Raw genomic sequence first — 56,473 nt, 5'->3', positions numbered from 1 at the left:
TCACGTCTTTTGCCTGAAGGGACAGGTGCGGTCAATGAAGAAGCAGTATCTTTTTACAATGATGTAATCAATGAACTGATTGCACATGATATTGAGCCGTTTGTGAACCTGTACCATTTCGATATGCCAATGGCGCTGCAGGAAAAAGGCGGCTGGGTCAACAGACAGGTAGTAGATGATTATGTGAGCTATGCAGAATTGTGCTTTCAATTATTTGGCGACCGGGTGAAAAAATGGTTTACCCATAATGAACCGATCGTGCCTGTAGAGGGCGGGTATATGTATAGCTTCCATTATCCAAACGAAGTCGATTTCCAAAAGGCTGTGCAGGTCGGTTATCATGAACTTCTATCAAATGCAAAGGCGATTGCGGCTTATAAAAGCCTGCAGCAAGGCGGTAAGATTGGCATCATCCTCAATCTTACCCCATCTTATCCGAGAAGCCAGAATCCGCGCGATGTAGAAGCAGCTGAGATGGCGGATGCTTTCTTTAACCGGTCCTTCCTAGATCCTGCGGTGAAGGGACATTTCCCAGAGAAACTAGTAGAGGTCTTAAAGAAAGAAGGCTTTATGCCGAGTATGGAAGAAGGAGACCTTGAGCTCATTCGAGAGAATACCGTCGACCTCCTTGGAATCAACTATTATCAGCCAAGAAGAGTGAAGGCGAAAGAGCATATGCCGCATCCAAATGCCCCATTTATGCCAAATCATTATTTTGATGCGTTTGACATGCCGGGAAGAAAAATGAATGTGTATCGCGGCTGGGAAATCTATGAAAAAGGTATTTATGATATATTGAAAAAAGTCCAAACAGACTATGATAATATTGAATGCTTTATTTCTGAAAATGGAATGGGTGTCGAAGGAGAAGAGCGGTTTAAGGATGAAGAAGGAATGATTCATGACGATTACCGCATTGACTTTATCTCTGAGCATCTTAAATGGGTGCATCAAGCCATTCAAGAAGGAAGTAATGTAAAAGGCTATCATCTGTGGACGTTTATGGATAACTGGTCATGGTCGAATGCCTATAAGAATCGCTATGGATTTGTCTCAGTTGATCTTCAAGAAGACGGAAAACGTACAATTAAGAAAAGCGGATACTGGTTTCAATCGGTATCAGAAAATAACGGTTTTTAATCAAGATACTTGCTCTTTCCTTGAAAAGGGCAAGTATTTTTCTTATGTGACGGTAAGTGGATGAAACAAAAAGGGCTGGTACCTTTTAAGCTCACTAGGCTTAGTGTAGAATGAGAGGAAGCTATGAAAAAACAAGTCAGTTGGTGGTGTGAGATGAAAAAGTACGAACTCATTTCAGAAGAAATCAGAAAACGAATAGGAACAGCATATTATCCAGAAGATCAACCCATTCCAGATGAAAACTCGCTTGCCGCTGAATTTCAATGCAGCCGAATGACGATGAAGCGTGCGCTCGATCTTCTCGTAGCAGAAGGTCTGCTCTTTAGAAAAAGAGGTCACGGTACATTTATTGTGAAGGCAGCGCTCAATCAAGGGGCTATTAATGTATCAGGACATGAAAATAAAGGGTTCACAAAAGTCATGGCGGATAAAAACGTCACGACTCAAATCATTCACTTTGATGTCCATTTTCCAAGCAAAGAGGTGGCAGCCCACCTATCCATAGACTCCACCACACCCGTTTATGACATCATCCGTCTCCGTCTTGTGGACGAGGAGCCATACGTATTAGAAAAAACGTTTATGCCCGTCAATCTTATTAAGGGAATAGATGAAGAGGTTCTATTGGGATCAATCTATGGCTACATATCAAATGATTTGAATTTAAAAGTGGCAGGAGCGCATAAGAAAATTAGAGCGGCTAAATCAGATGAGCTTGACCAGCAATATTTAGGCTGTGACCCAACGGATCCTGTGCTAGAGGTCGAGCAGGTTGCTTATTTAAACACAGGCCGGCCGTTTGAGTACTCCTTTAGTCATCATCGCTATGATAAGTTCGACTTTTCAACGGTTGAAATTACGAAAACAGGACGTTAAAAAAAGAGCAGAACCCCCAAGGGAGACTGCTCTTTTTTATATTATTTTATATATTCCACCAATGATACCCATCTTTTTCTAGAAGCTGATCGGCTTCTTTCGGTCCCATAGAACCAGCAGGATAATTTGGTTTTAATGTTTTGTTTTCTGCCCATTTCTCAGAAATCGGATCCACAAAGTTCCAAGAAAGCGCCACTTCATCCCAGTGAGCAAAGTTCGTAGCATCGCCTAGCAAGCAGTCATGAATCAGCTTTTCATAGGCTTCTGGTGTGTTCATGATGTCGTTATAGTTTGTTTGGTAGTCGAGCTTAATCGGCTTTGCAAATGTACCGCCATCAAGCTTGCGAGCGTTCAGGTGAAGGGTAATGCCTTCATCTGGTTGAATGTGAATGACGAGTAAGTTTGGATGCATGGAATTTCCGTTACCATAGTACAGGTTCATTGGAATGTCTTTAAATTGAACAACAATTTGAGTAGATTTCTTTTCTAAACGTTTTCCAGTACGAATGTAAAATGGCACGCCGGCCCATCTAAAGTTATCAATGAGCAGCTTCCCTGCAACGAATGTTTCCGTGTTTGAGTTCGGGTCAACATTTTGCTCTTCAAGATATGAAGGAACCATGCCGCCATCAACCGTACCAGCATCATACTGTCCGCGGACAAAGAATTGATCGACCTCATCTTTAGAGAAAGGACGAAGAGCGCGTAATGCTTTCCGTTTTTCACTGCGGATTTCCTCGGTATTCAGCTTAATTGGCGGCTCCATTGCTAAAAGTGCAACCATTTGAAGCATATGGTTTTGGACCATGTCTCTTAGTGCACCTGAACTTTCGTAATAGCGGGCCCGGTCTTCAACCCCTAATGATTCACTAGATGTAATTTGAATGTTTGAGATATATCGGTTTGTCCAAAGTGGTTCAAAGATGGCATTTGCAAAACGGATAACCTCAATGTTTTGAACCATTTGTTTACCGAGATAGTGGTCAATACGATAAATTTGATCTTCAGAGAATGCATCTCGAATTTCTTCATTTAACTTTTTCGCACTTGGCAAGTCATGGCCAAATGGTTTTTCGATGACAAGTCTTGACCAGCCAGTTGTTTTTGATACACCTTCACTTTTTAGGAACTTTGCAATCGTTCCGAAGAATTCCGGTGCCATCGCTAAATAGAACATCCGGTTGTTTGGGATACTGTACGTATCTTCAAGGCCTGCTAGAAGTGTGTTAAGCGATTGATAGGAAGCAGGGCTTGATACGTCAAAGTCGTGATAATAAAAATGTGAACTGAATTCCTCTATTTTCGCTTCTGCATCATCAGAAGAAACAGATTCTTTCACCACAGCTCTTAGATCCTCATGAGACCACGGACGGCGTCCAACACCGACCACGGCGAATTGATCGCCAAGTTTTCCGCTATGATAAAGTCTATGTATAGAAGGGTAGAGCTTGCGTTTGGCAAGATCTCCTGTTGCGCCAAAAATGACAATGACTGCTTTTGGATTGTTAGTTTCTGTATTCACGAAAAGTACCTCACTTTATTCGTAGCATTGTTGTAAAAACCGAGAATGTATGTACATTTTCTTTATTTTAAAGGTTCATTGTTCGTAAAGCAAACATTTGATTCGACTTTTTCTGCTCTCGTTTGACTTTTTTCGAAAATTCCGCTGAATTCACATTTACCTTGTCTTCATGTATTCTATATGAATAAAGATATTGTATACCGGCTTTAGGAGGAAAAGTAATGGAACTGCTCTTTTTAGGAACTGGTGCAGGCATTCCTGCGAAAACTAGAAACGTCACTTGCACTGCGCTAAAGCTTTTAGAAGAAAGAAAAGCAGTGTGGCTTTTTGATTGCGGAGAAGCGACGCAGCATCAAATATTACATACAACGATTAAACCGAGAAAAATTGAGAAAATATTTATCACTCATATGCATGGTGATCATGTATACGGTCTCCCAGGACTGCTCGGCAGCAGATCCTTCCAAGGCGGAGAGGATGAACTAACGATCTATGGACCTAAGGGCATCAAAGCGTTTGTGAGCGCAACACTTTCAGCTACACAAACGCATTTGACATATCCGCTGCATATTATAGAGATAGATGAAGGGATCGTATTTGAAGATGATACCTTTCAAGTAGAAGCAAGACGAGTATCTCACGGTATTCCAGCTTACGGCTATCGGGTAGTGGAAAAAGATGTACCAGGTGCATTAAAAGCCGAAGACCTAAAAGAAATCGGTGTAAAACCTGGACCTTTGTATCAGAAGTTAAAAAATGGGGAAACCGTGACACTCGAAGATGGAAGAATCATTGATGGAACCGATTATTTGGAACCCCCTAAAAAAGGGAGAATCGTTGCATTTTCAGGAGATACCCGTTTATGCGAGAATATAACAAGGCTTGCCAAGGATGCGGATGTGTTAGTCCATGAAGCAACATTCGGTAAAGAAGATGCTGATCTAGCCTACAATTATTATCACAGCACAACAGAACAAGCAGCGAAAACAGCGCAGGAAGCAAGCGCAAAAAGATTAATTTTGACCCATATTAGTGCACGTTACCAAGGAGAAGAGGCACTAAAACAACTATTGAAAGAGGCCCGCGATATATTCCCGCTGACAGAAGCTGCGCAGGATTTCTCTTCTTATTCCATTGACCGCACCCTGTAAAAATTGGATGAATCGTCAAAAAAAGTTGTGTGATTTTTTTGATATTTATAATGACTCTCTTTTTCAGGTAGTGGTAAAATGGTGAAGAAAAAACAAATGACGAATGAAACTATGAAGAATACGGGAGGCACAATCAAAGATGAGCGGTTTTACAGCGTTAAGTGAAGCAGAATTAAATGACCTATATGCAGCACTACAAAATGAATACGAAACGTATAAAAGTAAAAACTTACACTTAGACATGTCTAGAGGAAAACCTTCACCAAAACAGCTCGATTTGTCTATGGGCATGCTCGATGTTGTGACATCAAAGGATGCGATGACGGCTGAAGATGGCACAGATGTGCGTAACTATGGCGGTTTGACAGGACTTCCTGAAACGAAGACATTTTTTGCAGATGTACTCAATCTGAAGCCAGAACAAATCATCATCGGCGGTAATTCCAGCCTTAATATGATGCATGATACCATTGCCCGTGCCATGACCCACGGCGTATATGACAGCAAAACACCTTGGGGAAAGCTGCCAAAGGTAAAATTCCTTGCACCAAGCCCAGGATATGATCGTCACTTTTCCATTTGTGAGCTATTTAACATAGAGATGCTCACGGTAGATATGAAAGCTGATGGACCTGATATGGATCAGGTCGAAAAATTGGTCGCAGAGGATGAAGCGATTAAAGGCATTTGGTGTGTACCAAAATATAGCAACCCAGATGGCATTACGTATTCAGATGAGGTGGTTGACCGCCTTGCTTCGATGAAAACAAAAGCAGACGACTTCCGCATTTTTTGGGATGATGCATACGCAGTCCATCACCTAACTGATACGCCTGATACGTTAAAAGATATTTTTCAAGCAGTAGAGGAAGCAGGGCATCCAAATCGTGTGTTTATGTTTGCGTCTACTTCTAAAATTACATTCCCAGGCTCAGGTATTGCACTCATGGCATCTAGCCCGGATAATGTGAGCTTTACTCAAAAACAATTATCGATTCAAACGATTGGACCAGACAAAATCAATCAATTAAGACACCTTCGTTTCTTCAAGAATCCAGAAGGCTTGAAGGAACATATGAGAAAACATGCTGCGATCATTAAGCCAAAGTTTGACCTCGTTCTTTCTATTCTTGATGAAACACTTGGCGGGAAGGACATTGCAGAATGGCACAAGCCAAATGGCGGATATTTTATTAGTTTAAATACGCTCGATCATTGTGCAAAAGCTGTTGTGCAAAAGGCAAAAGAAGCTGGTGTGACCATGACAGGTGCAGGCGCGACTTATCCTTATGGAAAAGACCCACTTGATCGTAACATTCGCATTGCGCCAACGTTCCCATCACTTGAAGAACTAGAGCAAGCGATTGACATCTTTACATTATGTGTTCAGCTTGTCAGCATTGAAAAGCTGCTGTCTAAAAAAAGTCAGTCAGCTCCAACGGCATAAAGAAAAAAACTCCTTGACGCAAAACTAGTCAAGGAGTTTTTGTTTTTAATTGGCTGTTTGATAATAGGAAACAGGTTGCTTCGCTGCGCACCATACATCATAGATTGCAAGCTGCACAATATGCGGTTCATCATGATGAATATAGTGCGAGCTGTTCTGCGCTTGAATCCATCCGCTTTGGGATGACAACGACAGCATCCGTTTATGAAGTCTGAGCCAAGCCTCGTGCGCTGGATGAAACAATCGGCTCTTACCTGATGAAATGACAAGAAGCGGCATCATCCCATAATGGGTTTGTTCCTCTTTTATTGTGCTGAGCATTTGCTGAAAGTCCTCATGCGTACATTCTGCTGTAAATTGCGCCATATATGAGGTGCGTTCTTCTTTTGATAAAAGAGGGAGGATGACCTGTTCTTGCTCCTCACTTGCCGGGTCTAACAGCACCATGCCAATGACCTCATCTCCTCTGCGGCTTGCCCATAACCGGCTGACAAGAGAGCCAAATGAGTGAGCCACAATGAGAAAGGGCGGCTGAATATTGGCTTCTTCTAGCAGTGCATCTAAATCATCTGCAAGATCATGCAATGTTCTTCCTTCACTACTGTCACTGCTTTTTCCATTTCCTAATCGATCATATAAGAAAACCCCAAGCTCAGGATCAATATCACGGGCCATATTCGACCACGTATCACCCGAAATGCCGTAGCCTGCTTCAAAGATAATGGTGGCTTGCCTTTTGCCCTGACGATGTTTTGTATAAAAATGATGTCCATCTATATGATACATTCTTTCAATCATTGCCGAGTTCATTCTTCCATCTCCTCTAAGTGGTTCTTTAGCTAAAAGACGGCACAAAAGGCAGATATGTTTCTCTTAAAAACAAAAAAGATGCCTATTTCAAAAAATAGACACCTTTTTCCTATGCATTTTTACCAAGCGCGGTCATATTGACGCGGGCCTTCGATGGATGTACGAAGCTCTTGGGCAGCTGTTTTTGGAAAGTATGGATCCCGTAAAAATTCTCTGCCTATAAAAATTAAGTCTGCACGCTGATTTCGTAAAATCTCCTCTGCCTGTACACCAGATGTGATCAGACCGACAGCACCTGTTTGGATACCGGCACCTGCTTTGATTTTTTCTGCGAAGGTGACTTGGTAGCCAGGGAATGTGCTGATTTTTGCCTGTACGACAGCGCCTGAGCTGACATCGATTAAGTCGACACCTTGTTCCTTCAGCCATGTAGCAATGCCAATGTAATCGGCAATATCAAGTCCTTTTGTCGTGTAGTCAGAGGCAGACACACGGACAAATAATGGTCCGTTCCATACTTCATTGACTGCATCGACGACTTCTCTTAAGAAACGATAACGGTTCTCTGGTGAACCGCCATAATCATCTGTTCGGTGATTTGCCAGCGGTGAAAGAAATTCATTAATCAAATAGCCATGCGCCCCATGAATTTCAATGATGTCAAAGCCGGCTTTTTTTGCCCGGACAGCTGCATCCTGAAACGCCTGAACGGTATCTTTGATTTGATCGACGGACATCTGGGTAGGGATTTTAGACTGTTCATCAAATGGAAGGCTAGATGGTGCCAGGATGTCACCATCTAGTTCAGCTTTACGTCCTGCATGAGCCAGCTGGATGGCTGTCTTGGTTCCGTATGCTTTGATTTGTTCGTTTAATGAAGCGAAGCCTTCAATGTGCTCATCACTCCAAATGCCGAGGTCTTGATCACTAATTCTTCCCTCGGGGGAAACGGCACTTGCCTCCACCATGATCAGGCCAGCTTGACCTTGGGCACGGGAAATATAATGTGTAAAGTGGAAAGGCTGTAATTTCCCATCACGATCATAGGATGAATACATACACATCGGGGACATTACGATGCGGTTTTTCAGCGTAACACCTTTTAATGTCCAAGGTGAAAAGAGTTTTGTTTCCAAATACCTTCGCCTCCTCATAGAATTGTATAGCCGATTATAACAGCCATTCAAACTTTCGTCATAAAAGGTGCTCAAAGAATATAGCTTTTATACACGTTTTTGTATAATGGAGAAATAGAGAAAGCAAAGGGGGAGAACGAATGAAATGGCAAACAGAGAGTGAACGAAAGGAACTGCTCACAGCTCTTATGCAGTATGAAAGCATATCGGGTACAACTGGAGAAGTGGCGTTAGCTGAATATTTATATTATTTACTGAGGGAGCGGCCTTATTACAAGCAGAATCCTGATCATTTGGCTTTGCATCCGATGAAAGATGGCCGGTATTATTTAACGGCGCTTGTAAAGCGCAGTTCGCTTTCTCGTACCGTTTTGCTGCTTAGTCATTTCGATGTCGTCGATACAGAAGATTACGGTGAATTTCAAAACATGGCATGCAAGCCTGAAGAGTTAATGGCATCATTTTCTCAAAAAAGTGCGCTTCTCCCAAAAAGAGCAAGAGAAGATCTAGCTTCAGGTGACTGGTTATTTGGAAGAGGTGCCATGGATATGAAGGCAGGTCTTACGGTACAGCTGTCCATGCTGGAAAGAGCGATGGCAGAGACATTTGATGGAAATGTCCTACTCGTCACAGTCCCGGATGAAGAAGTGAATTCTCAAGGAATGCTTGAAGCTGTTCCAAAACTAAAGGAGCTTAAGGAAAAGCATGACCTTGACTATACCGCGTGCTTAAACAGTGAGCCTATGTTTGAAAAGTATCCAGGTGATGAACATTATTATATGTATACAGGCAGTATAGGGAAGGTGCTGGCCGGATTTTTCTGCAAAGGAATTGAAACACATGTAGGAGAGCCGTTCTCAGGCTTAAATGCGAATTTTATGGTATCTGCATTAAATCGGCTGTTAGAGCTGAATAGTGATTATTGTGAGGAAGTAGATGGTGAAGTCACGCCGCCCCCAACCAACTTAATGCAAAAAGATCTAAAAGAAGCCTATTCCGTTCAAACACCTCACACAGCTGTTTCTTTATTTAATGTGCTGATGATGAATCGTTCAAGTGAAGTACTGCACGGACTTCTTTATGACACGGCGAAACAAGCAGCAGACCAAATCGAAGCTGATATTAAACAAAAAACAGCAGAATTTCAGCGCTTTAAACCTTTTACACCGATTGATACGAGGATTACCGTTCTCACGTATCATGAGCTGTATCAAAAAGCTGCTGAACGCTCAGGTAAACAGGAGGTTGAACGCATTGTAAACTATGCGTTCGCCAATCGAGGTGAGCTTGGAGATCGTGATTTTTCAACCAAAATCGTCTCTGAGCTGACGACGCTTTGTAAGGAAGATGGGCCGCTCATTGTTCTATTTTATAGTCCACCATTTTATCCAGCGGTTTCCTCAACGGAAGATCCGCATATCCAAGCAACCTTAAAGAGGATTCAAATAGAGGCAAAGAAGAGTTATGGACTTGAAATAGAAGAAGTGAAATATTTCCCGGGATTATCTGATTTAAGTTACTTACAGCTCGAAAAACAGGAAGTAGGTCATTACACGACCAATATGCCGCTTTACCAAAAAGGCTATTCTTTACCAGAAGGAGAAAAGGGAGCACTTTACGTTCCAGTTATTAACGTGGGTCCATTAGGAAAGGACCCGCACAAATGGACAGAGCGGCTGCACATCCCGTTCTCATTCGGCATTTTGCCAGAATTACTAGAATCAGCGATTCATGCTTTGTTAGAGAAAAAGTAAGTCTTGTTTATGTATGAGATCTCTAGAGCCTTTGAAAGCTTATGTGCTTTTGAGTCGAGGATGTAGAGTAAATGAAGGTTAATGAGGAAAGAAGAAGTGGAGAGAATGTTTCATTACTTTAAAATAGATAAAGGGAGCCATAGGCTCCCAATTAGGATTATACTCGTCTACCCTCATAATGAGCTGTCCAAGTTCCATCAGAATTTTTAGTGATGCCTTTTAGATACCATTTAATCCCATCTTGTTCGAACGAATTGGCAAAAATACCAGTATTGTTGGTAATATCCCATGTGTAAAGTTGAGCTTTAAAATCACTTGTAACGTGGACATCCTCTGCGTTAGAATGTGCACTTGTAGCAAATGCAGGTGCTGCGGAAAAAAGTAAAGCGAGTGACAATGCGGATCCAGTAAGAACCTTAACTAATTTCATTTAAAACACTCCTCTTCCTCATTTTGTGGTACATATAAGTAATTCTACATAAGGTAATATATTCCTTGTTAATATTTGTTAATTATTTGTGAAAAATCACTCATTAGATAAAAATAAAAAGCACCTGTCATCAAAACAGGTACTTTTCTCTATCATTTATACGTGCTTGCTGAAAACATTTCGTTTAATTCTGCTGCGCGTTTTGTTGCGGTTTTGACACAATCGACAACGGCTTCTTCAAATTGATAGGCAGCAAGTGTGTTCAGGCCGGCTTCTGTCGTTCCGCCTTCACTTGTGATTTCTTTGCGCAGTTCAGCAGGTTCTTTACCGCTGCTTTCAAGCATGTTTGCGGCGCCTGCAATCATTTGGCAGATGAGCAGCTTCGCTGTTGCTTGGTCCATCCCAAGTTCCGAAGCGCCTCGCTCCATTCCTTCAATCAAATGATAAATGAAGGCTGGACCGCTTCCTGCAATAGCTGTAACAGCATTTAGCTGTGATTCATCTAATACCGTCACATGACCGATCGTTTCAAACAGCTCGATTGCTTTATTCTTTTGATCCTCTGTCACTTCTTGACTGACGGCAATGCCTGTTGCTGATTGCTGAATGGCGGCTGATGTATTTGGCATCGCGCGAACCACCGCAGTCTTCTCGCCAGCATAGTGTTGAATCGTTTCAATAGAGATGCCCGCTAAAATCGAAATGATCAGCTGCCCTTGTAAATGAGGCCGAACTTCAGATATCCCGCTTTCAGCATCTTTCGGTTTTAAAGCAAATACGAGAATATCCGCTTCTTCATAAATAAAAGAACGAGAGAAATCCGTTTTGACCCCATAACGCACCTTTAATTCTTCTAGACGTTTTTCATTCGTTTTGTTTGTGACAATAATATCTTCGTTTGACATGATGCCGCTTTTTAATAAACCTTTCATCATCGACTCTGCCATTGAGCCTGCACCAATAAATCCAATTTTACTCATAAGCCGCTCCTCCTTGTAGAAAATAAAAAAACCTCTCGCCTGAAAAGGACGAAAGGTTTTTCGCGGTACCACCCTCAATTAGCATGCAAATATGCATACTCAGCTCTAGTCCCTTAACGCGGGAAACGTTTAGGTTTGCCTAACAGCTCAAAGGGCAGGTTCAGCAAATAAGAGGATGGTGAGGTCTTACAGCCGGCGGACCTCACTCTCTTGCATCATTATTTTGCTTACTAATCCTTGTCATCACGCATTTTATATTTGTTGTTCATTATGCAACGATGGACAAGTTTGTGTCAATAGGGACAGATAAAAAAATTGACCGCCTAAACCGCATGACAGTCTGCCCTTTGCAGGATACAATGAATAAAAAAGACGAAGTGACAATGAATCATGAGTCAAAAAGCAGGAGATGACATAAAAAAGTGAAAGAAGACATCATTCAATTATCCATCCCGACACCATTTGCTGTTGGGGATGTACATGCATATATTTTAAAAGGAGAAGCTGTGACCTTAGTGGACTGCGGGCCGATGACAGAAGAGGCGGAGCACGCCTTTGTCACGCAATTACATGAGCATCGTTTATCAATTGACAATATTGATCAAGTGGTGTTGACCCATCATCATGCAGATCATGTCGGTCTTTTAAATTTGATGAAACCTCATGTCCGTGTGATCGGACATGAGTTAAATGAGCCGTATATTAGCCAGGACCCTGTGTTTAAAGAGCGTCAAATTGCTTTTATGGAACGATTTTTTCAGCAGTTAGGTGTGCCGCTTCGCCGAGGTGAGTGTGAAAGAATCGTGAAGCAATCTTATACATATTCTTGTACTGCACATGTAGATGACGTCATCAAAGAAGGCGATCGATTGAAAGGGCATGAACACTTCTTTGTGATGGAAACACCGGGACATGCACAATCTCATCTTTCCTTTCTAGATGAAACAACGGGCCATTTCATTGGTGGAGACCTACTTTTGACGACCATTTCCTCAAACCCGTTAATGGAAGCGCCGTATGAAGGGGAGGAGCGCCAAAAATCGCTGCTTCAATATAAAGCATCACTCAATCGATTACTGCATCTGCCGATCAAGACGATTTATCCAGGACACGGGCTGCTCATCACGTCTCATCATGAATTAATCGAAGAAAGATTTAAGAAACAAGAAAAACGGGCAAATACGATGTATCAGCTACTCAAACGAAAAGAAATGACTGCCTTTCATCTTTGCCGCAAGCTATTTCCAGTGCTGTACGAAGAGGCCTTGTTTTTAACGATGTCAGAGACAGTAGGGCAGCTGGATGTCCTCTTAGAAGCTGGACAAATTGAAGAAGTGCAAAAAGATGGAATTCTCTATTACAGGGCAAACTAAGGAGTGAAACGCATGGGGCGATTAACAGGAAAGAGAATATGGATTACTGGCGCATCTGGTGGCATTGGTGAAAAAATGGCGTACTTGGCAGCAGCAGAAGGCGCAGAGATCATGATTTCAGCAAGACGAATTGAAAAGCTGACGGGTGTAAAAGAAAAGATTATGAGTGCTGGCGGAGTGTGTCACATCGTGGAGCTAGATGTCAGTCACCTTGAGGACATTGATCGCGCATATGAAGAAGTGGGGGCTGTTGATATTTTGGTGAACAATGCCGGTTTTGGTGCGTTTGATCTCGTTGAAGATGCGTCCATTGAGGAAATGGTGTCGATGTTTGAAGTAAACGTGTTTGGTTTAATCGCCTGCACGAAAAAGGTCATTCCAGAGATGAAACAAAGAGGACACGGACATATTATCAATATTGCCTCTCAGGCAGGAAAGATTGCCACCCCGAAATCAGCCATTTATTCTGCATCCAAGCATGCCGTCCTTGGTTTTTCAAACAGCCTCAGAATGGAGCTGTCAGACATCGGCATTCACGTCACCACAGTGAATCCAGGCCCGATTGCCACTGACTTCTTTACCATCGCCGATCGCAGCGGTGAATATGTGAAGAATGTTGAATTCATGATGCTTAGTGCGGACAAGGTGGCTGGGAAGGTCGTATCCGCTATGATGACGAAAAAAAGAGAGATTAATCTGCCTGGATGGATGAACGCTGGCAGTAAATTGTATCAATTATTCCCATTTTTATTTGAAAAAGTAGCACGCAAAGCGATGATGAAAAAATAACAAAAAAGAAACCGGTTGTGAACTGGTTTCTTTTTTTTGAAGTAAGCTGCCATTGTGACCGTCTTTTTATCTCCGCCTTGCTGCTTGCTGAAGCGGGTCCCACACACTGTTAAAAGGCGGTGCATAGCTAATATCTAAATCTTCAAGATCTGTTATGGTTAGCTGTTGGTAAAGAGCAGTTGCCATCACATCGATCCGTTTATCTACACCGTTTCTTCCGATGATTTGGGCACCGAGCAAGGTGTAGTCATCACTTCTGTAAATCAGTTTGATTTTCATTTTCTGCGCATCTGGATAATATCCAGCGTGATCCGTACTGTCAATGGTGATGGTGGAAAAAGGAATATCAGCTGCTTGTGCTTCCTTTTCAGATAAGCCCGTTCGTCCCGCTGTCATGCTCATAAATTTCATGACGGCAGTTCCAGTCACGCCTTGAAACGCCCGGTTTGTTCCCGTCATATGAAAACCAGCGATTCTTCCTTGTTTATTCGCCGTTGTACCGAGCGGAATATAATCGAGTGATTGTTTGATGCGGTGATAAGTGGCTGCGCAATCCCCGGCAGCATAGATGTCTTTTACATTGGTTTGCATGTATTCATTTACAACAATGGCGCCATTTGAAAGCCGTTTGATTTCTGTTTTGTCTAAAAAGGATGTTTGCGGGGTGACGCCGATGGCCATGATGACCATATCTGTTTTTATGGTTTGTTTGTCTGTTTGAACAGCTGTGACATGTGATTCGCCCTCTAATGTCTGCACGGTTTCCCCGAGTGTCACGTGAATGCCTTGGGCACCCGCCTCTTCTTTCAGGTGCTTTGCCATATCGGGGTCAAAGCCCGGACCAAGTGTTGAACCCCGCTGAATGATATGTACCTTTTTTCCCAGCGCTTTTAAATTTTCAGCCATCTCTAAGCCGATATATCCACCGCCAATGATCGTGACATGTGTGATATCTTGTTTTAAGTGGTCTAAAATGGACAGCGCATGCGGAATGGTTTTTAATACGTGTACGCCTTCTAGCGGCTGATTGTTTAAATCCAGTTTAACAGGGCTTGCTCCTGTCGCAATTAAGAGGCGGTCATAGCTTTCGGTAAAGGGTTCTTTTGTTTTCGTATGATGACCTGACACCGTTTTTTGCTTTGGATCAATGGAGGTCACTTCGTGTAAGCATCTAGCATCAATTCCGTATTTGTCGCGAAATGTTTCAGCGCTGCGTGCAATCAGCTTGTTGTGGTGATCAATGAGACCGCCGATCAAGTAGGGGAGGCCGCACTGTCCATATGAGAAAATCTCTCCTTTTTCAAAAGCGACAATATGTGCATCTGGACCCTCTCGATATATTTGCATAGCACAGCTCATTCCTGCTGCATCTCCGCCAATGATCACATATTTCATTTGGTGTGCTCCCTTCTATCTATCGAACTGAATACTCTTATTTACCCTCATTTTCCTTTTTTTAATGCTTTTTTTCGCAAAAGAAGCAAACTTTAGTGGAAAAATAAAGACAGCGCCTTCATTTTAAGCTACAATCGGATTATCGTCTTTTTGGTTACGAGTTTAGTGAAGATTGGTGGGAAAGACTTTGAGTGACACGCGACTAGATTTTAATACTTTATATACACGTCATACAAGAGAGGCTTGGTCTGCTCTTGGAGAATATATGCCGGTATCTGTTTCAGAAGAGGAAGCAAGAGCACTTCAAGGATTAAATGACTATTTATCGCTTGAAGAAGTTCAGGATATTTACATACCACTTATTCGTTTTCTGACATTGCATGTCTTTGCAGAAAAACAAAAAAATCAGCATGTGAATGCCTTTTTAAACTACCCACATCATGCGAAAATTCCTTTTTTAATTGGGATTGCTGGAAGTGTGGCTGTCGGGAAAAGCACAACGGCCCGTATCATCGAAACGCTTTTATCGAGGCTTGGAGATGGACTGAAAGTGAGTCTTGTGACAACCGATGGCTTTTTGTATCCTCAAAAAGAATTAAAGGATCGAGGACTCATGGAAAAGAAAGGCTTCCCAGAAAGCTACGATGTCAAAGCCTTGTTGTCTTTTTTAAACGAATTAAAATCAGGTAAACAAACTGTGCATGCCCCGGTATATTCGCATCTGACCTATGACCGGCTTGATGGTGTGTATGAAACGGTGGAGGATGCCGATATTGTTATTATTGAAGGAATCAATGTGCTGCAATCCCCAGCGCTGGATGATCTGAAGGATGAACCGCGTGTGTTTGTATCAGATTTCTTTGATTTTTCGATTTATGTAGATGCTGCTGAAACGCAAATTCAATCATGGTATAAAGAACGGTTCCGTTTGCTGAGGGAAACAGCTTTCCAAGATCCTGAATCCTTCTTTCATCAATACAAAGATTTGACGGATGAAGAGGCAGATCACATGGCAAGCACAATTTGGAATACCGTCAATCGCCCTAATTTATATCAAAATATTTTACCGACAAAATATCGAGCTGATCTCATTTTGAAAAAAGGTGATCAGCATAAGGTGGAAGAGATTGCTATCCGCCGAGTATAAAGAAAAACCGCTCAAACGAGAGCGGTTTTTTTAATGATCTCCACTGACTTTCACAGCGATGGCAGCTGCGGATCGCTTTTTCAGGCGGTAGTATCCAATGAGTAGGAACGGAACACCTGCGATGGTGATGATCGACAAGACTGAAAAAATGGAGAAGGGATGGGCTGCGCCAAAATAGTCAATGCACAGTCCGCCGACAAATGGTCCGATGACGCTGCCGAGCTGAGAAAATCCCATCGCGCCAAAGTACGACCCCTTTACTTCTGGCTTTGCCACATTGTCTACAAATAGATCCATCATCGCAAACAGCAGAACCTCTCCAATTGTAAACACGACAATGATGAAAGCAAGCATGCCGAGACTCTGTGAAAAAGCAATGGCAAACAAACTGCCCGCAAGAAGAATATTCCCAGTGGTGAGCGACAAAATGGTGGAGTAGCGTTTGGCGATCATGATGAGCGGATATTGTACGACAATGACAACAACTGCATTTAAAGATAAAAGGTATCCAAACAGTTTCGGACCATCCTCAATCATAGGCGAAGCGGATAAATATTGAGGCAGCGTTGAGCTCAAATGCGAATACCCGAACGAACATAAGGTAACGCCGATGAGGATAATGCTAAAGACTGTATCTTTTTGGATAATGGAAAGGGCTTTTTTGACCCCAATTTGTTTCGTGTTTTCTGGAGCAGCAACTGGATGTTTCTGAAATTGCCAGGCCAGCGTTAATCCGTATAACAAATAAATGAAGGCAGCGACGAGAAATGGAAAGGTTGTTTTCGATGACCCGAGATATAAGCCAAGCAGCGGACCGAAGATGACCCCTATGTTAATGGCTGTATATCGTAAATTAAACACAAACAACCGAATACTTGACGGGGTGACATCAGATAAGAGCGCCTTAGATGTTGGTTCAAACAGTGCCCGGCACAGTCCGTTTAAAGCGTTCATGATAAAGAAGACCCAAATGGCATCTGCAAATGCAAAGCCAACAAAGACAAGTGTCCAACCGAAGATTGATAGAAGCATGACCTTTTTTCTTCCGATACGATCAGAAATATATCCACCGTAAAAACTCGCAACGATCCCAATCAGAGAGCTAACGGCAATGATTAATCCAGCAGAAGAAGCTGAGGCGCCTTTGACTTGTGTTAAATAAACGGCCAAAAAAGGAATGCTCATGGACGTCGCCATTCGGCCAAATATGGTGCCGATGATGATCGTCCAACTAAGCGGATGTAGCGTACGTAAGTTATTTTTCATGCTGTTTCTCCCCTGAGTTTGTAAGATGTTCCAATCATACATGAAAAATTGTGCAAATTAAATACACAATTTGATGGAGGGGACATCCGCCATATGGCAGAGAAGTTTGATTGGCTCGTATTTGGAGACGCGTGCTTTTTTCTGCTGGTGCTTTTATGCCACTGATTCGCGCGGTCATTTGACCCCATTTAATCAAGGTCGATCGCGACGATTTGCTGCAAGGACAGGTTGAGAACATCTTCATCATTGACGATTTTTATGCGCTGCGTTTCATAATGAATGGCTTTGACCCAGCCCCAAAACTGCTCTTTTCTACCTGCTGCGGCATATGTCACGCAAATCGCTTGATCCTCAGTAATCGACTGTGTGATCAAAAAATTCATTTCTTCCAGTTGATCGGTGCTCAGCGGGGGAGGGGTGTATTTTTTTTTCTGCCGTTTTTGAGCAAGCAGCTGCTCCCGGTGCTCTGGAAGCATCATTCGGCTTGATTCCCACATGAGGTTGTATCCAGGTGTTAATTTATTGGGATTCATGGCTGTTCGCCTCCGTTATTTGTAATGTCCGCCAATTTTTTCGGCGCGGTGATACGCCTGCCCTGCGCTTGTCAGTGACGAAGCGTGCAGCAGGGCAGCAGGTCCATACTTTATGTGGATCGCATCAAATACTTTGCTGAGTTTGTCTTTTTGAACATGATGATCAAATAAAGTTAGCTGATACTGGCTGTCAGACTGCAGCTGTGAGAGAGTAATACCGACACTGCGAATGGGCTGACCATCCCAGTGCTGCTGGCATAGCTGAATGGCTGCCTCTGCAATATCTGTCCCGTACTGTGTAGGTGAATGAAGCTTGATTTGTCTATGAAATCCGGTCGGTTGAGAAAAATCAGCGCCTCTCACGCCAACAGACACTGTTTGCCCAAGATAATGCTTAAAGCGTGCACGTCTGGCCACCTCTTCGCTCAATTCAAGAAGAGCGACTTTGATATCCTCAAAAGACGCATAATCATGTGGGAGAGTCATATGATGTCCCACCGCTTTTTGCTCATTATGTGTGTGAACGGTGACCGGAGAGGGATCATGCCCTAAAGCTGTTCGCTGCAAAAGCTCTCCGTTGATTCCCCAGCGTTTTTTAAGCCGGTCTAACGGATAAGCAGCAAGCGTCCCAATGGTACTGATGCCCATTCGTTTTAAATGGTGCTCCATTCGTTTACCAACGCCAAATAATTTTCCAATCGGAAGCGGCCATAAATCAGCCGCAACACTGTCTGCGCGAAGTTCATAAATGCCAGATGTGTTTTTTTTAGCAAAATGGTCACAGGCCATTTTAGCGAGCACTTTATTAGGACCGATGCCAACACGTGCGTAAATACCCGTCTGGTTCATAATGGTTGTTTGTATATTTTGAGCGATCTCACGGGGAGAACCGAGTAGTGTCAGGCTGCCTGTAATATCGAGAAATTGTTCATCAATTGAATATGGTTCGACAAGATCTGTGTATTGTTCAAGCAGCTCTGTGATCATGACAGAGATATCAAGATAGCGCTGCATACGAGGGCGTACGACGACAGCTTCAGGGCATTTCTCCTGTGCTTCCCATAATCTGGATGCATTTTGAACGCCCCGTTTTTTAGCGAGCGGGCAGGCGGCAAGTACGACTCCGCTCCGCCGCTCAGGATCTCCAGAGACGATGAGCGGCACATCCTTCAAGTGGGGAGCCTCCACTTTTTCGACTGACGCATAAAACGATTGCATATCCACAAGCAGAATGGCTCGTTCATTCATTATTTTCACCTCTTAGAACGTATGTTCTGTTTCTATTTTAACCGTCAGGAGGCGAAATTGATACTGGTAAATCATTCAAAGAAAAGAGTATAAATCCATACAAAAAAAGACGAAGTGGAAGACACTTCGTCTCATTTGATGCAACATATTTTAAGCATGTGCCAAGTTGTGGGATGTTTGGAGGGGCTCAGAACGCAAACGATAGGCCATCAGTTTTTTCTTAGGCTTATGTGTAAACTGCCGCACCACATCCACGTGGTCATCGTAATGATACAGATAAAGGGTCACATCATGCTTGCCAAGCTTTGTTTGCATGGTAAGAGGCGCCGGCCCTTCCTGCGGATGAAGAAAGCGCTCTTCATCACCAGGATAAATATAATAGCGTTCAATAAAGATCGCATCATTAAAATGTTGAATAATTTCAGATGTTTGTTGATCATTGAGCGGACGATCTTCAAACATGATCGTTGTTTGATCACTTGTTACTTTTGCATGCACTGCATAACGACTAAAAAGGCGTTCCACAACACCAGAAGGCAGCGAAGTGACAAGAAGCTTTAAAAGACTAAACACAACAAGTGAAGTAACAATCCAAACCAATATCATCATCTCCAATAAACATTTGTTACATTTCCTATATGAACCATCTTAACATACCAAAAGAATGAAACTTTCGCACAAAAAGTGAACTTTTTGAAATAAGTGTGAAGATTTACAAGGAGATGACGGCGAAAGAACGAAATCAACAAAGCTGAAAGGAAAAAAGGCTGCCACGTAATCTTTACAAACAATAAATCGGACAGGTAGACTATTGAAACAACAGTTTTTTGTAAAAAAAGAGAGCGGTAAGCCAAAAATGAAAAGGGGCGAGGTCATCATGATACGTCAAGTGAAGCCGTCAGATTTTTACGCCGTCACATCCGTCATCCAAAGCTGGTGGGGAGGTAAAGATTTGCGCGCAACATTGCCGAAGCTATTTTTTGAACATTTTCAGCAAACAAGTTTTGTCGTCGTTGAAAAAGGTGAACTGATTGGCTTTTTAGTCGGTTTTTTATCGCAATCTCGTTCAGATGAAGCGTATATTCACTTTGTTGGGGTACATCCAGATCACCGGAAATTAAAGATCGGAAAAATGCTGTATCAAGCCTTTTATGATGTGGCAAAACAGGAAGGAAGAACAACCATTAAAGTGGTAACAGAACCTGTAAATAAAGTATCAATTGCCTATCATGCAAAATTGGGCTTTCAAATTGAAAAAGGGGATAAAACTGTAGAAGGAATCTCCGTGTTTTCAGAATATGAAGGAATAAATGAAGACCGTGTTTTATTTGTGAAAAAGTTAGAGGCGATGTCATGATTGTCAATTTAGATCAAACAATAGGAGATGTAGCAAAGCAGATCTTACATATTCAACTAGCTGCATACCAACAAGAAGCTGAACAAATTGGCTATGCCGATCTTCCGCCATTAAAAGAGACCTTTCAAGATGTAATGAAAGCAAAAGAGCAATTTATTGGTTTTGAGCAAAAGGGAATCTTACTAGGTGTTGCCTCTTATGAAGAGCAGAAAGATTATTTGATCATTAGTCGATTGGCTGTGCATCCCAAAGCGCTAAAGCAGGGTATTGGAACAAGACTTATGTCTACAATTATGGAGAAAAATGTCCCTATAGAACTGACCACTGGGCAAAAAAACACCCCTGCAAAAAGGCTATACGAAAAGTTAGGATTTGTTGAAACAAATGTGATTCATGTTGCAAAAGAGCTCACCTTATCAAAAATGAAATGGACACCGAGGCGAAAGGTTGCGGTTGTCGAATTCAAAAAAGAATGGCATGAAGAATTCCATCAAGAAAAGCAGCGACTCAAGCAAATCATTCAAAAGAGCTGGATAGAAGGACATCATATTGGTAGTACGTCAGTTGAAGGACTTGTTGCCAAACCCATTATTGATATCTTAATAGAAGTAAGTCATATAAAAGAGATCGATAGAAAAAGAGAGAGCTTTGAACATCTTGGATATCAAGCGCTCGGTGAAAATGGCATAAAAGGGAGACGTTTTTTTCAAAAGGGTGGCTTGAATCGTACGCATCATGTCCATATTTATGAGAGAAATCATCCTGATGTGAAAAGGCATTTATTGTTTCGAGATTACTTAAGGGCCCATCCAGAACGAGCTGTAGCGTATGCGTCTGTCAAGGAACAATTAGCAAATCAGTATCGGGAAGATATACAAAGCTATATGGCAGGAAAGAATGAAATCATAAAAGTAATAGAAAATGAGGCATATCGCTGGGATAGAGAAGGAGGAGAGGAAGCTCTTAAATAAGCTACCTCTTTTCCTCGTTAATTAGGAAGCTGAACATTGCCTTTTACAGTATAGGCCTGTGAAGCAGCAGTAGATGGAAGAGCGGGTAATTTATCCTTTACGATGACCCCGCGGATATCTGTGATTCGAACAGGAAGAGATTTAGACCCCATATTAAATCCAAGGAAATGGTTGTAGTCTGTCTTTTCCATGTTCACCCATTGTCCATCTTTGTAATATTCCATTTTCATAATCGGATATTTATGATTGCGCACTTGAATCGCAGCCCACCACTTACTGCTACCTTCTTTTATTCTGTAAACTACATTTCCGCTAATCGGTGCTTTTACAATTTTCCAACTAATTGGGATTTTCCCATCTGCCATATTGCCGATTTTGGCAAAGGCATTATGAGAAAGATCAAGAGCTCCTTTCGCTCCTTCTGGATATTTATCGGTTACATACACAACGGTTTTTCCTTTTGGACCCTTTACTTCAAGGTAAGCCCCTGCAAGTGCCGCATTTATCCCTTTATAGTTATAGTCATGGGGATTTAAAGCCGTAATTTTCATGTCAGATGGAATAGGATCTAATAATGCGGCGCCCCCTGAGTAACCAGATCCCGTATAAGTTGCATAGCTTTCTCGTACTTCATCAAGGACAGATGCCGCTTTCATGTTTGGCACAGCGAAACTCAACATCAATATCAGTGCCCCGATGAAGCAGAGAGATAATCTTTTTTTCACGATCTAAAACCTCCTGTTTATTCTTTAAAAATTGGTAGCGTCATAAGTATAATTCTAAAAAACAAGAAGCAAAAAGAGTCAATAGATAGATATAATCATAGTGAGAAGAGCGTGTATTTCAAAGAATATGACTTTCGGATTTAGTCGTGTGTCATGTTTTATGGTGTTTTATGTGTTACAATGTAAGCATCAATTTAAAAAGGATGTTCGCCATGTATATTCACATCACAGAACAGGCTAAAACATATATAGAAAAACAGCAAACAGGAAACGAAACTAAGGAATTACTGCTTCGCTACGATTCAGAAGGTTGTGGCTGTGCAGTGAGTGGCGTACCAATGCTTTGGTTAACAAGTGAAAGAACAGGTGAATGGGAACAACTTAAAAATAGCCAACATTTAAAACTATATATACACATTGCACAGAAGGTATTTTTTGATGAGGAAATGACCATCGATTTTAATGAAAAAGCCAATACATTGATGCTGAAAAGTCCTCAGCAAATACTCAGTCCAAGAATGGGCATACTTGTAAAGTAAGGTGGAAACGTAGTGGATCAGAAGCTTAGAGTGATACAAAACACGGCACAAAATAAAACATGGGTGTCGTTTTTAAATAACAATCATCCCTATACCCTTTTGCACTGGTCAATAGGTGGAATGGATTCGGTGAAAAAGGATGTTTGGCTTCTTCAGGATGAAGTCACATTTGAAACGGAAGAATTCCCAACGCTCGAATTAGCTGTCAATTGGATCAAAGAGAATATGGAACAGGTAACAGATGTATTATAAAAGCCCTTTTTGACAAAAGGGTTTTTTTCGTGCCTTCATCATCTCACCAAGCAGCTGGGAACGTCTAATCTGAAAAATGATCTTTTGCAACGCAAAAAAACTGTTTTATAACAACCAATTCGACAAAACAAGAAAAATAGACATGAAAAAATCTTGGATATAAATGCCGAAAAATAGGCAATGGAAGCGGTTATTGCGGGATACCGAAAACTTTGCGAAAAATGACATTTCATATTTCTTCCATTCGAGGAAATATGATAGAATACAACATGTATCGTATATGAGAAGGGAGGTGCTAAAGTGAATTGAAGCTCAAGCTGTCATCGCCTCAGGTTGGAATTAAAATAAACGAATGGTATAGGCAGATTTGCGGATTTCATGTCATGAAAGCAGAGAAGCTGAAGGCCGAGATCGAGCAGGAAATTCTGGAGATGGAGCAAGATCAAAACTTGTTGCTGTTTTACCAGCTGATGGATTTTCGCCATAAGGTGATGCTTGAATATTTTGAACCGGCAAAGAAAGCCTCAAATGATGAAGAAATTAAAAACCTGCTAGAAACGATCGAACATTCGCAAACGAAATTAACGGACATGCTTGAATACTATGTTCATTTTTTCACAGGAATGTTTGAGTTTGAACAGCAAAACTATTTAAGTGCCATTGCCTATTACCGTTCAGCAGAAAAAAAGCTCAATCTTATATCAGATGATATAGAAAGAGCAGAATTTTACTTTAAATTAGCTGAAATATACTACCACATGAAACAAACCCACTTTTCGATGCACTATGCCTTGCAAGCGTTAAATACGTACTCTGCCTACAGAACGTACACGCTGAGAATCATCCACTGTGAATTTGTCATCGGTGCAAACTATGATGATTTGAAATGCTATGAACATGCATTGCCCTACTTTAAAAATGCTCTAAATCGAGCACGATCGATTGGAAACCCTCGAGTCATAGGTTCGGCCCTTTTCAACTTAGGTAACTGTTATTACCAAATGAACGATCTTGCGGAAGCAAGCCGTTATCTGAAAGACTCTCTTGAAGTGTTTGAAAAGGAGAATTTAACCCATCTTAATCGCTCTCTAGACCCACTATTTATGCTCACCCAAATCCTGTTTAAACAAAAACAAATAGAAGAGTCGTTAACCCTCTATCAAAAAGGTATTATGAAAGCCTGTGAATTAGAAGATGAAATTTACATCTGCAAATTTCAGTTCTTAAAAGCATTATACGTTGATGCAGAAATAACGATCATAGACGATACATTAGACCTGCTCGAGGACAAGCGCTTATACCCAGACATTGAGGAATTGGCACTTGATGCGGCTCATTATTACAATGAGCTTGGACTGTATGAAGCATCGACACGGTTTTACGAACGGAAGATTCAAGCCATATCAAAAATTCAAAATGGGGGTCATTTATATGAAAACGAGTTTGATAGTTCTTTTATTGGCAGCAACTGCAGGATTATCGGTCATGAGTCAGCAGCAATCGGAAGAGAGTCATATGGAACTGGCGGGCAGACACCATACAACAGTAGTGACTATTGCATAAGTTAGCTCAAAAAGAGGAGACGAACCACTGTTCATTCTCCTCTTTTATCTTCATTTGATTCAAATGGTTGAAGGAATACTTGAACTTCTTGTTCGTAAGCTTCTTTATTTTCACTAAAAGACATCGCGTGTGCCCCGTGCGGCGCTATAAATAGTTGTTTATCACCTTTTTTTCGAGCATATAGCTGCTGACTCTGCTCGCATGGAATATAGTCATCATGAAGACTATGGATAAAAAGCACAGGTTCTCTCACCTGATCGATCACATCCAGCGGTGACACTTGCCGAATGCTGTATCCATCCCGCCATTTTAACACTCGATCACTTAGTGGAAGAATCCATTGACCTGAAAGACGAAAATCTGTTTTTAATCGATAGAGAAGCTGATCCTCAAAAGAAGCAAAAGGACAGTCAGCTATGTAAAAATTGGCGCTTGCTTCCGGCTTTGCGGCATATAACAAAGTCGTGACTGCCCCCATAGATTCTCCATGTATACCGATAATGGCATTTTCCCCAAGTTTTTGTCTAAGCCACTTCACGACCTTCGCTAAATCTTCTTTTTCGTAGTATCCATAACTCGTGGTTTTCCCGCCACTCATTCCATGTCGTCTATGATCATAAAGCATCACATTCCATCCAAGCTTTTGGAATAATTTCATATACTTAACGGAATTTATTAAACTGACTGTGACGCCATGACAAAGTACAATGGTGCGTGTTGTATGAGAATGCGGATGCGGCACAAAATAGCCATGAAGCTCATAACCAAATGCTGAAGGAATACACACTTTCTCTTTGTTAAGATGTTGAAACTCTTCATGATGATAATGCCCTTCATCTGATTCTCGTTTGATGAGCTCTTCATCTGTTAATTTTCGAATATACATCATTTTGTTGGTGAAAAAAATGCCGATTGCAACGAGCGGACATAATATGAAGGCAAGTATAGCGATCCATTTTTTCATCTAGCTGATTCTTCCTTTCCGAGGTTTTTCCTATGACGATCATACCACATGTTGGGAGATTGGCGTGACTCTTGCTCAGGAAATAAAACGGATGATACACTTAGAGGCAAAAGGAGAGAGGCACAATGAAAAAGAACAATGATCAAGCGAAATTAAAGGACGGCATAAACGAAAATCTCAAACAGCAGCTCCTTCAAATGAAGCAGAATCTGGCCGCCGAGACAGAAAAAAGAGAAGAACAAAAACGACAAGACCTCCTTCGGCAGCAGAAAGAAAAAGAAAAAAACAAAAGCTTCTCCGAGCTGCTAGATGAAAGTCATTTGGACTGGAGAAAATATAAAAGCTAAAAAAGGGAGCACTGATGCTTCTTTTTTTATGTCATCATTGAGGTTGATCAACACGCAAGTGCTTCCGGTTCCTTCGATTCCTCCTTCATTTAAATCCCTTTTTATAACAAATATAGTATTTAAGACCCTTTTGATAGAAGGTCGTACTACTTATAATGAAGGTGTATTACAATATTTGGGAACGGTGATGATTTACATGAAAATGAGAAAAACAATGGCTGGAGTCGCTTTATCTTTAGGATTGCTTTTACCTGTTTCGGGACAAGCTCTTGCTACAAATGATTTAACGAATGCAGATTTGCGTACAAAGGCTACTTCAATTGTAGATTGTTCTGTAACTCCTTTTAAAGGCGCAAGTAATCGATTATGTATGTATTCGGATAATGGTTCTTTTGCAAATAGTTTCAGTCGTTTTGGTACGACATTTTATCTTAAAGGCAAATCTGGAAATTATGCATATTACGAAAGTGCAAGATAAGACAACGGGGCCTTTAGCCCCTCCTTGCTTTTGCCTGTCGAATATGAAAAAGAGATCACATCAGATGATCTCTTTTTATCTCATTTAAACCGGTGCGCCTCGTACACAGATGGTTTTGTATAGTAAGTCAATGCTTTTACTTCTTGGTCACTTAAAGAACGTGCATTGGCCGCTGCCGCATTTTCTTTTAATTGTTCCACCGAGCTTGCGCCAAATACAACGGAACTGACCGCAGAATGCTGAAGCAAATATTGAATGGAGAGCTCTGTGAGTGATAGGTCATAAGCGACTTTCTTTAAAGAAGGAATGATCTGCTGTAGCTCGTCAAATGAATATTGAAGATATCCGTTTTTTTTAATCGCTGCACTTGCTTGTGAAAGTGGTTTTTCGGTTAAAAGCCCTTTTGCTAAAGGTCCTCTTGCCACAACACTAATGCCTTGTTCTTCAAGAAGAGAGAACCATTCCTCTGGACGGCGGTCGAGTAAACTATATTGCATCATGACGCTGACGATGTTTGATTTTTTGGCGTATTCTTTAATGACGTTTGGACGGATAGAAGAGATGCCATAATAGCGAATAACGCCTTCTTCCACTAATTCTTCAAAAGCCTCAATCGTCTCATCGATAGGGTCATCGATCGTGCCTCCGTGCAGTTGGTATAAATCAATATAATCTGTTTGCAGCCGCTTGAGGCTTTGTTTTACGGCTTCTTTTATGTATGCCTTTGAAGGGTCCCAGTCCCAGCCAGATTTGCCTTTTTCAAAGCGGTTGCCGCCTTTTGTGGCCAAAATTAAATCTTGCCGCCTGTTTTTAATCGCTTCCCCGACAATTTCCTCATTTGTCCCAAAATCATATAAATCGGCTGTATCCAAATAATTAATTCCAAGATCAATGGCTTCATCTAATAAAGAGAGCGCTTTTCCTTTTTCTGTTCCTAGGGACATACATCCTAGAGCCGCTTCGCTCACCAAAAGATCCGTTGTACCAATTCGTCTTTTTCTCAATTCCATCACACTCCTATTCCTTCACATTAAGTGAAAAAAATCTAGAATTCAAGCTAGGTGACTTCAAATGGCGCATTGAAGCAAGCGTCCGCATTTCGCTTCTCTTAAATCATCTATGTTAAAATGAATGAAGTAAAAAGTGAAAGTAGAACGAGGAGCTGACAAAATTGAAGGACTTTGAAGAAAAAACATTATCGACTAAAGAATTATACAACGGAAAAATCATTGATTTGGTTCTTGAAGATGTACAATTGCCAAATGGAAAACAAGGCAAACGCGAAATCATCAAACATCCTGGTGCAGTAGCCGTCATTGCTCGGACAGACGAAAATAAAATCATCTTGGTCAAGCAATACCGTAAAGCACTAGAGAGAGCCATCGTTGAAATTCCGGCTGGTAAATTAGAGCCAGGGGAAGAGCCGGCACATACAGCACTGCGAGAATTAGAAGAAGAAACAGGATACACCACTCAGAAGCTTCAAAAGCTGACAGCCTTTTATACATCACCAGGTTTTGCAGATGAAATCGTCCACATGTATCTTGCAGATCACCTAGTTCCGCTTGAAGAAAAAAGAGAGCTGGATGAAGATGAATTTGTTGAAGTGATGGAAGTTTCATTAGAAGAAGCCTTGCACCTCATTGAAAAGCAGCATATTTATGATGCAAAAACAGCCTATGCCATTCAGTACTTACAACTGCAAGAGGTACTTAAGTCAACAAAATGAGGGAGTTTTTTGCAGACATCCATATTCATATCGGCAGAACAAGAACAGGCAGAGCTGTTAAAATTACAGGTGCAAGATCACTGACCATTGACCAAATTCTCATTGAAGCAACGCAAAGTAAAGGGATGGGGATGATTGGTGTGATTGATGCACAATCTCCAGAAGTCCTAGAAGAATTAATAGAGGGTGTAGAAGAAGGCAAGTACACTGAACTAAGTGATGGCGGTCTATCATTTGAACAGACCGTGCTGCTTTTAGGCAGTGAATTAGAAATTAACGATAACCATTCAAAAGGTCCAATTCACGTGCTTGCATTTATGCCCACACTGCGCAAAATGACTGAGTTCTCCGCATGGCTCGCGCTACATATGAAAAATGTGCATTTAAGTTCACAGCGCCTCTATGTGGATGGGAAAACACTTCAGCATAAGGTCAAGGAGCTAGGAGGCTTATTTATTCCTGCTCATATTTTCACGCCGCATAAAAGCTTATTTGGCAAAGGAGTCAGCACGTCTTTAACGGAAGTATTCGATCCGGACCTCATTGATGCTGTTGAACTAGGACTTAGCTGCGATACGTCAATGGCGTCCCAGTTAAGCGAACTGAACCGTTATCCATTTTTAACGAATTCAGACGCTCATTCTTTAGGGAAAATCGCGCGAGAATATACAAAAATCCGCATGGACCATGCCTCTTTTGCCGAATTCAAACTAGCCCTTGAAGGGAAAGAGGGGAGAGCCATCATAGGAAATTATGGGCTCGCCCCGCGTCTTGGGAAGTACTATCATACAACCTGCGAGAAGTGCGGAGTAAGACCTCGCGCGCTAGATCAAGAAAAGTGCCAAGCATGCGGACATACCCGGATGACAAAAGGAGTGAGCGAGCGTTTAAAGGAGCTTGCTGACCAAGAAAGTGACAATGGAACAAGACCTCCTTATGTTCATCAGCTTCCACTTCAATTTATTCCGGGTGTTGGAGCCAAAACGCTGGAGAAGCTAAAAGCCGTGTTTCACACAGAGATGAATATCCTTCATCAAGCAACAGAACAAGAACTAAAAGCTGTCCTGCCAGAAAAAACAGCCAATTACATCATCAAAGCAAGAAAAGGTGAAGTCGAACTGATCGCTGGCGGGGGCGGAGTATACGGTAAGGTGGATATCAATCATGAATCAAGTTAACTGGACATGTGAAACGTTTGAACAATTGACAAAAGAGGATCTTTACCTGATTTTAATGGAAAGAGTCAATGTGTTTGTTGTTGAACAAACATGCCCTTACCCTGAAATTGATCACCGGGACCAAGAAGCGCTTCATCTGATGGCAAAAGAGAACGGCACGATTGTGGCTTATTGCCGAATTTTTCAAAGCGGAATCATGTACGAAGAGGCGTCCATTGGCCGCGTTCTTGTGACAGAGGCAGGTCGAAAAAAAGGCTATGGAAAAATGCTACTTAGCAAGGCTTTGGAAAAGCTGAGTGAATTAGGTGAAGCAAGTGTCAAAATTCAGGCGCAGGCCTACCTGAAGTCGTTTTACGAATCCTTTGGTTTTAAGGCCGTTTCAGATTGTTATGATGAAGATGGAATTCCCCATCTTGATATGGTGAAAACAGAAAGATAGGCGTGTATACGTCTATCTTTTTTATGTCACATCGTGTATCATAACGTCAACGAAAGGGGTTTTGCCAAATGGGAAAAAGCAATGCAAAGAAAAAACGAGAACATATTGAAAGGCAGCACAGCCGAAACCCGGAACTGTCGAGAGGAAACATGCCGCACTTTAGTACACATGAAAGAAAAACAAAAACAAAACAAGAAGCCTTGCAGCACATGATGAAAAAACATAAAAGAAGGAATGCTTATGATCACTATCAAGAGGATCATAAGCATTTTTATTTTGCTTTTTTGTGACAACCAATTCAAATAAATGGAAAAATTTTAAAAAATAGGACAAACGGTCGTTTCTTTTTGTCTAAAAATGTAGTTAAATGACAAAAAGATGAAAGGGAGAGTGAGTATTGTGAACATCAAGTCAATTGGAGCAGGGCTTTGTATGGCAAGTATGATGCTGGCATCGGTCACGTTCGGCGCCTCACATATTTCTGCAAAGGAGCAAGCGAAAAAAGAGTACATGATCGGCTTTTCTTCTTCCGTTCAAGATCATACACAAAAACAGCTTGTTGAAGAAGCTGGTGGACATGTAAAAGAATCCATAGAGCAGATAGATATGATGAAAGTTTCCTTGAATGAGGCATCGAAAAAGAAACTAAATCAGGCAAAAGAAGTGACCTTCATTGAGGAGGACCAAAAGGCAAAAACAAGCGGTCAAACGATCCCATATGGCATCAAAAGCATCAAAGCACAAAAGGTACATAAACGGGGATACGCTGGACAAAATGTCAAAGTAGCCGTTCTTGACAGCGGCATTGATGGCAAACATGAAGATCTACATGTCACCGGGGGAGTCAGCTTTGTTCCAACAGAGTCAGATCCGCTTGTTGACCCGCATGAACACGGGACGCATGTGGCGGGCACAATTGCAGCGTTAGATAATAAGGTAGGTGTCGTTGGTGTTGCGCCAAAAGCTTCAATCTATGCGGTCAAGGTGGCAGATGAAAATGGTGATGGCTACTATAGCTGGATCATTAAAGGAATTGAATGGGCCATTGAGAATGACATAGATGTCATCAATATTAGTATGGGAGGAGCAAGTGAATCTGAAGCGCTGAAAGAAGCGGTAGATCGAGCATATGACAAGGGTATTCTCATTGTGGCTTCTGCTGGGAATGCAGGAAGTTATGGCTCTCTCAACACAGTTGACTATCCAGCTAAATACAGCTCAGTGATAGCGGTTGCTTCTGTTGACCAAAGAAAACAAAGAGCTTTTGATTCATCTGTAGGCGAAGAAGTGGAAGTTTCAGCACCAGGCGTTTCAACGCTCAGTACCATTCCCCATAATGAATATGGCTACAAGAGCGGGACATCCATGGCATCACCGCATGTAGCAGGAGCTGCGGCTGTCATTCTATCAAAACATCCGAATCTGACAAACGATGAAGTGCGCGAGAGACTTTCAAAAACGGCTACACAGCTTGGAGATCCTTTTTACTATGGTGCCGGGCTTGTGAACGTACAAAAAGCGGCACGATAAATGAGAAGAGAGAGCAGTGTTTAGGCTGCTTTCTCTTTTTTCTTTCAATAAAACTGTCATGTTTCGTAATCTCTCTCATAGAATCTAGTAACCTTTACTATTTGGGAGGAAGACGCATGCGGAAAAAGTCTTGGAAGGAACATCTTCTTCAGCACGTAAAAGACCATCTATCGATTTATTTGTTTGTCTCTGTACTCTTTTTAATGGGCGTGATTTTTGGGGCCATCATCGTCAATAGTATGACAATTAGTCAGAAAGAGGATTTATTCTATTATTTAAATCAATTTTTTGGTCAGCTGACAAATGAGAAAGCAGCAGAATCAAAAGAAATGTTTTTGCAAAGCTTTTTGCATCATATGAAATATTTAGGTCTTATGTGGATACTAGGGATATCTATCATTGGCCTGCCGCTCATCTTTCTCATGATCTTTTTAAAGGGAATTGTCGTTGGGTTTACAGTTGGTTTTCTAGTAAATCAAATGGGGCTGAGTGGTTTTTTCCTTTCGTTCGTATCGGTTCTTCCGCAAAACATATTACTTATTCCAGCCTATTTAGTGATTGGGACATGTGCGATTGCGTTTTCCATCCGTCTCATTGGGCAGCTGTTCATGAAAAAAACCATCAGTCAAGCACCTGTTCAGTGGTTCGCCCGTTATGCATCTGTTCTACTGATGATTTTAGCGCTTGCTGCACTTTCGTCCTTTTTTGAATCGTACGTCTCCTTCATGCTCATGAAAAAGCTAGCAGGTGTTCTTTTCTCATAAATTTATAATTGTTATTAAATAATAATCAATTTATTTATCAATTTAAAATGATTATAGTTGGCTCCCAGCACATCATTTGATATAATGATCAAGTAATGTGGCGTAGGAGGGAAAGTCAATGGAAAATCGGATTGATCGAATTAAGAAACAGCTTCATTCTTCCAGCTATAAGCTCACGCCACAGCGTGAAGCAACAGTAAGAGTACTGCTTGAGAATGAAGAAGACCATTTAAGTGCAGAAGATGTATACCTCCTCGTAAAAGAGAAGTCTCCTGAAATTGGTCTTGCTACTGTTTATCGAACGTTAGAATTGCTAACTGAACTGAAAGTTGTTGATAAAATTAACTTTGGAGACGGCGTTTCGCGATATGATCTTCGCAAAGAAGGAGCCGCTCACTTCCATCATCATCTTGTCTGCATGGAATGCGGGACAGTCGATGAGATAGAAGATGATTTATTAGAAGACGTTGAAGAGATTATTGAACGTGACTGGAAATTTAAAATTAAGGATCATAGATTGACATTCCATGGTATTTGCCACCGGTGTCATGATGATGAATCCGGCAAATAATCCGAATTGGAACCTTTTCATTTAAGATGAAGAGGTTTTTTGCATTTTCGCTGTATATTCCTTGTCCCACCTGGCATATGCTGAAGTAATGAGAAGCTCGAGAAAGGACATGAGAATCATGCGAAAATGGCTCAAAACAACAGGTGAAGTGATGAAGGTATTTATCTTGTTCACTGGTTTTACCGTCCTGTTCTATTATGCTATGATATGGATAAATTCAGAATATGAAAGCTACCATCGTTATGATAAACCAGAGGGTGCAGCAATTAAAGTGATGGAAATGGATCAGCCGAATCAAGACAACTGGCAAGACCGATTGATTTATTTTTATCAAAACGGGGAGTAGAAATCATTGAACGATCAATTATCCGACTTTATTCATTTTATGACAGTAGAGAGAGGACTCTCTGAAAATACCATTGTTTCTTATAAACGAGATTTACAGAACTACTTGTCTTTTTTAATGACACATGAGCAGCTGACGGATATAAAAGATGTCACACGCCTGCATATCATTCATTATTTAAAAAAGCTAAAAGAGGAAGGGAAATCGAGCAAAACGTCAGTGCGGCATCTCTCCTCGATCCGGTCCTTCCACCAATTTCTGCTCCGGGAAAAAGTGACAACAGATGATCCGTCATGGAACATTGAAACGCAAAAAACAGAGCGGAAATTACCGAAAGTTCTCTCACTAGGGGAAGTTGAAAAGCTGCTTGATACACCAAATCAGCACACTCCATTTGACTACCGTGACAAAGCGATGCTCGAGCTCTTATATGCGACAGGCATTCGCGTCAGTGAAATGCTGGATCTGACCCTTGCCGATGTTCACCTCACAATGGGCTTTATCCGTTGTTTCGGTAAAGGAAGAAAAGAGCGGATTGTGCCAATTGGTGAAGCAGCTGCAAGTGCGATTGAAGAATATCTCGAAAAGGGAAGAAGCAAGCTGTTAAAAAAACAGCCGGCAGATGCCTTATTTCTCAATCATCACGGGAAAAAAATGTCGCGGCAAGGTTTCTGGAAGAATCTGAAAAAAAGAGCTCTCGAAGCAGGGATTCAAAAGGAACTCACACCCCATACACTCAGGCATTCATTTGCCACGCATCTGCTTGAAAACGGTGCAGACCTAAGAGCTGTGCAGGAGATGCTCGGACATGCCGATATCTCGACAACACAAATTTATACACATGTGACGAAAACAAGACTGAAAGATGTGTATCACAAATTCCATCCAAGGGCATAAGTAAAGCATGACACGGTGAACGTGTGTCATGCTTTTTCATGTTTGCACCGTTTATGGTTGTCAACCGGCTTGTAAACGGTTTATACTTGAGATGTCAGACCTCTCTTTTTGAAAGGTTAAAAGACAAGAATATTGAAGGAGGCGCTTTTTAATGCCTGATTATCAGTATAAACGCATTTTCCTCGTCGTAATGGATTCAGTAGGAATTGGGGAAGCACCTGATGCTGCTGAATTTAATGATGTAGGTGCAGATACACTAGGACATATTGCTGAAAAAATGAACGGGCTTCATATGCCGAATATGGCGAAGCTTGGGCTGAGTCATATTAAAGAAATCAAAGGAATTCCAGCGGATGAGAAGCCGCTTGCGTATTATGGAAAAATGCAAGAGGCATCAAATGGTAAAGATACAATGACAGGACACTGGGAAATCATGGGTCTTTACATAGACACACCGTTCAGAGTTTTTCCAGACGGATTCCCAGATGAACTATTAAATGAACTAAAAGAAAAAACAGGCAGAGGCATTATTGGAAATAAACCTGCGTCTGGTACTGAAATTTTAGACGAGCTTGGCGAAGAGCACATGAAAACAGGCGATCTAATCGTTTATACATCTGCGGATTCTGTGCTGCAAATTGCTGCGCACGAAGAAGTGGTGCCATTAGATGAACTTTACCGTATTTGTGAAATTGCACGTGAGCTCACATTAGATGAAAAATACATGGTTGGCCGCATTATCGCCCGTCCATTTGTCGGGGAGCCTGGTGCGTTTGTCAGAACACCAAACCGTCATGACTATGCTTTAAAACCATTTGACCGAACAGTGATGAATGAGCTGAAAGATGATGGGCTTGATGTGATTGCGATCGGCAAAATCTCTGATATTTATGATGGAGAAGGAATCACCTCTTCTCTCAGAACAAAGTCGAACATGGACGGAATGGACAAGCTGGTTGATACACTTAAAACAGACTTTACGGGACTCAGCTTTTTAAACCTTGTTGATTTTGACGCCCTTTACGGACATAGAAGAGATCCAGAGGGTTACGGAAAAGCACTAGAGGAATTTGACGCCCGTCTTCCTGAAGTGTTTGATCTGTTAAAAGAGGATGATCTTCTTGTCATTACAGCAGATCATGGAAATGACCCGGTTCATCACGGAACAGATCATACAAGAGAATACGTTCCGCTCATTGCTTACAGCAAAAAGCATCAAGGAGCAAATGAACTGCCAACTCCAAAAACCTTTGCTGATCTTGGAGCAACGGTCGCAGACAATTTCAAGACAACGATGCCAAAATACGGCACAAGCTTTTTATCTAAACTCAAATAGGGGGGAAATCTCGTGGGAGCACAGTTTTCAGAAGCGGCGGCATACATTAAACAAGCATCGACATACGTACCAACAGTTGGATTGATCTTAGGTTCAGGGCTTGGCATTTTAGCAGATGAGATTGAAAATCCAATCAAATTGAAATATGAAGATATTCCTGGATTCCCTGTGTCAACAGTAGAGGGTCATGCAGGACAGCTCGTCATCGGGACGCTGAAAGGCACTGTCGTATGTGCGATGCAAGGACGTTTTCACTTCTATGAAGGATATGATATGAAGCAAGTGACGTTTCCACTCCGTGTGATGAAAGAAATTGGCATTGAGACATGCATCGTGACAAATGCAGCCGGCGGTGTGAATACTTCATTCCATCCAGGCGATCTCATGCTGATTACAGATCATATCAATATGATGGGGACCAATCCATTAATTGGTCCAAATGACAGTCAAGGCGTTCGTTTCCCTGATATGTCTGCCCCATACGATAAAGATTTGCTGGCACTTGCAGAAGAAACAGCTCAGCGGTTAGGCATATCTGTACAGCAGGGTGTTTATGCAGGGATGACAGGTCCTTCATATGAAACACCGGCTGAAGTTCGTTTCCTTAGAACACTTGGCGCAGATGCTGTAGGCATGTCGACGGTCCCAGAGGTGATTGTTGCGCGTCATGCAGGAATCAAAGTGCTAGGTATTTCATGCATTTCTAATGCGGCATCAGGTATTTTAGATCAGCCGCTGTCTCATGATGAAGTCATTGAAGTAACCGAAAAAGTGAAAGCGAGTTTCCTTGATTTAGTAAAAGACATTGTCAAACAACTCTCATAGCATGTTTTAAGAAGCCTTCTGTTTATCGACAGAAGGCTTTTTTTATGGCAATCATACGATCTCTGTATAAAACAGCCTCGATGAGGAAAAAATAGAAAGGATTACGATAATGGAGGTCTGCCACTTGAAACGTCATATATGTGCATTGTTTATTTTAATGATCCTTATCTCAATGGTTTCACCATCAGCGATAGCAAAAGAAAAAATTGAAAAACCAGAAGAAAAACAAACATCAGAATTGGTGCACGAAGCCAAATCAGCCATCTTAATAGAACGTGACACGGGAAAAGTGCTTTACAACAAAAACAGCGATGAAAAGCTGGCACCCGCAAGTATGACCAAAATCATGACGATGCTTCTCATCATGGAAGCCATTGATCAAGGAAAGCTGAAAATGACTGACAAGGTAAGAACAAGCGACTATGCAGCTTCAATGGGAGGGTCACAAATCTTCCTTGAACCTGGAGAAGAAATGACCGTGAAAGAAATGCTGAAAGGCATTGCGATTGCGTCTGGAAATGATGCTTCAGTTGCCATGGCAGAGCATATTGCAGGATCTGAAGAACAGTTTGTGGAGCAAATGAACAAAAAGGCAAAAGAACTCGGCCTCACCTCTACGGTCTTTCAAAACCCAACAGGACTTCCTGAAAAAGACCATTACAGTTCAGCTCATGATATGGCAAAAATGGCAAAAGAGCTGTTGAAATATGAACAAATCACCAAATTCACAGGGGTCTACGAAGACTATCTCCGTCAAAACACCGATAAAAAATTCTGGCTTGTGAATACGAACCGATTGATTAAATTTTATCCAGGTGTCGATGGGTTGAAAACAGGTTTTACAGGCGAAGCCAAATACTGTTTGACCGCAACCGCTAAAAAAGGAAACATGCGCGTCATTGCAGTTGTCTTCGGCGCAAGTACACCGAAAGACAGAAACGCTCAAATGGTCAAAATGTTAGACTATGCATTTAGTCAATACACCACACACCCGCTTTACAAACGAGGACAAGATGTAGCTGAAATCAAGGTAAGCAAAGGGACAAAGAAAAAAATTCAGCTTGTCACCTCTGAACCAATCTCCCTTTTAACGAAAAAAGGCGAAAATGTGGATCAGATTAAAAAAGAAATCAAATTGTCTCAGGATGTTACGGCTCCATTCTCAAAAGGAACGGAACTTGGAACCATTGTCTTGAAAAAAGACGGAAAAGTGCTGCATGAAAGCCCTGTACAAGCCAAAGAAGGAATGGAAAAAGCGGGCGTTTGGACGTTCTTCAAACGAGCGATGGCTGAATTTGTGAAATGGAAATAAAAAGGAGAAGGCTGCTGAAACAGGCAGTCTTTTTGCTATGAGGAAGAAGAAAAGAACATCTAAATGTGACGAATGGTCACTAGTTTTGTCATGGTGAAGGATTTACTTGATAAAAAAGAGAAACAATCTTTATCCGAAAATTAGAGCAAGGAGGAATAAAAAGATGAGCCTTGATATTCATTTTCAAGTAAAAGAGAGCGTACTTTGCATTCGATTAACAGGAGAGCTCGATCATCACTCCGCAGAAACATTGAGACAAAAGGTGACGAATTATTTGGAAACAGAGGACATTCGCCACATTGTGCTGAATTTGGCTGATTTAACGTTTATGGACAGCTCAGGTCTCGGAGTGATTTTAGGAAGATATAAAGAAATTAAACAGCTTGGCGGAGAAATGGTCGTCTGTGCTATTTCGCCAGCAGTGAACCGGTTATTTGATATGTCTGGCTTATTTAAAATCATCCGTATGGAGCCTTCAGAGCAAACGGCATTGCAAACATTGGGGGTGGCATCATGAGGAATGAAATGAACCTGACCTTCTCTGCTTTAAGTCAAAATGAATCCTTTGCGAGGGTGACAGTCGCGGCGTTTATCGCCCAGCTTGATCCGACATTAGATGAATTAACAGAAATCAAAACCGTTGTGTCAGAGGCGGTGACAAATTCCATTATCCATGGCTATGATGGGAATCCAGATGGCAAGGTGCATATCGAAGTCACACTTGATGACCATGTTGTGTACCTCACCATCCGTGACGAAGGGATGGGCATTACAGATCTTGAGGAAGCAAGACAGCCGCTTTTCACGACAAAACCAGACTTAGAACGCTCTGGAATGGGCTTTACCATTATGGAGAATTTTATGGATGATGTCATGATAGACTCATCTCCAGAAATGGGCACAACCATCCGTTTAACAAAGCATCTATCAAAAAGCAAAGCGCTTTGTAATTAAAGGAGCTGCTCATATGGATGTGGAGGTAAAAAAGCAAGCAAAAAAAGCCCAGCTGTCAAATGATGAAGTCAAAGAGCTCATCAAAAAAAGCCAAGACGGTGATCAGCAAGCAAGAGACCTCCTCGTAGAAAAAAACATGCGTCTTGTTTGGTCCGTTGTTCAGCGCTTTTTAAATAGAGGATATGAACCAGATGATTTGTTTCAAATTGGCTGTATTGGACTGCTAAAATCTGTTGATAAATTTGATTTGTCATATGATGTGAAGTTTTCGACCTATGCTGTCCCAATGATCATTGGTGAAATCCAGCGATTCATTCGAGATGATGGAACAGTCAAAGTCAGCCGGTCACTAAAGGAACTTGGTAATAAAATCCGGCGGGCAAGAGATGAATTGTCTAAGTCTCACGGAAGAATGCCGACCGTCCAGGAAATAGCCGAATATCTTGATATAACACCAGAGGATGTCGTCCTCGCCCAAGAAGCGGTCCGAACGCCGTCGTCGATTCATGAAACGGTGTATGAAAATGACGGGGACCCGATTACATTACTTGATCAAATTGCCGATCATTCAGAAGAAAGATGGTTTGATAAAATCGCGCTGAAAGAAGCGATCAAGGAATTAGAAGAACGAGAAAAACTCATTGTGTACTTAAGATATTATAAAGACCAAACACAATCTGAGGTAGCGGAGAGACTCGGCATTTCACAAGTACAAGTCTCGCGGCTCGAAAAGAAAATTTTAAAACAAATCCAAATGCAAATGGATCAAAAAGAGAGCTAGCCAATTCGGCTGGCTTTTTTCGTGTGGTAATTACCGGTAAATCAAGTTCTCTCGGTATGAGAACCATTTTTCACCACATACTATTTTTAACCCATCGTATAGGAAGTGACTTGGATGGACGGACAAATCTTTCTTCGGCTGCGCCATCGCATTAAGACCGGTAATGATCAGCTCATTTATTTAGAAGATATCGCCCAAATCACTGGTGATGAGTTTGCTGTACAAAAGCTTAGCAAGATGCCGATATATCATGTCAGTAAAAAGGATCGTCACATCGCCGTTCTTGATATCATGCATGTGGTCAAAACGATCAAAAAAACATGGCCAGACATCGACATTCAAACCGTCGGAGGCGCTGAAGCCATTGTTGAAATTGATACAGGCAAACGCCAGCTTTCTCCGATTTTATTTGTGTTCGTGTGGCTCCTATTATTTGTCGGAGCGGCGCTTGCCATTATGAATTTCCACGAGGATGTCAGTATGCGGCTCGTTCATATCCGCCTATATGAAATGATCACAGGAAAAACGGTTGAGCATCCTTATTTATTGCAAATTCCATATAGCTTCGGACTAGGCTTTGGCATGATTTTATTTTTCAATCATGTATTTAAAAAGCGTTTAAATGAAGAACCAAGCCCGCTCGAAGTGGAGATGTTTAAATATCAGCTCGATCTCGATCATTATGTCGCCCTTAAAGAAAATAAAGAGACAATGAAAGATATCCATGATCGGTAAGTGGCTTTTTGTCGCGTTAGTTGGACTTGGCGGCGGTTTAACGGTAGGAGCAGGGTTTGTGGCATTTCTCACAGTGCTTGGCATCATCCCTCGTTTAATGCAATTAACGAAAACGCAGCGCTTCATACAAGGATACGAGGCAGCTGTCATCACCGGGGCGGTCGTTGGCGGCTGGGCAACCTTGAGCGAGGTGCATTTGCATTTATCCAAATGGCTGGTGCTCCCGATCGGTCTTTTAGCAGGCATTTTCGTCGGCATGCTTGCAGCTGCGCTGACTGAAGTATTAAATGTACTTCCTATATTAACGAAAAGAATTGGAATGGACGGGAAAATTGTTTTGCTTCTCATGGCCATTGTCTTAGGCAAAGTATTTGGTTCACTATTCCATTGGCTGATTTATATTTAAAAATTTGGAGGGAACAACCGTGTCGAGTTTAAAAGAGAACTATCCATCTAAGGTGAAAACGTATCAGCCTAAACCTCCTTATGTCCTCAACTGCATCAAGGCTTTTCTTGTTGGTGGATTGATCTGTGCCATAGGCGAGGGGCTGCAACATTTCTATATTCACTTTTTTGATTTTAATGAAAAAACAGCAGGGAACCCAACAGTGGCGACCCTCATTTTAATTTCTTCTATATTAACTGGTATCGGTATTTACGATAGAATCGGCCAGTTTGCCGGAGCGGGATCGGCTGTTCCGGTGACAGGATTTGCAAACAGTATGACAAGTGCTGCCCTTGAGCATAGAAGTGAAGGGCTTGTTTTAGGGGTTGCCACAAATATGTTTAAGCTCGCTGGGAACGTCATTGTATTTGGTGTCGTCTCGGCATATGTCGTAGGGATCATTCGATACGTCTTGGAAAAGATGTTTTCGTAGGAGGAATGAAACGTGAAACTAACAGGTAAACAATCTTGGGTTTTTGAGCACAAGCTTTACGTCAATGCAGAGGGAACAGCTGCAGGGCCGAAAGAAAAAGAAGGACCGATTGGTCATTTAATTGATAAAACGTATGACGAAATGCATTGTGATCAAAAGAACTGGGAAATGGCTGAAAGAAAACTGATGGAAGATGCGATATCCAGTGCTTTATCAAAAGCAAATTTGCAAAAAAGCGATATTGATCTATTGCTGGCAGGAGATTTACTTAATCAAAACGTCACAGCAAACTATGTGGCGAGAGAACTAAAAATCCCGTTTCTATGTTTGTTTGGGGCATGCTCAACCTCAATGGAATCGGTCGCCATTGCGTCTGCACTCATTGATGGCGGTTTTGCCAATAGAGCCATTGCAGCGACAAGCAGTCATAATGCAACGGCAGAACGCCAATTTCGTAATCCAACAGAATACGGCGGACAAAAGCCAGATACAGCCACAAGTACCGTCACTGGGAGCGGGGCCGTTATTATTAGCCAGGAGACCTCTCCAATTCAAATTACAAGCGCTACAGTAGGCAGGGTGATGGATCTTGGAATTACAGATCCATTTGACATGGGATCGGCCATGGCTCCGGCAGCGGCAGATACCATCAAGCAGCATTTAGAAGACCTCGGAAGAACGGTGGACGATTACGATCTGATTTTAACAGGGGATTTATCTGGTATTGGTTCACCAATCTTAAAGGATCTTCTGAAGGAAGAAGGCATTCAGCTTGGGAGAAAGCATGATGATTGCGGTTTAATCATCTATACACCCGATCAAAATGTATTCGCTGGTGGGAGCGGCTGTGCTTGTTCAGCTGTTGTGACATTTAGTCACATTTTTCAAGAAATGAAAGCAGGAAATCTGCAAAGAGTACTCGTTGTGGCAACCGGAGCGCTTCTAAGTCCAATGATGGTCCAGCAAAAAGAGACCATTCCAACCATTGCGCACGGTGTCGTATTTGAGCGTGCAGGAGGAGAGAGCTAATGGATTATCTTATCGCTTTTGTTGCAGGCGGACTTATTTGCGTCATTGGTCAGCTTTTACTAGACATACTCAAACTTACGCCTGCACATGTCATGACCACCTTTGTTGTGGCGGGCACCATCTTAGACGGATTCGGTATTTATGATAAATTTATTGAATTTGCGGGTGCGGGCGCAACCGTACCAATCGTCAGCTTTGGTCATAGCTTGCTTCATGGAGCGATGCATCAGGCAGATGTACACGGGTTCATCGGAATCGGGATCGGTATTTTTGAATTAACTTCTGCTGGAATTTCAGCTGCGATTTTATTCTCATTTATTATCGCTCTTATCTTTAAACCGAAAGGATAACCTAATATGGGGCAAAGACGAAAAGTCATTTTAGTGACAGACGGAGATATATATGCTGCCAAAACCATTGAGCTTGCTGCTAAAAATGTCGGTGGGCGATGTATTTCCAGCTCAAAAGGAAATCCAAGCAAACGAACAGGACCTGAACTTGTGCAGATGATTTTAAAAACGCCGAATGATCCAGTGTTTGTCATGTTTGATGATTCTGGCCTGACAGGTGAAGGAACAGGGGAGATAGCGATGAAGCATGTGGCGCGTCATCCTGAAATTGAAGTCATTGGGGCGATCGCCGTTGCATCCAAAACGCATCAAGCTGAATGGACAAAGGTTCATGTTTCCATTGACCGGGAGGGTGAACTGACAGAATACGGTGTCGACAAGCATGGTCTTCCCGAAATGGAGCCTCATAAAATGAGCGGAGATACCGTGTATTGTCTTGACTCGCTCGATCTGCCGTTTGTTGTTGGAATTGGAGATATTGGCAAAATGGGACGGAAAGATGATCTGAGCAAAGGATCTCCGATCACAATGAAAGCAGTTGAATTAATTTTAGAAAGGAGTGGTTTCCATGAAGAAAGACAAGGTAAACGTGTACCGAGATCCGAAGAAAAATGAAGATTACTTTAAAGAAAATGTCGGAATGGGTCTCAGCTTTGACCTTGGTGTGCGGAAAATTTATATACACGATCAGGAAATCCAACTTTACTATGTAAATGGACTGTGTGATACACAATATGTCATCTACTTATTAAAAGAGCTAGTTGAAATCAATGACAACGAACCTGAATCAGATGACATGGCTCGTGTGATTGAGAATCGTCTTGTCAATCAGCAGGTCTCAAAGGTTGAAACACTTGATGAAGCGGTAGACCAAGTGCTGTCGGGCCTTGTGGCAGTTGTAGTTGAAGGTGAAAACTACGCATTTATCATTGATGTCAGAAGCTATCCTGGCAGAATGCCAGAGGAGCCGGATACAGAAAAGGTTGTCCGGGGCGCAAGAGACGGTTTTGTTGAAAACATTATTGTCAATACAGCACTTATACGAAGACGGGTGCGAGATGAAAAACTGAGATACAAAATGCTCAAAGTAGGCGAACGTTCGAAAGCGGATGTATGTGTTTGCTACATTGAAGATATTGCGGACCCAGATCTTGTCGATATCATAGAGAAAGAAGTGTCAGGAATCAAAGTCGACGGGCTGACGATGTCTGATAAAACAATTGAAGAATTCATTATTAAACAAGGATACAATCCCTTTCCCCTTGTACGTTACACCGAGCGTCCAGATGTCGCTGCTAACCATATACTAGAAGGGCATGTCATCATTATTACGGATACATCTCCTAGTGTCATCATTACGCCAACCACCATTTTTCACCACGTTCAACATGCAGAAGAATACCGCCAAGCACCTGCAGTTGGTACGTTCCTAAGATGGGTACGCTTTTTAGGCATTTTATGTTCAACGTTTCTTTTACCAATTTGGTTTCTGTTTATCCTTGAACCAAGTCTTCTGCCAGATCATTTAAGCTATATTGGCTTTAACAAACCGTCCCATATTCCAGTGATTTTACAAGTATTTCTAGCTGATTTTGGGGTGGAATTTTTAAGGATGGCTGCAATTCATACGCCAACTGCATTGTCGACCGCCATGGGGCTGATTGCGGCTGTTTTAATTGGGCAAATTGCCATTGATGTCGGTTTATTTACACCAGAGGTCATCTTATACGTCTCACTAGCGGCAATCGGTACATTTACAACCCCAAGCTATGAGCTGAGTGTCGCCAATAAGATTGTACGACTCATCATATTAGCGCTCGTGGCGATCTTTAAGCTGAATGGACTCATCATTGGTTTTACGTTGTTACTCATCTACTTAACATCCATTCGTTCATTGCAGACGCCTTATATGTGGCCATTTCTTCCTTTTAACGGGAAGGCTTTGTGGCAAGTGCTGATTCGGACGTCTGTTCCTGGCTCAAAAGTAAGGCCAAGCATTGTTCACCCTCAAAACAGATCAAAAATTCCGCCAAATTCTTAACGCTCATTGAAAGTGGCTGAAGATTGTGATATTGTATTTTTAACTTTGAGAAACGGCAAAAAGGCAGCTCACGCAGCTGTCTTTTTTCAGCCGAGGCGGAGAAAGAGGGAATGACATTGTATTTACACGGCACTTGCAGACAAAATGAACTCGGTCATTTAGAAATTGGTGGTGTTGATGCCGTTTCTTTAGCTGAAACGTATGGGACACCACTTTATGTATATGATGTGGCTTTAATACGGGAGCGTGCAAAAAGCTTTCAAAAAGCATTTATAGAAGAAGAGTTAAAAGCGCAGGTAGCATATGCGAGTAAAGCATTTTCCTCCATCGCGATGTTTCAGCTTGCCAAGGAAGAAGGATTATCTCTTGATGTCGTATCAGGCGGGGAGCTTCACACAGCCATTTGCGCTGGGTTTCCGGTAGAAAAAATTCATTTCCATGGCAACAATAAAAGTAGAGATGAATTAAAAATGGCGTTAGAGCACGAGATCGGCTGTATCGTTGTAGATAATTTCTACGAAATGAAGCTCATTGAAGAGCTTGGTCAAGAGCTGTCAAAACAGGTGAAAGTGCTGCTCCGTATCACACCAGGTGTCGAAGCGCATACGCATGATTACATTACAACAGGCCAAGAGGATTCCAAATTTGGCTTTGACCTTCACAATGGACAAGCAGATGAAGCGGTGAAACAAGTGCTTGGATCAGAAGTGATCGAACTGTTAGGCGTTCATTGCCATATCGGATCACAAATATTTGATACAGCTGGTTTTGTCCTTGCAGCAGACAAGATCTTTTTGAAGCTGGATGAATGGAGAGAATCATTTGGTTTTATTTCGACCGTGTTAAACTTAGGCGGCGGCTTTGGCATCCGTTATACAGAAGAAGATGAACCACTTCCTGCGACAGAATACGTCGAGAAAATTATCCAAGCTGTAAAAGAGAACGTGACACGCTATGAGTTTGATATGCCGGAGATTTGGATTGAGCCAGGCCGCTCTCTTGTTGGTGACGCAGGAACAACGCTTTATACGATCGGCTCATCAAAACACGTACCTGGCATTCGCGATTATGTTGCGGTAGATGGGGGAATGAGTGACAACATTCGTCCAGCATTATATCAAGCGAAATATGAAGCGGCAAGTGCCAACAAAATGAGCCAATCGCACAATCAAACAGTTTCTATTGCAGGGAAATGCTGTGAAAGCGGAGATATGCTTATTTGGGATATCGATCTGCCAGAGTTATCACAAGGAGATTTATTAGCTGTCTTTTGTACCGGAGCTTACGGCTACAGTATGTCAAATAACTATAACCGCATCCCGCGCCCGGCTGTTGTATTTGTAGAAGACGGGGAAGCGCAGCTTGTGGTTGAACGTGAAACATATGCGGACATTGTCAAACTTGATTTACCTTATCAATCAAAAGTGAAATCATCTACGTAAAAAAGCTGCCTGTACATCAGGCAGCTTTTTATAATGACTTATTTACCTCCAGTAAATACAGAGACGATCGCGTTCCAAATGGAGACAAAGAAATCCCAAATCTTTTGAAGTAGGTTTTTCCCTTCATCTGATTCTATGAATTTCGTAATCTTGTCTTTTGCTTTATCGATTTGAGATCCTACCTGGTTCCAATCGATATTGATGTTCTTCATTTTATCGAATAGAGAAATAAGCTGATCCTTTTGATCTTGCGTTAGATTTAAGTTTAAATCAGAAGCAGCCTGATCCACTTTTTCTTCTACTTCTTTTGTTGTTTTAGGGACACCATTTTTCGCAATGTCATCCTTGATTTTTGCAATAAGGGCAGAAGCATTGTCTTTCCCGATGGAGTCACCCAATTTAGACGTTGTCACAAGCTCTTCGTTTGCTACCTGCTTCACATCTTCTGGAATGGCTTTGTCGCTAGACACTTCATAGGCTTTTAATAAACCTGTCAGTGCGGCTGTCCCAGAAACTTCAAACGGTGCAGTCACAACAACCTTGGCATCCTTGACACCGGCTGTCATTAAAGCATTTAAATACATCTCATCTGTAATGGTCTTGATGTTATGTGTATCCACAGTCAAACCAGTACCTGATTTTTCAATGGTGATAGATGAAGATGATAATGCTCTCGTCCCGATAGAAGAACGGGGGATATACTTTCCTAAATATTCATGCTCTTCTTTATTGGTTACTTCAATTTTTGTCGCATTTTCAGGTGGATTCAACTCGTCAAGCACCTTTTGGCGATCAGCCGGAGTTAAGTCTTGCCCAAGTGTGACGATGACATCGCCGACAGCTGCATCCGCTAAGCTGACTTTTGGCGCACCAATGAGGAAAAGGAGCGCTGCCATCATACTAAGCATTGATTTTTTAAACATGTTGACCTCCTTCAAGTCGAAAGGGTTCCTCTTTCAAGAGAAACTCATCTTTTGAGTACACGTAAAGAAATGTACTCCATCATATAGACGTAACAAATCGATTCGACGTTTCAATTTTCTTTTTAAGATGTTTTCCTTTTCCAATAAATAAAGACCTGTTGCTCATTCTGTCATCAATTTAATAGGAAAAAAGGATCAAGCTCTTCTATTGTATCAATCCTAAGAAAAGAGGTAAATCACAATCAAAGAGCAGGGGATGTTTAACATGACCGAAAATGTGCTATAATGAGCGTTGTTTAACCTGAAAGGAGAATGTGAAAAATGGCAAAAAAAGGATACATACAACTAACGAATGGTAAGAAACTTGAGTTTGAACTATACCCAGAGGCTGCTCCAGGTACAGTAGCAAACTTTGAAAAATTAGCGAATGAAGGCTTCTACGATGGATTGAAATTCCACCGTGTCATCCCAGGCTTCGTAAGCCAAGGTGGCGATCCAAACGGTAATGGAACAGGCGGTCCTGGTTACACAATTAAATGTGAAACAGAAGGGAATCCACATCAACACGAAAGAGGTTCATTATCAATGGCGCATGCTGGTAAAGACACGGGTGGCAGCCAATTCTTTATCGTCCATGACCCGCAGCCGCACTTAAACGGTGTTCACACTGTTTTTGGTAAAGTAACATCTGGTATCGAGGCTGTTCTAGATATGGAACAAGGCCAAGGAATGGAAAAAGTCGAAGTTTTCGATGCTTAATCCTTAATCCAAAACACCGCTTAAAACGCGGTGTTTTTTTATTTTAAATCTGATTTTACGGTTATTTGTTCCGTGAGGCGGTAGGTGATGAACCAATATAAAAGGGCAATAGCGCTAACAGAGGCGCCAAATAAACATACTCCGCTCCAGCCATTGTTTGCGTATATGCTAGTGGAAGCAATGGAACCAGTCGCACTGCCGATGGAGTAAAAAATCATATAAGCAGCAGTGAGCCGGCTTCTCGCCTCAGGCAGCACTGTGAAAATCATACTTTGGTTGGTCACATGTACGGCCTGCACAGATAGGTCAAGAATAATAATACCGATGATTAATAAAATGAGTGAATATTCAGTGAAAAAGATAAAAAACCATGAAACGAATAATAGGACAAGGGCTATACAAGTTGTTAATTGTCCTAAGCCTCGATCAGCAAGGCTTCCAGCCCGGGCAGCGCCTAATGCTCCGGCAACTCCAGCAAGACCAAATGCACCGATCGCTGTATGTGAAAGATTGTGTGGCGAGCTGCTGAGAGGCAGCACGAGCGAAGTCCACAACGTACCAAACACGATAAAGATCAGAAAACCCAGTATGCCTCGGATGCGCAGAATTTGTTCTTGTCTGAACAATGTAAACATTGAAGCAAGCAGCTTCATATAGGATATTGACGCTCTCTCGCTGTCAGCCCGCGGGAGATACCGGTATAACACGGCGGTTATGATGAGCATCATAACGGCAGACACGAGATAGACTGACCTCCAGCCGGCGAGATCGGTTAGTACACCAGCAAACGTTCGTGCGAGAAGAATACCAATCACAATGCCACTTTGAACCAAGCCCACGATACGGCCTCGTTCTTCAGGAGCAGCCCAGGTCGCTGCGAACGCTACGAGTACCTGAGTGACCACAGCAAGCATGCCGACGGCAGCCAGCCCTATAAACAGGACGGTGGCAGTAGGGGCGATGCCGACTAGAATCAGAGAAAACACGGATACTAGCATCTGAGCCATGATGAGCCGCCTTTGATTGAACAGATCACCAAGTGGTACGATCAGTAGCAGTCCTAGTGCATAACAAAGCTGAGTAATCGTAATGACGATACCAATGGATGAATAGGTGATGCCAAACTCGGATGCGAGGGAGTCTAATAACGGTTGTGCAAAGTATATGTTTGCAACTGCCATCCCGCAGGCTGACGCATAAAGCAGAGCCATATAGCGAGTCATCGCTTGCTTCGGTTTGTTTTGTAAATGAGCCGTTTCCAAATCAAGATGTTCTATGGAAGTGATTCTTTCTTTCACCATGCATGTCTTCGTCTCCTTTTGTACTAAAAAGTATAATATACTGATCGGTATATTATGATTCCTGTTAAGGATAACCAACAAAACATTTTAAAGTCAATACTTTCATCTTGAAAGAGGAAGGAAATTTGACAATCATACGTCGATAAAATAAAATTATAATGTACCGATTGGTAATCAAATAGACAATAATATCAAAAAATAGATACCTGACTTTGTGAAGAAATTTTAATGTTGAAATGAGGAATTGCTGATGGTTCGACAACGGGAATTTGACAAGGAAAAAGCGTTGGATGAGGCAATGGTGCTTTTTTGGGAAAAGGGGTATAGGGCCACTACATTAAGTGATTTGACTGAAAAAATGGGAATACAGCGGCCAAGTTTATACTCAGCGTTTGGAGATAAAGAGGAATTATTTGAGGCCGCATTACGCAAATACACAAAGCAGCATGCTGCCCATATTCGAACAAAACTTCAAAACAATCTTTCTGTCAAGGAAGCATTTCATACATTATTTGCAGATTTAGTAGAAGAGGAATATAGAGATGGTCCGAGTAAAGGGTGTTTTTGCATCAATACAATAGTGGAGCTTGCGCCACACGAAGAGAAATTTGAAATTCTGACAAGAGAGCATCAGATGTATCTTTCCGTCATTTTCGAAGAAAGAATTGTTCAAGGTATTCGCTCGGGTGAGCTCAAAAGTAGCCTGAATGCGAAAGCTTTAGCACAAACACTGGTCGTTTCTTTCATAGGACTGACCGTCCTCATGAAATCTCGTCCAGAACGTTCATTTGTAGATCATTCTGTAGCGACGATACTTTCCATATTAAAATAATGACAACATGCTATGGTATCCTCCTTCAATAAGAGTGATAGCGTATTTTGAACTAAATATCAAAATACGCTTTTTCTTTTAGGACAGTGGTGGACAAAATTCGATTTTGTGATATGATAAGAGAACAAACATTCGCATTTGTGGGTGTCGCCACATTGTCAGTACAAATCTAAAAAGCGTGGTCATGCTGAAAGAAAGCAGGAGATAATTTGAAACCATTAACAAAAGAAGAAAAAAATCAAATGATGATTGCCATTCAGCGTTACTTTGCCGAAGAACGAGAAGAAGAAATTGGTGAATTAGCAGCCATCAATATACTAGAATTTATCACAAAAAACCTTGGAAGCTACTATTATAATCAAGGGGTTCGTGACAGCCGGAACATCGCTGTTCAGAGATCGCAATTGTTAGAGGAAGATTTATTTGCACTCGAAAAAAGATGATCATCAATAATGTGCGCCTTGCTAACTGATAAAGAGGAAAGAGACCCCCTTAATAAAGAACGCATATTCGTATCATATGTAATGATGAAAAGGTGGAACCAAAGGTCCATCTCAATCGTTATATAAGTAACCATTAATGGAAATCAGCTTTTTTGGTTTTATTTCATCAAAAGAAGGAATAAAACATACAAATAGGCGAAGTGCAGATGATGGAGGTTCTAAATATGGGGAAAATTAAATTAAAAATGGCCATCTTATTTGTTTTACTGCTTTGTTTAGGCGCAGGTTATTTATACATGAATGGCATGAAAATTGAAGATGTGCCAACAGCCATTGGTGAAAGCTTAACAAATAATGATAAAGATTATACCATCTATGAATATACCATTACGAAAATTGACGGAGATGAATATTACGGTCAAGCAAAAAACGGCACAAAAATCATTTTTAGTGGAAAGAAGTTCGAAGATGATGTGGCCGACTTGAAGAAAGGTGATCGTATTAAAGCCTACTTTAGTAATGAAAAGAGAATAGATGGTCTTATAAAAGTAGTAAAAGTCGTTAATTAACAAGTCTCCTTTCCTATAAGGAGGCTTTTTTTTGTGAGAAATCTTGATTGTTGCATTTGACAACAAGGATCGCTATAATAGCCCCTAAGGACAGCTAAATATCGATTGTATCCTTCGGGGCAGGGTGAAAATCCCGACCGACGGTAATAAAGCAAATGCTTTACAGCCCGTGACCCGTTAATTTATTAACGGTTGATTCAGTGAAAAGCTGAAGCCGACAGTGAAAGTCTGGATGGGAGAAGGATAAAGAAAGCTATGAACGAAAAATATTTATCGATCATAGTTTTATTTCTGATGCAAAAAAGCCACAGCCCCGGAATTTTTTCCGGGGCTTTCTGTATGTTCATGTAGTGAATAGACCGGCATGCAGTGTTTATTAGGTGATCCCTCATCTACCTTGTATGGACCATAAAAAGCGACGAAGGTGCTCAATCGATCACATGTCCCTAACATCGCTTTTTTAAAAAGTGAGAAATACAAATGAAAAGAAAGGGAGGATCACATGTTTACGGGGATAATTGAAGAAGTAGGCGCAGTTCAGTCATTAAGGAAAAAGTCAGCAGATGCCATAGAAATTGTCATTCAGTGCAACCGTGTGCTAGAAGATGTTCACCTCGGAGACAGTATTGCGATCAATGGTGTATGTCTTACAGTCACAAGCTTTACAAAAGCACAGTTCGCAGCAGATGTGATGCCAGAAACGGTCAAAGCGACATCACTGGATCAGCTGACATCAGGCAGTCCAGTGAATTTAGAGCGGGCCATGTCCTCGAATGGACGATTCGGCGGTCATTTTGTCTCAGGCCATGTTGACGGGACGGCAGTCATTACCCGAATAGAAAAGAAAAGTAATGCCATTTACTATGATTTAGAGATGGACAAGACCCTCACAGATATGCTCGCGCAAAAGGGTTCGATCGCAATAGATGGTGTCAGCTTAACCATTTTCGATTTGCAAGATTCACACGTCACAGTCTCTATTATTCCTCATACGCTTGAAGGAACTATTTTCCCGACTAAATCTATGGGAGAGATCGTGAATATAGAGTGTGACATGATCGGTAAATACATCTATCGCTTTTTAACAAAAGAACAAGGCGAAAAGCAGCCATCCCGATTGACCCCATCATTTTTAAAAGAGCACGGATTCTAGGAGGCGATTGTATGTATCATTTAGTAGAAGAAGCAGTAAACGCTCTGAAAGAAGGAGAAATCATTATCGTAGTGGATGATGAAGACAGAGAAAACGAAGGAGATTTTGTGGCACTTGCTGAGCATGCCACGCCTGAAGTGATTAACTTTATGGCTTTACATGGAAGAGGTCTCATTTGTACACCGGTCCATGCGTCGATTGCCAAACACCTGAACCTGCATCCAATGGTAGAACAAAATACAGATGCACACCATACAGCTTTTACAGTGAGCATCGATCATGTGACAACGACGACTGGTATTAGTGCTTTTGAGCGCTCTACGACCATGCTTGCCATGTTAAATAAAGACGTAACACCAGAAGAATTTGCCCGCCCAGGTCATGTATTTCCGCTCATTGCAAAAGAAGGCGGCGTACTAGAAAGACCAGGTCATACTGAGGCGGCGGTAGATCTTGCGAAACTGGCAGGTTCAGAGCCAGCGGGTGTCATTTGTGAAATCATGAATGTAGATGGCTCAATGGCGCGTGTTCCAGAACTAAAAGAAATCCAAAAACAGCACGGTTTAAAGATGCTGACAATAGAAGCATTGCAAACCTATTTAAATAATAAAGAAACAGCAGCTATCGAAACAAAATAAAAAATCACAAAAAAGGATGATCAACATATGAATACAATACAAGGGCATGTAGTAGCAGAAGGACTAAAATTTGCAATTGTCGTCGCGAGATTTAATGACTTTATTACAAGTAAACTGCTTGACGGAGCAGAAGATACATTGCTCAGACACGGAGCAAACGGTGACGATATTGATGTCGTGTGGGTACCGGGTGCTTTTGAAATTCCGTACATGGCAAAAAAACTAGCTGAAACAGAGAAATATGATGCTGTCATTACACTTGGAACTGTAATCAGGGGCGCAACAACTCACTACGATTATGTTTGTAATGAAGCTGCTAAAGGAATTGCTCAAAGTGCCATGTCAACAGGGGTACCGATTATCTTTGGTGTACTAACAACAGAATCCATTGAACAAGCTATCGAAAGAGCCGGTACAAAAGCTGGAAATAAAGGCAGCGAATCGGCTGCAGCTGCCATTGAAATGGCGAATCTCAACCGTACCTTTCGTTAATTTAGTGAAAAAGAGTTTAAAAACGGTATAAAAATGTTTATAATGTGTGATGAGCAAATGATTCGTGAGACATTTGCTGGACATAAGGATAATTTGAATATTGAGGGGTATATATGTTAATTCGTTATAAGAGGTCTTTTGAAAAAATTGCCATGGGGCTACTCTCCTTCATGCCGGGTGAGAAAGACGTCAAACAGCTTCAGCAGACGATGAAGTCATATGAAATGGATGAAAATCGGCAGCTGTTCCTTTGGAAAGATGGCGAGGATATCGTAGGTGCTATTGGTGTGTTGAAAACAGACGACCAAGTACAAATCGAGCATATTAGTGTGAATCCATCCCATCGAGATCAAGGAATCGGCAAGGAAATGGTTTTAGCCGTGGAAGAGGTATTCAAAACCAAAACACTCATTCCAAATGAATTAACGCAAGGCTTCTTTCATAAGTGTCACAGCGAAACAAATTAAATATCACACATGTAAAAGCAGAGGCTATAGTCCTCTGCTTTTTTTACGTTCGATTTGCTTTTTTCGTTCAAGCAATACATCTGTCCGGTCACGCAGTCTATGTTTTTCGATCAAAAATGTGTGGGATAAGTTGCTCTCCTGGCCAAAGGTCAGTCCGTCTTTTTGAGCCATTTCTTGGCATAGAGACAGGAGCGCTTCATCTTTAATCGGGAGCATCACACTTTCGTATGACATGTCTTCAGCCATTTTCTTCTTCAGCGTTCTCAGAAGTTTGAGAAACGCCTCATCATCCAGACCGAGGTTCGATAATACGGGCCGGTTTGCTTCCAGCAAGTGAAGGCTATTTGAAATGAGCCGTTTTGCACCTTTTCCATTTCCCCGTCTTTGATGATACAAAGCAACGGCAAGCTGAATGAAGCCAACCCAATATTCTTTGCGCTGCTCAGGCGGGTCTTCCTTCCAATATTCCTCAAGAATTTCATGACACTCAAAATAATCTCTTGTCGTATGAAATTCATGTAAAAAAGCCACGTACGCTTCAGGATACACAGTGGTCATCTCCTTTTCCACTCTCAGTCTAACATATTGAAAAGAAAAGAAGAAAGAGCGCCCTTCGTGAAAGGACGCTCTGTTTCTTTAATAAACCCAAGCCGCGCCAACGATGATCAGCAAGATGAAAAGCACGACAATAAGCGCGAAACCTCCACCAAAGTTATAGCCATCTCCCATAATGATACGGCCTCCTTTTTCATCAGTTCTGTTTACAATGGTATTCTATGTATAAATGCCCTGAGTGGTATGGGCGAAACCACTGTTTTTCTTATTTTGCCTAGGACATCATGGTCGAAATTATATTGGACGAGAGCTTTATCCTGTCTTATACTAAAGGTTAGCCGGTGAAACGGTACTTAGAAGACAGTAGAAATGGTGAGAAAAAATGCTGGAATATCAGGTGAAAATAGATTCGTTTGAAGGTCCATTGGACTTACTTTTACATTTAATCAACCGGTTGGAAATTGATATTTATGATATTCCCGTTGCTAAAATTACGGAGCAGTATTTATTATATGTCCATACCATGAGGGAGCTTGAACTTGATGTGGCAAGTGAATATTTGGTGATGGCTGCAACCCTCCTGAGTATTAAAAGCAGAATGCTCCTTCCGAAACAAGAGGAAGAGCTATTTGATGAAGACCTGCTTGAAGAGGAAGAGGACCCTCGAGAAGAGCTGATTGGCAAACTGATTGAATACCGAAAGTATAAAGATGCAGCACAAGAACTGAAGGAACGCGAGGAAGAAAGGCAAAATGCCTTTACAAAACCTCCGAGTGATTTAAGCGAATTTGCAAAAGAATCGGAAGCGAAGGACACAAACCTGCATGTCACGGTGTATGATATGTTAGGTGCGTTCCAAAAGGTATTGAACCGAAAGAAAATAACGAAACCAGCACCATCTAGGATTACAAGACAAGAAATCCCGATTGAAGACAAAATGAATGAGATTATGAACCATTTAAGAAAAACGAAAAAGCGGACCAATTTCATGACTCTATTTCAACATGATCAAAAGGAGCACCTTGTCGTGACGTTTCTTGCTGTTCTTGAATTGATGAAAGGTCATCAAATCATGTTAGAGCAGGAAGGAAACTTTGAAGACATTTATATTATAGGGAGTGAAACGATTCATGACGCTTGATATCGTGAATTGGAAAGCCATCATAGAAGCGCTGCTTTATGCAGCAGGTGACGAAGGCTTAACAAAAAAACAGCTCATGTCTGTTCTTGAAGTAGAAGAGGCAGCGTTACTCGATATGATGTCTGCCGTAAAGGAAGAGTATCAAAAACAAGAACGAGGAATTGAGCTCATTGAATATGCAGATTCATATATGCTGCTGACGAAAAAGGAATACAGCATTTATTTGAAAAAATTAGTCGAGACCCCATCCAAAGGTTTGTCTCAGGCAGCGCTTGAAGTACTCGCAATCGTTTCTTATAAACAGCCGATCACACGCAGTGAGGTAGAAGAAATCAGAGGAGTCAAATCAGAGCGGGTGCTTCATAGTTTAGTAGCCAAAGCGCTGCTCTGTGAAGTTGGACGTGCCGATGGCCCTGGGCGAGCAATTCTTTATGGGACAACACCTACCTTTTTAGAGCAGTTTGGCTTAAAGGCATTGGATGAATTACCGCCACTTCCAGAGAATGTGGAAGCAGATGGTGTACAAGAAGAAGCTGATCTATTTTTTGAAAACTTCAATCAAACATTTGAAGAGATAAAATAGTTCAAAAGAATGAAAAATGTATGATAAAATATAAAAAAGATTTTAGGTCTAACATCTATTGATGTCAGATAAAATGGTCATAAAGCCATGAGGGGAAGGTAAACACAAAACAAATGGCACATATGAATGTAAAGGCTCAAGTTGATCAAGCAGGCGTCTTTTTATCAAAGGTTGCAACTGAAATGAATGGTTTTCTGAACGAAGCTACCTTATCAAGTATGAAACGATTAAACCCTGAAGCGGAAGCCTATTATTGTGACATATTGAATACATTACGGAAGCTTGCAGTGTACAGCGAGGATGCAGCGGCAGTTTGCAGGAAAATCAGCCAGCAGCAGACATTCCCGCAGCAAGCCGCGCAGCAGACGCTTCACCGTATTTATCATCAATGTATTGAAGAGTTTTTCACGCCGAAAAAGGATACATGGTATGAAGACAGCCGTTCCGCATATACAGGAAAGAGCAGCATTGTTTTCCACCATGAAGTATCCGCTGAGATCAAACGATTATTTTCTTCATTAGAAAAAGATTTTTTAGCGATGAGAGAAGAGCTAGAATATACGACATCTCATCAGCAAATGAAAATGGTATAAGCAAGAGGAAGGAGCGTCTCTACATATAGAGACGCTCAGCGTGTAGACAAACCCTCGCATTCGTTGTCAGTCCTGCGTGCTGGTGCTCACGAATGTCAAATTCGCTCCGCGCCAGTACTCGTCCTTCCTAGACTGCAAAGGTTTTCTATCACGCTGAAAAGAAGACAAAGGGCTAAAATAAGGTTCATTTTAGCCCTTTGTCGACAATCTGAGCGTCTCTACATATAGAGACGCTTTTTTTATGGACGAGGCATCATAACTTTTTCAGCCGCGCATACACTTGTACAAAACGGACAAGGACGTGAATGAACATGCCCTATTTAAAAATTGGAACAGCAGTCCTTCTTCTATTTACACTCTTACTGCCTTTTTCCTCACATGCCAAAGCAGATATGTCATTATCAGTGAGTGCAAGAAGCGCCATTTTAATAGATGGACAGTCAGGCAGAGTCCTATTTGGAAAGGACGAGCATGAAAAAAGAAGAATCGCCAGTATTACGAAAATTATGACGGCAGTATTAGCCATTGAATCAGGAAAAATGAAAGACACCGTCAAAGTATCAAAGCGCGCGATACAAGCAGAGGGCTCATCGATTTATTTAAAAGAAGGGCAGAAGGTGAGCCTAGAAGACTTGACATACGGGCTTATGCTGCGTTCTGGAAATGATGCAGCTGTTGCCATTGCAGAGCATGT

At 41.7% G+C, this 56,473-nt stretch carries 66 protein-coding genes, 1 pseudogene, 1 riboswitch and 1 other annotated feature (2 of these 69 cut by a window edge); of the genes and pseudogenes, 50 read left to right on the top strand and 17 right to left on the bottom strand.

The window, feature by feature from the left end:
• Nucleotides 1–1,140 carry the 3' portion of a glycoside hydrolase family 1 protein gene (locus MHB79_RS10935; RefSeq protein ID WP_277552007.1) on the top strand. The gene continues 267 nt to the left of window position 1, outside the view, so 1,140 of the gene's 1,407 nt are visible here — the last part of the coding sequence; its start codon lies off the left edge, out of view; it ends in the stop codon at nucleotides 1,138–1,140.
• Between the two features lie 153 nt (nucleotides 1,141–1,293).
• Nucleotides 1,294–2,016: a GntR family transcriptional regulator gene (locus tag MHB79_RS10930; RefSeq protein ID WP_340989742.1), complete on the top strand. Its 723-nt coding sequence runs from the start codon at nucleotides 1,294–1,296 to the stop codon at nucleotides 2,014–2,016.
• A 46-nt stretch (nucleotides 2,017–2,062) separates the two neighbouring features.
• Here the strand turns inward: MHB79_RS10930 and zwf are convergent, their stop codons facing one another.
• Nucleotides 2,063–3,538 carry a glucose-6-phosphate dehydrogenase gene (gene zwf / locus MHB79_RS10925; RefSeq protein ID WP_003216112.1) on the bottom strand — a complete coding sequence of 492 codons (1,476 nt, stop codon included), beginning with the start codon at nucleotides 3,536–3,538 and terminating at the stop codon, nucleotides 2,063–2,065.
• A 221-nt stretch (nucleotides 3,539–3,759) separates the two neighbouring features.
• On the opposite strand from zwf, the gene rnz reads away from it, so the two are divergent.
• Nucleotides 3,760–4,689 carry a ribonuclease Z gene (gene rnz, locus MHB79_RS10920; RefSeq protein ID WP_137055003.1) on the top strand — a complete coding sequence of 310 codons (930 nt, stop codon included), beginning with the start codon at nucleotides 3,760–3,762 and terminating at the stop codon, nucleotides 4,687–4,689.
• 139 nt (nucleotides 4,690–4,828) lie between these two features.
• Nucleotides 4,829–6,136: an aminotransferase class I/II-fold pyridoxal phosphate-dependent enzyme gene (locus MHB79_RS10915; protein ID WP_253622450.1), complete on the top strand. Its 1,308-nt coding sequence runs from the start codon at nucleotides 4,829–4,831 to the stop codon at nucleotides 6,134–6,136.
• 45 nt (nucleotides 6,137–6,181) lie between these two features.
• Here the strand turns inward: MHB79_RS10915 and MHB79_RS10910 are convergent, their stop codons facing one another.
• Entirely contained in the window at nucleotides 6,182–6,946 is a 765-nt protein-coding gene (locus MHB79_RS10910; RefSeq protein WP_003216052.1) for an alpha/beta fold hydrolase, read from the bottom strand.
• Between the two features lie 119 nt (nucleotides 6,947–7,065).
• Nucleotides 7,066–8,082 (bottom strand): NADPH dehydrogenase NamA, encoded by a 1,017-nt coding sequence (namA, locus tag MHB79_RS10905; protein WP_310024690.1) that lies wholly within the window; start codon nucleotides 8,080–8,082, stop codon nucleotides 7,066–7,068.
• A 140-nt stretch (nucleotides 8,083–8,222) separates the two neighbouring features.
• Between namA and MHB79_RS10900 the strand changes: the two genes are divergently transcribed.
• Nucleotides 8,223–9,836 (top strand): M20/M25/M40 family metallo-hydrolase, encoded by a 1,614-nt coding sequence (locus MHB79_RS10900; RefSeq protein ID WP_340989739.1) that lies wholly within the window; start codon nucleotides 8,223–8,225, stop codon nucleotides 9,834–9,836.
• Between the two features lie 157 nt (nucleotides 9,837–9,993).
• Here the strand turns inward: MHB79_RS10900 and MHB79_RS10895 are convergent, their stop codons facing one another.
• Both MHB79_RS10895 and proC read right to left on the bottom strand, forming a co-directional pair.
• Entirely contained in the window at nucleotides 9,994–10,266 is a 273-nt protein-coding gene (locus MHB79_RS10895; protein WP_137055006.1) for an antimicrobial peptide LCI, read from the bottom strand.
• 152 nt (nucleotides 10,267–10,418) lie between these two features.
• On the bottom strand, nucleotides 10,419–11,246 hold the full coding sequence (proC, locus tag MHB79_RS10890; protein ID WP_050943805.1) for a pyrroline-5-carboxylate reductase: 828 nt from the start codon (nucleotides 11,244–11,246) through the stop codon (nucleotides 10,419–10,421).
• A gap of 41 nt (nucleotides 11,247–11,287) precedes the next feature.
• Nucleotides 11,288–11,499 (bottom strand) — a binding site (T-box leader).
• Between the two features lie 169 nt (nucleotides 11,500–11,668).
• On the opposite strand from proC, the gene MHB79_RS10885 reads away from it, so the two are divergent.
• Nucleotides 11,669–12,619 (top strand): MBL fold metallo-hydrolase, encoded by a 951-nt coding sequence (locus MHB79_RS10885; protein WP_340989737.1) that lies wholly within the window; start codon nucleotides 11,669–11,671, stop codon nucleotides 12,617–12,619.
• A gap of 12 nt (nucleotides 12,620–12,631) precedes the next feature.
• A complete protein-coding gene (locus MHB79_RS10880; RefSeq protein ID WP_050943806.1) occupies nucleotides 12,632–13,408 on the top strand; it encodes an SDR family NAD(P)-dependent oxidoreductase in 777 nt (258 codons plus the stop codon).
• A 66-nt stretch (nucleotides 13,409–13,474) separates the two neighbouring features.
• Here MHB79_RS10880 and MHB79_RS10875 read toward each other — a convergent pair whose 3' ends face one another.
• Nucleotides 13,475–14,803 (bottom strand): CoA-disulfide reductase, encoded by a 1,329-nt coding sequence (locus MHB79_RS10875; protein ID WP_340989735.1) that lies wholly within the window; start codon nucleotides 14,801–14,803, stop codon nucleotides 13,475–13,477.
• 187 nt (nucleotides 14,804–14,990) lie between these two features.
• Between MHB79_RS10875 and coaA the strand changes: the two genes are divergently transcribed.
• Nucleotides 14,991–15,950, top strand: coding sequence for a type I pantothenate kinase (gene coaA / locus MHB79_RS10870; RefSeq protein ID WP_034620396.1), 960 nt, complete (start codon nucleotides 14,991–14,993; stop codon nucleotides 15,948–15,950).
• 30 nt (nucleotides 15,951–15,980) lie between these two features.
• Here the strand turns inward: coaA and MHB79_RS10865 are convergent, their stop codons facing one another.
• The 4 genes from MHB79_RS10865 to MHB79_RS10850 form a co-directional block, all read right to left on the bottom strand.
• The gene (locus tag MHB79_RS10865; protein ID WP_003215590.1) at nucleotides 15,981–17,216 is read right to left on the bottom strand and encodes an MDR family MFS transporter; all 1,236 of its coding nucleotides are present in this window, start codon (nucleotides 17,214–17,216) and stop codon (nucleotides 15,981–15,983) included.
• A gap of 188 nt (nucleotides 17,217–17,404) precedes the next feature.
• Nucleotides 17,405–17,749: a YolD-like family protein gene (locus MHB79_RS10860; RefSeq protein ID WP_003215746.1), complete on the bottom strand. Its 345-nt coding sequence runs from the start codon at nucleotides 17,747–17,749 to the stop codon at nucleotides 17,405–17,407.
• Between the two features lie 15 nt (nucleotides 17,750–17,764).
• On the bottom strand, nucleotides 17,765–18,997 hold the full coding sequence (locus tag MHB79_RS10855) for a DNA polymerase IV (protein ID WP_340989733.1): 1,233 nt from the start codon (nucleotides 18,995–18,997) through the stop codon (nucleotides 17,765–17,767).
• A gap of 150 nt (nucleotides 18,998–19,147) precedes the next feature.
• Nucleotides 19,148–19,597, bottom strand: a complete 450-nt coding sequence (locus MHB79_RS10850) for a YfmQ family protein (RefSeq protein ID WP_050943810.1) — start codon at nucleotides 19,595–19,597, stop codon at nucleotides 19,148–19,150.
• 277 nt (nucleotides 19,598–19,874) lie between these two features.
• On the opposite strand from MHB79_RS10850, the gene MHB79_RS10845 reads away from it, so the two are divergent.
• Complete coding sequence (locus tag MHB79_RS10845) at nucleotides 19,875–20,354, top strand: GNAT family N-acetyltransferase (protein ID WP_340989731.1); 480 nt, start codon at nucleotides 19,875–19,877, stop codon at nucleotides 20,352–20,354.
• A complete protein-coding gene (locus tag MHB79_RS10840) occupies nucleotides 20,351–21,325 on the top strand; it encodes a GNAT family N-acetyltransferase (RefSeq protein WP_340989729.1) in 975 nt (324 codons plus the stop codon). The genes MHB79_RS10845 and MHB79_RS10840 overlap by 4 nt, the downstream gene beginning before the upstream one ends.
• Before the next feature lie 17 nt (nucleotides 21,326–21,342).
• Here the strand turns inward: MHB79_RS10840 and MHB79_RS10835 are convergent, their stop codons facing one another.
• A complete protein-coding gene (locus tag MHB79_RS10835) occupies nucleotides 21,343–22,050 on the bottom strand; it encodes an expansin EXLX1 family cellulose-binding protein (protein WP_044141052.1) in 708 nt (235 codons plus the stop codon).
• Nucleotides 22,051–22,262: 212 nt separating this feature from the next.
• On the opposite strand from MHB79_RS10835, the gene MHB79_RS10830 reads away from it, so the two are divergent.
• From MHB79_RS10830 to MHB79_RS10820, 3 genes are all read left to right on the top strand, one after another.
• On the top strand, nucleotides 22,263–22,589 hold the full coding sequence (locus tag MHB79_RS10830) for an iron-sulfur cluster biosynthesis family protein (protein ID WP_003215572.1): 327 nt from the start codon (nucleotides 22,263–22,265) through the stop codon (nucleotides 22,587–22,589).
• Between the two features lie 12 nt (nucleotides 22,590–22,601).
• The gene (locus MHB79_RS10825) at nucleotides 22,602–22,841 is read left to right on the top strand and encodes a YqkC family protein (RefSeq protein ID WP_003215790.1); all 240 of its coding nucleotides are present in this window, start codon (nucleotides 22,602–22,604) and stop codon (nucleotides 22,839–22,841) included.
• A 305-nt stretch (nucleotides 22,842–23,146) separates the two neighbouring features.
• On the top strand, nucleotides 23,147–24,409 hold the full coding sequence (locus MHB79_RS10820) for a Rap family tetratricopeptide repeat protein (protein ID WP_340989727.1): 1,263 nt from the start codon (nucleotides 23,147–23,149) through the stop codon (nucleotides 24,407–24,409).
• A 26-nt stretch (nucleotides 24,410–24,435) separates the two neighbouring features.
• Here the strand turns inward: MHB79_RS10820 and MHB79_RS10815 are convergent, their stop codons facing one another.
• Complete coding sequence (locus MHB79_RS10815; protein WP_335356223.1) at nucleotides 24,436–25,368, bottom strand: alpha/beta hydrolase; 933 nt, start codon at nucleotides 25,366–25,368, stop codon at nucleotides 24,436–24,438.
• Nucleotides 25,369–25,493: 125 nt separating this feature from the next.
• Here MHB79_RS10815 and MHB79_RS10810 point away from each other — a divergent pair, with 125 nt between their 5' ends.
• Both MHB79_RS10810 and MHB79_RS10805 read left to right on the top strand, forming a co-directional pair.
• Nucleotides 25,494–25,715, top strand: coding sequence for a YqkE family protein (locus MHB79_RS10810; RefSeq protein WP_003215614.1), 222 nt, complete (start codon nucleotides 25,494–25,496; stop codon nucleotides 25,713–25,715).
• Entirely contained in the window at nucleotides 25,678–26,193 is a 516-nt protein-coding gene (locus tag MHB79_RS10805) for an antimicrobial peptide LCI (RefSeq protein WP_340989724.1), read from the top strand. The genes MHB79_RS10810 and MHB79_RS10805 overlap by 38 nt, the downstream gene beginning before the upstream one ends.
• Before the next feature lie 80 nt (nucleotides 26,194–26,273).
• Here the strand turns inward: MHB79_RS10805 and MHB79_RS10800 are convergent, their stop codons facing one another.
• Entirely contained in the window at nucleotides 26,274–27,197 is a 924-nt protein-coding gene (locus MHB79_RS10800; protein WP_340989722.1) for an aldo/keto reductase, read from the bottom strand.
• Nucleotides 27,198–27,364: 167 nt separating this feature from the next.
• On the opposite strand from MHB79_RS10800, the gene MHB79_RS10795 reads away from it, so the two are divergent.
• From MHB79_RS10795 to lysA, 23 genes are all read left to right on the top strand, one after another.
• The gene (locus tag MHB79_RS10795; protein WP_268458358.1) at nucleotides 27,365–27,922 is read left to right on the top strand and encodes an NUDIX hydrolase; all 558 of its coding nucleotides are present in this window, start codon (nucleotides 27,365–27,367) and stop codon (nucleotides 27,920–27,922) included.
• Nucleotides 27,919–29,100 (top strand): TIGR00375 family protein, encoded by a 1,182-nt coding sequence (locus MHB79_RS10790; protein WP_340989718.1) that lies wholly within the window; start codon nucleotides 27,919–27,921, stop codon nucleotides 29,098–29,100. The genes MHB79_RS10795 and MHB79_RS10790 overlap by 4 nt, the downstream gene beginning before the upstream one ends.
• Nucleotides 29,087–29,539, top strand: a complete 453-nt coding sequence (locus MHB79_RS10785; protein ID WP_137055019.1) for a GNAT family N-acetyltransferase — start codon at nucleotides 29,087–29,089, stop codon at nucleotides 29,537–29,539. The genes MHB79_RS10790 and MHB79_RS10785 overlap by 14 nt, the downstream gene beginning before the upstream one ends.
• Nucleotides 29,540–29,607: 68 nt before the next feature.
• Nucleotides 29,608–29,829 carry a hypothetical protein gene (locus tag MHB79_RS10780; protein WP_003215884.1) on the top strand — a complete coding sequence of 74 codons (222 nt, stop codon included), beginning with the start codon at nucleotides 29,608–29,610 and terminating at the stop codon, nucleotides 29,827–29,829.
• Nucleotides 29,830–29,938: 109 nt separating this feature from the next.
• Nucleotides 29,939–31,069 carry a S8 family peptidase gene (locus tag MHB79_RS10775; RefSeq protein WP_106028738.1) on the top strand — a complete coding sequence of 377 codons (1,131 nt, stop codon included), beginning with the start codon at nucleotides 29,939–29,941 and terminating at the stop codon, nucleotides 31,067–31,069.
• Nucleotides 31,070–31,185: 116 nt separating this feature from the next.
• A complete protein-coding gene (spoIIM, locus tag MHB79_RS10770) occupies nucleotides 31,186–31,833 on the top strand; it encodes a stage II sporulation protein M (protein WP_034661156.1) in 648 nt (215 codons plus the stop codon).
• Between the two features lie 118 nt (nucleotides 31,834–31,951).
• The gene (gene fur / locus MHB79_RS10765) at nucleotides 31,952–32,404 is read left to right on the top strand and encodes a ferric iron uptake transcriptional regulator (RefSeq protein WP_003215577.1); all 453 of its coding nucleotides are present in this window, start codon (nucleotides 31,952–31,954) and stop codon (nucleotides 32,402–32,404) included.
• A 118-nt stretch (nucleotides 32,405–32,522) separates the two neighbouring features.
• Nucleotides 32,523–32,750 carry a YqzK family protein gene (locus MHB79_RS10760; protein WP_003215798.1) on the top strand — a complete coding sequence of 76 codons (228 nt, stop codon included), beginning with the start codon at nucleotides 32,523–32,525 and terminating at the stop codon, nucleotides 32,748–32,750.
• Between the two features lie 6 nt (nucleotides 32,751–32,756).
• Nucleotides 32,757–33,647, top strand: coding sequence for a site-specific tyrosine recombinase XerD (gene xerD / locus MHB79_RS10755; RefSeq protein ID WP_003215982.1), 891 nt, complete (start codon nucleotides 32,757–32,759; stop codon nucleotides 33,645–33,647).
• A 151-nt stretch (nucleotides 33,648–33,798) separates the two neighbouring features.
• On the top strand, nucleotides 33,799–34,983 hold the full coding sequence (gene deoB, locus MHB79_RS10750; RefSeq protein WP_003215717.1) for a phosphopentomutase: 1,185 nt from the start codon (nucleotides 33,799–33,801) through the stop codon (nucleotides 34,981–34,983).
• 12 nt (nucleotides 34,984–34,995) lie between these two features.
• Nucleotides 34,996–35,808 carry a purine-nucleoside phosphorylase gene (locus tag MHB79_RS10745; protein WP_340989716.1) on the top strand — a complete coding sequence of 271 codons (813 nt, stop codon included), beginning with the start codon at nucleotides 34,996–34,998 and terminating at the stop codon, nucleotides 35,806–35,808.
• 157 nt (nucleotides 35,809–35,965) lie between these two features.
• Nucleotides 35,966–37,120, top strand: a complete 1,155-nt coding sequence (locus MHB79_RS10740; protein WP_432803497.1) for a D-alanyl-D-alanine carboxypeptidase family protein — start codon at nucleotides 35,966–35,968, stop codon at nucleotides 37,118–37,120.
• A gap of 163 nt (nucleotides 37,121–37,283) precedes the next feature.
• The gene (spoIIAA, locus tag MHB79_RS10735) at nucleotides 37,284–37,637 is read left to right on the top strand and encodes an anti-sigma F factor antagonist (RefSeq protein ID WP_044141066.1); all 354 of its coding nucleotides are present in this window, start codon (nucleotides 37,284–37,286) and stop codon (nucleotides 37,635–37,637) included.
• Nucleotides 37,634–38,074, top strand: a complete 441-nt coding sequence (gene spoIIAB, locus MHB79_RS10730; RefSeq protein ID WP_012010447.1) for an anti-sigma F factor — start codon at nucleotides 37,634–37,636, stop codon at nucleotides 38,072–38,074. Before spoIIAA ends, spoIIAB begins: the two co-directional genes overlap by 4 nt.
• Before the next feature lie 13 nt (nucleotides 38,075–38,087).
• Nucleotides 38,088–38,855: an RNA polymerase sporulation sigma factor SigF gene (sigF, locus tag MHB79_RS10725; RefSeq protein ID WP_003215778.1), complete on the top strand. Its 768-nt coding sequence runs from the start codon at nucleotides 38,088–38,090 to the stop codon at nucleotides 38,853–38,855.
• 114 nt (nucleotides 38,856–38,969) lie between these two features.
• Nucleotides 38,970–39,590, top strand: coding sequence for a stage V sporulation protein AA (locus MHB79_RS10720; protein WP_003215534.1), 621 nt, complete (start codon nucleotides 38,970–38,972; stop codon nucleotides 39,588–39,590).
• A complete protein-coding gene (locus MHB79_RS10715) occupies nucleotides 39,580–39,996 on the top strand; it encodes a stage V sporulation protein AB (protein WP_003215481.1) in 417 nt (138 codons plus the stop codon). Before MHB79_RS10720 ends, MHB79_RS10715 begins: the two co-directional genes overlap by 11 nt.
• Before the next feature lie 19 nt (nucleotides 39,997–40,015).
• Complete coding sequence (spoVAC, locus tag MHB79_RS10710; RefSeq protein WP_003215687.1) at nucleotides 40,016–40,468, top strand: stage V sporulation protein AC; 453 nt, start codon at nucleotides 40,016–40,018, stop codon at nucleotides 40,466–40,468.
• Nucleotides 40,469–40,480: 12 nt separating this feature from the next.
• Nucleotides 40,481–41,497 carry a stage V sporulation protein AD gene (gene spoVAD / locus MHB79_RS10705; protein ID WP_003215736.1) on the top strand — a complete coding sequence of 339 codons (1,017 nt, stop codon included), beginning with the start codon at nucleotides 40,481–40,483 and terminating at the stop codon, nucleotides 41,495–41,497.
• Nucleotides 41,497–41,847, top strand: a complete 351-nt coding sequence (spoVAE, locus tag MHB79_RS10700) for a stage V sporulation protein AE (RefSeq protein WP_003215479.1) — start codon at nucleotides 41,497–41,499, stop codon at nucleotides 41,845–41,847. The genes spoVAD and spoVAE overlap by 1 nt, the downstream gene beginning before the upstream one ends.
• Before the next feature lie 6 nt (nucleotides 41,848–41,853).
• Entirely contained in the window at nucleotides 41,854–42,462 is a 609-nt protein-coding gene (locus tag MHB79_RS10695; protein ID WP_003216039.1) for a stage V sporulation protein AE, read from the top strand.
• Complete coding sequence (locus MHB79_RS10690) at nucleotides 42,416–43,888, top strand: spore germination protein (RefSeq protein WP_003215696.1); 1,473 nt, start codon at nucleotides 42,416–42,418, stop codon at nucleotides 43,886–43,888. Before MHB79_RS10695 ends, MHB79_RS10690 begins: the two co-directional genes overlap by 47 nt.
• Before the next feature lie 116 nt (nucleotides 43,889–44,004).
• Nucleotides 44,005–45,330: a diaminopimelate decarboxylase gene (gene lysA / locus MHB79_RS10685; protein ID WP_003215489.1), complete on the top strand. Its 1,326-nt coding sequence runs from the start codon at nucleotides 44,005–44,007 to the stop codon at nucleotides 45,328–45,330.
• A 38-nt stretch (nucleotides 45,331–45,368) separates the two neighbouring features.
• Here the strand turns inward: lysA and MHB79_RS10680 are convergent, their stop codons facing one another.
• On the bottom strand, nucleotides 45,369–46,253 hold the full coding sequence (locus MHB79_RS10680) for a DUF1002 domain-containing protein (protein ID WP_003215933.1): 885 nt from the start codon (nucleotides 46,251–46,253) through the stop codon (nucleotides 45,369–45,371).
• Between the two features lie 321 nt (nucleotides 46,254–46,574).
• Between MHB79_RS10680 and MHB79_RS10675 the strand changes: the two genes are divergently transcribed.
• Nucleotides 46,575–47,012 carry a peptidylprolyl isomerase gene (locus MHB79_RS10675; RefSeq protein ID WP_003215505.1) on the top strand — a complete coding sequence of 146 codons (438 nt, stop codon included), beginning with the start codon at nucleotides 46,575–46,577 and terminating at the stop codon, nucleotides 47,010–47,012.
• Between the two features lie 38 nt (nucleotides 47,013–47,050).
• Here the strand turns inward: MHB79_RS10675 and MHB79_RS10670 are convergent, their stop codons facing one another.
• A complete protein-coding gene (locus MHB79_RS10670) occupies nucleotides 47,051–48,313 on the bottom strand; it encodes an MFS transporter (protein ID WP_340989712.1) in 1,263 nt (420 codons plus the stop codon).
• Between the two features lie 250 nt (nucleotides 48,314–48,563).
• On the opposite strand from MHB79_RS10670, the gene MHB79_RS10665 reads away from it, so the two are divergent.
• From MHB79_RS10665 to MHB79_RS10635, 7 genes and pseudogenes are all read left to right on the top strand, one after another.
• The gene (locus MHB79_RS10665; protein WP_340989710.1) at nucleotides 48,564–49,145 is read left to right on the top strand and encodes a TetR/AcrR family transcriptional regulator; all 582 of its coding nucleotides are present in this window, start codon (nucleotides 48,564–48,566) and stop codon (nucleotides 49,143–49,145) included.
• 209 nt (nucleotides 49,146–49,354) lie between these two features.
• Nucleotides 49,355–49,588, top strand: a complete 234-nt coding sequence (locus MHB79_RS10660; RefSeq protein WP_003215556.1) for a DUF2164 domain-containing protein — start codon at nucleotides 49,355–49,357, stop codon at nucleotides 49,586–49,588.
• Between the two features lie 224 nt (nucleotides 49,589–49,812).
• Nucleotides 49,813–50,157 (top strand): hypothetical protein, encoded by a 345-nt coding sequence (locus tag MHB79_RS10655; protein WP_003215701.1) that lies wholly within the window; start codon nucleotides 49,813–49,815, stop codon nucleotides 50,155–50,157.
• Nucleotides 50,158–50,263: 106 nt separating this feature from the next.
• Nucleotides 50,264–50,405: riboswitch (FMN riboswitch) on the top strand.
• A gap of 254 nt (nucleotides 50,406–50,659) precedes the next feature.
• Nucleotides 50,660–51,310: a riboflavin synthase gene (gene ribE / locus MHB79_RS10650; protein ID WP_340989708.1), complete on the top strand. Its 651-nt coding sequence runs from the start codon at nucleotides 50,660–50,662 to the stop codon at nucleotides 51,308–51,310.
• Nucleotides 51,311–51,321: 11 nt separating this feature from the next.
• A pseudogene (gene ribB, locus MHB79_RS10645) lies at nucleotides 51,322–51,927 on the top strand (3,4-dihydroxy-2-butanone-4-phosphate synthase); the annotation flags it as partial.
• A 48-nt stretch (nucleotides 51,928–51,975) separates the two neighbouring features.
• Entirely contained in the window at nucleotides 51,976–52,440 is a 465-nt protein-coding gene (gene ribH / locus MHB79_RS10640; RefSeq protein WP_012010433.1) for a 6,7-dimethyl-8-ribityllumazine synthase, read from the top strand.
• A 113-nt stretch (nucleotides 52,441–52,553) separates the two neighbouring features.
• The gene (locus MHB79_RS10635; protein WP_003215830.1) at nucleotides 52,554–52,907 is read left to right on the top strand and encodes a GNAT family N-acetyltransferase; all 354 of its coding nucleotides are present in this window, start codon (nucleotides 52,554–52,556) and stop codon (nucleotides 52,905–52,907) included.
• Between the two features lie 24 nt (nucleotides 52,908–52,931).
• On the opposite strand, the gene MHB79_RS10630 is transcribed toward MHB79_RS10635, so the two are convergent.
• The gene (locus MHB79_RS10630; RefSeq protein ID WP_003216132.1) at nucleotides 52,932–53,456 is read right to left on the bottom strand and encodes a DUF309 domain-containing protein; all 525 of its coding nucleotides are present in this window, start codon (nucleotides 53,454–53,456) and stop codon (nucleotides 52,932–52,934) included.
• Nucleotides 53,457–53,543: 87 nt separating this feature from the next.
• A complete protein-coding gene (locus MHB79_RS10625; protein WP_012010430.1) occupies nucleotides 53,544–53,636 on the bottom strand; it encodes a YjcZ family sporulation protein in 93 nt (30 codons plus the stop codon).
• Nucleotides 53,637–53,844: 208 nt separating this feature from the next.
• On the opposite strand from MHB79_RS10625, the gene MHB79_RS10620 reads away from it, so the two are divergent.
• From MHB79_RS10620 to MHB79_RS10605, 4 genes are all read left to right on the top strand, one after another.
• On the top strand, nucleotides 53,845–54,603 hold the full coding sequence (locus MHB79_RS10620; protein WP_050943826.1) for a segregation/condensation protein A: 759 nt from the start codon (nucleotides 53,845–53,847) through the stop codon (nucleotides 54,601–54,603).
• Nucleotides 54,593–55,186, top strand: a complete 594-nt coding sequence (gene scpB, locus MHB79_RS10615) for an SMC-Scp complex subunit ScpB (protein ID WP_034661126.1) — start codon at nucleotides 54,593–54,595, stop codon at nucleotides 55,184–55,186. Before MHB79_RS10620 ends, scpB begins: the two co-directional genes overlap by 11 nt.
• Before the next feature lie 113 nt (nucleotides 55,187–55,299).
• Nucleotides 55,300–55,779, top strand: a complete 480-nt coding sequence (locus MHB79_RS10610; RefSeq protein WP_003215803.1) for a YpuI family protein — start codon at nucleotides 55,300–55,302, stop codon at nucleotides 55,777–55,779.
• Between the two features lie 311 nt (nucleotides 55,780–56,090).
• Nucleotides 56,091–56,473 carry the beginning of a D-alanyl-D-alanine carboxypeptidase family protein gene (locus MHB79_RS10605; protein WP_106028747.1) on the top strand. The gene runs 769 nt beyond the window's last position, so only the first 383 of its 1,152 coding nucleotides appear in the window; its start codon is at nucleotides 56,091–56,093; the stop codon falls past the right edge of the window.

The organism is Bacillus sp. FSL M7-0558 (genome assembly GCF_038003245.1).
GTDB classification, from domain to species: domain Bacteria; phylum Bacillota; class Bacilli; order Bacillales; family Bacillaceae; genus Bacillus; species Bacillus pumilus.
Note: the sequence above shows the minus strand (reverse complement) of the source record. Positions and strands in the feature narration are given on the sequence as shown.

Coding starts and splice junctions, on each gene's coding strand:
- MHB79_RS10930 (WP_340989742.1), top strand. CDS start 1,294: ATGAAAAAGTACGAACTCATTTCAGAAGAAATCAGAAAACGAATAGGA.
- rnz (WP_137055003.1), top strand. CDS start 3,760: ATGGAACTGCTCTTTTTAGGAACTGGTGCAGGCATTCCTGCGAAAACT.
- MHB79_RS10915 (WP_253622450.1), top strand. CDS start 4,829: ATGAGCGGTTTTACAGCGTTAAGTGAAGCAGAATTAAATGACCTATAT.
- MHB79_RS10910 (WP_003216052.1), bottom strand. CDS start 6,946: ATGAACTCGGCAATGATTGAAAGAATGTATCATATAGATGGACATCAT.
- MHB79_RS10900 (WP_340989739.1), top strand. CDS start 8,223: ATGAAATGGCAAACAGAGAGTGAACGAAAGGAACTGCTCACAGCTCTT.
- MHB79_RS10895 (WP_137055006.1), bottom strand. CDS start 10,266: ATGAAATTAGTTAAGGTTCTTACTGGATCCGCATTGTCACTCGCTTTA.
- proC (WP_050943805.1), bottom strand. CDS start 11,246: ATGAGTAAAATTGGATTTATTGGTGCAGGCTCAATGGCAGAGTCGATG.
- MHB79_RS10880 (WP_050943806.1), top strand. CDS start 12,632: ATGGGGCGATTAACAGGAAAGAGAATATGGATTACTGGCGCATCTGGT.
- MHB79_RS10875 (WP_340989735.1), bottom strand. CDS start 14,803: ATGAAATATGTGATCATTGGCGGAGATGCAGCAGGAATGAGCTGTGCT.
- MHB79_RS10865 (WP_003215590.1), bottom strand. CDS start 17,216: ATGAAAAATAACTTACGTACGCTACATCCGCTTAGTTGGACGATCATC.
- MHB79_RS10860 (WP_003215746.1), bottom strand. CDS start 17,749: ATGAATCCCAATAAATTAACACCTGGATACAACCTCATGTGGGAATCA.
- MHB79_RS10855 (WP_340989733.1), bottom strand. CDS start 18,997: ATGAATGAACGAGCCATTCTGCTTGTGGATATGCAATCGTTTTATGCG.
- MHB79_RS10845 (WP_340989731.1), top strand. CDS start 19,875: ATGATACGTCAAGTGAAGCCGTCAGATTTTTACGCCGTCACATCCGTC.
- MHB79_RS10840 (WP_340989729.1), top strand. CDS start 20,351: ATGATTGTCAATTTAGATCAAACAATAGGAGATGTAGCAAAGCAGATC.
- MHB79_RS10830 (WP_003215572.1), top strand. CDS start 22,263: ATGTATATTCACATCACAGAACAGGCTAAAACATATATAGAAAAACAG.
- MHB79_RS10815 (WP_335356223.1), bottom strand. CDS start 25,368: ATGAAAAAATGGATCGCTATACTTGCCTTCATATTATGTCCGCTCGTT.
- MHB79_RS10810 (WP_003215614.1), top strand. CDS start 25,494: ATGAAAAAGAACAATGATCAAGCGAAATTAAAGGACGGCATAAACGAA.
- MHB79_RS10805 (WP_340989724.1), top strand. CDS start 25,678: ATGAAAGTCATTTGGACTGGAGAAAATATAAAAGCTAAAAAAGGGAGC.
- MHB79_RS10790 (WP_340989718.1), top strand. CDS start 27,919: ATGAGGGAGTTTTTTGCAGACATCCATATTCATATCGGCAGAACAAGA.
- MHB79_RS10785 (WP_137055019.1), top strand. CDS start 29,087: ATGAATCAAGTTAACTGGACATGTGAAACGTTTGAACAATTGACAAAA.
- MHB79_RS10780 (WP_003215884.1), top strand. CDS start 29,608: ATGGGAAAAAGCAATGCAAAGAAAAAACGAGAACATATTGAAAGGCAG.
- spoIIM (WP_034661156.1), top strand. CDS start 31,186: ATGCGGAAAAAGTCTTGGAAGGAACATCTTCTTCAGCACGTAAAAGAC.
- fur (WP_003215577.1), top strand. CDS start 31,952: ATGGAAAATCGGATTGATCGAATTAAGAAACAGCTTCATTCTTCCAGC.
- MHB79_RS10760 (WP_003215798.1), top strand. CDS start 32,523: ATGCGAAAATGGCTCAAAACAACAGGTGAAGTGATGAAGGTATTTATC.
- deoB (WP_003215717.1), top strand. CDS start 33,799: ATGCCTGATTATCAGTATAAACGCATTTTCCTCGTCGTAATGGATTCA.
- MHB79_RS10740 (WP_432803497.1), top strand. CDS start 35,966: ATGATCCTTATCTCAATGGTTTCACCATCAGCGATAGCAAAAGAAAAA.
- spoIIAA (WP_044141066.1), top strand. CDS start 37,284: ATGAGCCTTGATATTCATTTTCAAGTAAAAGAGAGCGTACTTTGCATT.
- spoIIAB (WP_012010447.1), top strand. CDS start 37,634: ATGAGGAATGAAATGAACCTGACCTTCTCTGCTTTAAGTCAAAATGAA.
- sigF (WP_003215778.1), top strand. CDS start 38,088: ATGGATGTGGAGGTAAAAAAGCAAGCAAAAAAAGCCCAGCTGTCAAAT.
- MHB79_RS10720 (WP_003215534.1), top strand. CDS start 38,970: ATGGACGGACAAATCTTTCTTCGGCTGCGCCATCGCATTAAGACCGGT.
- MHB79_RS10715 (WP_003215481.1), top strand. CDS start 39,580: ATGATCGGTAAGTGGCTTTTTGTCGCGTTAGTTGGACTTGGCGGCGGT.
- spoVAE (WP_003215479.1), top strand. CDS start 41,497: ATGGATTATCTTATCGCTTTTGTTGCAGGCGGACTTATTTGCGTCATT.
- MHB79_RS10695 (WP_003216039.1), top strand. CDS start 41,854: ATGGGGCAAAGACGAAAAGTCATTTTAGTGACAGACGGAGATATATAT.
- MHB79_RS10690 (WP_003215696.1), top strand. CDS start 42,416: ATGAAGAAAGACAAGGTAAACGTGTACCGAGATCCGAAGAAAAATGAA.
- MHB79_RS10680 (WP_003215933.1), bottom strand. CDS start 46,253: ATGTTTAAAAAATCAATGCTTAGTATGATGGCAGCGCTCCTTTTCCTC.
- MHB79_RS10675 (WP_003215505.1), top strand. CDS start 46,575: ATGGCAAAAAAAGGATACATACAACTAACGAATGGTAAGAAACTTGAG.
- MHB79_RS10670 (WP_340989712.1), bottom strand. CDS start 48,313: ATGGTGAAAGAAAGAATCACTTCCATAGAACATCTTGATTTGGAAACG.
- MHB79_RS10665 (WP_340989710.1), top strand. CDS start 48,564: ATGGTTCGACAACGGGAATTTGACAAGGAAAAAGCGTTGGATGAGGCA.
- MHB79_RS10655 (WP_003215701.1), top strand. CDS start 49,813: ATGGGGAAAATTAAATTAAAAATGGCCATCTTATTTGTTTTACTGCTT.
- ribE (WP_340989708.1), top strand. CDS start 50,660: ATGTTTACGGGGATAATTGAAGAAGTAGGCGCAGTTCAGTCATTAAGG.
- ribH (WP_012010433.1), top strand. CDS start 51,976: ATGAATACAATACAAGGGCATGTAGTAGCAGAAGGACTAAAATTTGCA.
- MHB79_RS10635 (WP_003215830.1), top strand. CDS start 52,554: ATGTTAATTCGTTATAAGAGGTCTTTTGAAAAAATTGCCATGGGGCTA.
- MHB79_RS10625 (WP_012010430.1), bottom strand. CDS start 53,636: ATGGGAGATGGCTATAACTTTGGTGGAGGTTTCGCGCTTATTGTCGTG.
- MHB79_RS10620 (WP_050943826.1), top strand. CDS start 53,845: ATGCTGGAATATCAGGTGAAAATAGATTCGTTTGAAGGTCCATTGGAC.
- scpB (WP_034661126.1), top strand. CDS start 54,593: ATGACGCTTGATATCGTGAATTGGAAAGCCATCATAGAAGCGCTGCTT.
- MHB79_RS10610 (WP_003215803.1), top strand. CDS start 55,300: ATGGCACATATGAATGTAAAGGCTCAAGTTGATCAAGCAGGCGTCTTT.